60 protein-coding genes, 1 tRNA gene and 1 pseudogene (1 of these 62 only partly in view) are annotated in these 56,712 nt (G+C 37.3%); 36 read left to right on the plus strand and 26 right to left on the minus strand.

All coding sequences use genetic code 11. The features are described 5' to 3' along the window. The 4 genes from H6F45_RS04970 to H6F45_RS04985 form a co-directional block, all read right to left on the minus strand. Positions 1 to 412, minus strand: the 5' portion of a protein-coding gene (locus tag H6F45_RS04970) for a hypothetical protein (RefSeq protein WP_187039492.1). It extends 2 nt beyond the left edge of the window; the window shows 412 of its 414 coding nt (coding positions 1–412); it begins with the start codon at positions 410 to 412; its stop codon straddles the left edge of the window (only 1 of its three bases is visible, at position 1). Between the two features lie 47 nt (positions 413 to 459). Next, positions 460 to 858, minus strand: a complete 399-nt coding sequence (locus tag H6F45_RS04975) for a hypothetical protein (RefSeq protein ID WP_190346638.1) — start codon at positions 856 to 858, stop codon at positions 460 to 462. 48 nt (positions 859 to 906) lie between these two features. Further along, positions 907 to 2,211, minus strand: coding sequence for a site-specific integrase (locus H6F45_RS04980; RefSeq protein ID WP_190346639.1), 1,305 nt, complete (start codon positions 2,209 to 2,211; stop codon positions 907 to 909). A gap of 205 nt (positions 2,212 to 2,416) precedes the next feature. Next, positions 2,417 to 3,034, minus strand: coding sequence for a Uma2 family endonuclease (locus H6F45_RS04985; protein WP_096568539.1), 618 nt, complete (start codon positions 3,032 to 3,034; stop codon positions 2,417 to 2,419). A 112-nt stretch (positions 3,035 to 3,146) separates the two neighbouring features. Between H6F45_RS04985 and H6F45_RS04990 the strand changes: the two genes are divergently transcribed. The 7 genes from H6F45_RS04990 (at position 3,147) to H6F45_RS05020 (ending at position 10,218) form a co-directional block, all read left to right on the plus strand. Next, positions 3,147 to 3,353 (plus strand): hypothetical protein, encoded by a 207-nt coding sequence (locus tag H6F45_RS04990; protein WP_190346640.1) that lies wholly within the window; start codon positions 3,147 to 3,149, stop codon positions 3,351 to 3,353. Positions 3,354 to 4,012: 659 nt separating this feature from the next. After that, complete coding sequence (gene nifK, locus H6F45_RS04995; protein ID WP_096568533.1) at positions 4,013 to 5,548, plus strand: nitrogenase molybdenum-iron protein subunit beta; 1,536 nt, start codon at positions 4,013 to 4,015, stop codon at positions 5,546 to 5,548. A gap of 273 nt (positions 5,549 to 5,821) precedes the next feature. Next, a complete protein-coding gene (locus H6F45_RS05000) occupies positions 5,822 to 6,148 on the plus strand; it encodes a Mo-dependent nitrogenase C-terminal domain-containing protein (RefSeq protein ID WP_096568530.1) in 327 nt (108 codons plus the stop codon). A gap of 329 nt (positions 6,149 to 6,477) precedes the next feature. Continuing rightward, positions 6,478 to 7,845, plus strand: coding sequence for a nitrogenase iron-molybdenum cofactor biosynthesis protein NifE (gene nifE / locus H6F45_RS05005; RefSeq protein ID WP_190346641.1), 1,368 nt, complete (start codon positions 6,478 to 6,480; stop codon positions 7,843 to 7,845). An 88-nt stretch (positions 7,846 to 7,933) separates the two neighbouring features. Further along, entirely contained in the window at positions 7,934 to 9,265 is a 1,332-nt protein-coding gene (gene nifN, locus H6F45_RS05010; RefSeq protein WP_190346642.1) for a nitrogenase iron-molybdenum cofactor biosynthesis protein NifN, read from the plus strand. Between the two features lie 60 nt (positions 9,266 to 9,325). After that, positions 9,326 to 9,745 carry a nitrogen fixation protein NifX gene (nifX, locus tag H6F45_RS05015; protein WP_096568524.1) on the plus strand — a complete coding sequence of 140 codons (420 nt, stop codon included), beginning with the start codon at positions 9,326 to 9,328 and terminating at the stop codon, positions 9,743 to 9,745. Then, positions 9,742 to 10,218 (plus strand): NifX-associated nitrogen fixation protein, encoded by a 477-nt coding sequence (locus H6F45_RS05020; RefSeq protein WP_190346643.1) that lies wholly within the window; start codon positions 9,742 to 9,744, stop codon positions 10,216 to 10,218. Before nifX ends, H6F45_RS05020 begins: the two co-directional genes overlap by 4 nt. On the opposite strand, the gene H6F45_RS26910 is transcribed toward H6F45_RS05020, so the two are convergent. Then, positions 10,183 to 10,308 carry a hypothetical protein gene (locus H6F45_RS26910; protein ID WP_277876959.1) on the minus strand — a complete coding sequence of 42 codons (126 nt, stop codon included), beginning with the start codon at positions 10,306 to 10,308 and terminating at the stop codon, positions 10,183 to 10,185. The two genes, H6F45_RS05020 and H6F45_RS26910, sit on opposite strands and share 36 nt — an antisense overlap. A 62-nt stretch (positions 10,309 to 10,370) precedes the next feature. Here H6F45_RS26910 and H6F45_RS05030 point away from each other — a divergent pair, with 62 nt between their 5' ends. From H6F45_RS05030 to H6F45_RS05065, 8 genes are all read left to right on the plus strand, one after another. Next, positions 10,371 to 10,571 (plus strand): CCE_0567 family metalloprotein, encoded by a 201-nt coding sequence (locus H6F45_RS05030; protein WP_096572692.1) that lies wholly within the window; start codon positions 10,371 to 10,373, stop codon positions 10,569 to 10,571. Beyond that, positions 10,568 to 10,885 (plus strand): nitrogenase-stabilizing/protective protein NifW, encoded by a 318-nt coding sequence (nifW, locus tag H6F45_RS05035; protein WP_096568518.1) that lies wholly within the window; start codon positions 10,568 to 10,570, stop codon positions 10,883 to 10,885. Before H6F45_RS05030 ends, nifW begins: the two co-directional genes overlap by 4 nt. A gap of 10 nt (positions 10,886 to 10,895) precedes the next feature. Next, positions 10,896 to 11,678 carry a HesA/MoeB/ThiF family protein gene (locus H6F45_RS05040; RefSeq protein WP_096568515.1) on the plus strand — a complete coding sequence of 261 codons (783 nt, stop codon included), beginning with the start codon at positions 10,896 to 10,898 and terminating at the stop codon, positions 11,676 to 11,678. A 66-nt stretch (positions 11,679 to 11,744) separates the two neighbouring features. Further along, complete coding sequence (locus H6F45_RS05045; RefSeq protein WP_096568513.1) at positions 11,745 to 12,116, plus strand: iron-sulfur cluster assembly accessory protein; 372 nt, start codon at positions 11,745 to 11,747, stop codon at positions 12,114 to 12,116. Between the two features lie 194 nt (positions 12,117 to 12,310). After that, positions 12,311 to 12,610, plus strand: a complete 300-nt coding sequence (locus tag H6F45_RS05050; protein WP_190346644.1) for a 2Fe-2S iron-sulfur cluster-binding protein — start codon at positions 12,311 to 12,313, stop codon at positions 12,608 to 12,610. Between the two features lie 52 nt (positions 12,611 to 12,662). Further along, the gene (locus H6F45_RS05055; protein ID WP_307722526.1) at positions 12,663 to 13,010 is read left to right on the plus strand and encodes a FeoA family protein; all 348 of its coding nucleotides are present in this window, start codon (positions 12,663 to 12,665) and stop codon (positions 13,008 to 13,010) included. A gap of 3 nt (positions 13,011 to 13,013) precedes the next feature. After that, positions 13,014 to 13,163, plus strand: a complete 150-nt coding sequence (locus H6F45_RS05060) for a site-specific DNA-methyltransferase (RefSeq protein WP_236104082.1) — start codon at positions 13,014 to 13,016, stop codon at positions 13,161 to 13,163. Positions 13,164 to 13,451: 288 nt separating this feature from the next. Beyond that, positions 13,452 to 13,874, plus strand: coding sequence for a hypothetical protein (locus H6F45_RS05065; protein ID WP_137668013.1), 423 nt, complete (start codon positions 13,452 to 13,454; stop codon positions 13,872 to 13,874). A 51-nt stretch (positions 13,875 to 13,925) separates the two neighbouring features. On the opposite strand, the gene H6F45_RS05070 is transcribed toward H6F45_RS05065, so the two are convergent. Then, positions 13,926 to 14,393: a DUF29 domain-containing protein gene (locus H6F45_RS05070; protein WP_096568504.1), complete on the minus strand. Its 468-nt coding sequence runs from the start codon at positions 14,391 to 14,393 to the stop codon at positions 13,926 to 13,928. Between the two features lie 804 nt (positions 14,394 to 15,197). Between H6F45_RS05070 and H6F45_RS05075 the strand changes: the two genes are divergently transcribed. From H6F45_RS05075 to H6F45_RS05090, 4 genes are all read left to right on the plus strand, one after another. Further along, positions 15,198 to 15,794 (plus strand): CBS domain-containing protein, encoded by a 597-nt coding sequence (locus tag H6F45_RS05075; RefSeq protein ID WP_187040955.1) that lies wholly within the window; start codon positions 15,198 to 15,200, stop codon positions 15,792 to 15,794. Between the two features lie 381 nt (positions 15,795 to 16,175). Next, the gene (locus H6F45_RS05080; protein ID WP_137668015.1) at positions 16,176 to 16,640 is read left to right on the plus strand and encodes an ankyrin repeat domain-containing protein; all 465 of its coding nucleotides are present in this window, start codon (positions 16,176 to 16,178) and stop codon (positions 16,638 to 16,640) included. Further along, positions 16,627 to 17,913: a SagB/ThcOx family dehydrogenase gene (locus tag H6F45_RS05085; RefSeq protein WP_190346645.1), complete on the plus strand. Its 1,287-nt coding sequence runs from the start codon at positions 16,627 to 16,629 to the stop codon at positions 17,911 to 17,913. Before H6F45_RS05080 ends, H6F45_RS05085 begins: the two co-directional genes overlap by 14 nt. A 19-nt stretch (positions 17,914 to 17,932) precedes the next feature. Continuing rightward, on the plus strand, positions 17,933 to 18,307 hold the full coding sequence (locus H6F45_RS05090) for a hypothetical protein (RefSeq protein ID WP_096572690.1): 375 nt from the start codon (positions 17,933 to 17,935) through the stop codon (positions 18,305 to 18,307). A gap of 138 nt (positions 18,308 to 18,445) precedes the next feature. On the opposite strand, the gene H6F45_RS05095 is transcribed toward H6F45_RS05090, so the two are convergent. Next, complete coding sequence (locus tag H6F45_RS05095; RefSeq protein ID WP_096568495.1) at positions 18,446 to 18,919, minus strand: hydrogenase maturation protease; 474 nt, start codon at positions 18,917 to 18,919, stop codon at positions 18,446 to 18,448. Positions 18,920 to 19,143: 224 nt separating this feature from the next. Between H6F45_RS05095 and H6F45_RS05100 the strand changes: the two genes are divergently transcribed. Both H6F45_RS05100 and H6F45_RS05105 read left to right on the plus strand, forming a co-directional pair. Next, on the plus strand, positions 19,144 to 19,512 hold the full coding sequence (locus H6F45_RS05100) for an SET domain-containing protein (protein ID WP_096568492.1): 369 nt from the start codon (positions 19,144 to 19,146) through the stop codon (positions 19,510 to 19,512). A 140-nt stretch (positions 19,513 to 19,652) separates the two neighbouring features. Further along, the gene (locus H6F45_RS05105) at positions 19,653 to 20,156 is read left to right on the plus strand and encodes a hypothetical protein (RefSeq protein WP_190346646.1); all 504 of its coding nucleotides are present in this window, start codon (positions 19,653 to 19,655) and stop codon (positions 20,154 to 20,156) included. Positions 20,157 to 20,245: 89 nt separating this feature from the next. Here H6F45_RS05105 and H6F45_RS05110 read toward each other — a convergent pair whose 3' ends face one another. The 3 genes from H6F45_RS05110 to H6F45_RS05120 form a co-directional block, all read right to left on the minus strand. Then, the gene (locus H6F45_RS05110; RefSeq protein ID WP_190346647.1) at positions 20,246 to 20,611 is read right to left on the minus strand and encodes a type II toxin-antitoxin system PemK/MazF family toxin; all 366 of its coding nucleotides are present in this window, start codon (positions 20,609 to 20,611) and stop codon (positions 20,246 to 20,248) included. Beyond that, the gene (locus H6F45_RS05115) at positions 20,605 to 20,841 is read right to left on the minus strand and encodes a DUF2281 domain-containing protein (protein ID WP_228051890.1); all 237 of its coding nucleotides are present in this window, start codon (positions 20,839 to 20,841) and stop codon (positions 20,605 to 20,607) included. Before H6F45_RS05115 ends, H6F45_RS05110 begins: the two co-directional genes overlap by 7 nt. A gap of 195 nt (positions 20,842 to 21,036) precedes the next feature. After that, the gene (locus tag H6F45_RS05120) at positions 21,037 to 22,503 is read right to left on the minus strand and encodes an ammonium transporter (RefSeq protein WP_190346648.1); all 1,467 of its coding nucleotides are present in this window, start codon (positions 22,501 to 22,503) and stop codon (positions 21,037 to 21,039) included. A 1,380-nt stretch (positions 22,504 to 23,883) separates the two neighbouring features. Here H6F45_RS05120 and H6F45_RS05125 point away from each other — a divergent pair. The 3 genes from H6F45_RS05125 to H6F45_RS05135 are packed head-to-tail and all read left to right on the plus strand — an operon-like array spanning position 23,884 to position 25,794. Then, the gene (locus H6F45_RS05125; protein ID WP_347237705.1) at positions 23,884 to 24,462 is read left to right on the plus strand and encodes a TerD family protein; all 579 of its coding nucleotides are present in this window, start codon (positions 23,884 to 23,886) and stop codon (positions 24,460 to 24,462) included. A gap of 24 nt (positions 24,463 to 24,486) precedes the next feature. After that, a complete protein-coding gene (locus H6F45_RS05130; RefSeq protein ID WP_096568474.1) occupies positions 24,487 to 25,089 on the plus strand; it encodes a TerD family protein in 603 nt (200 codons plus the stop codon). Positions 25,090 to 25,101: 12 nt separating this feature from the next. Next, positions 25,102 to 25,794, plus strand: coding sequence for a zinc-dependent metalloprotease family protein (locus tag H6F45_RS05135; protein ID WP_096568471.1), 693 nt, complete (start codon positions 25,102 to 25,104; stop codon positions 25,792 to 25,794). A 104-nt stretch (positions 25,795 to 25,898) separates the two neighbouring features. Here H6F45_RS05135 and purE read toward each other — a convergent pair whose 3' ends face one another. Continuing rightward, positions 25,899 to 26,417, minus strand: coding sequence for a 5-(carboxyamino)imidazole ribonucleotide mutase (purE, locus tag H6F45_RS05140; protein ID WP_096568468.1), 519 nt, complete (start codon positions 26,415 to 26,417; stop codon positions 25,899 to 25,901). Positions 26,418 to 26,531: 114 nt separating this feature from the next. Here purE and nagA point away from each other — a divergent pair, with 114 nt between their 5' ends. The 3 genes from nagA (at position 26,532) to H6F45_RS05155 (ending at position 29,837) form a co-directional block, all read left to right on the plus strand. After that, positions 26,532 to 27,701 carry an N-acetylglucosamine-6-phosphate deacetylase gene (nagA, locus tag H6F45_RS05145; RefSeq protein WP_190346650.1) on the plus strand — a complete coding sequence of 390 codons (1,170 nt, stop codon included), beginning with the start codon at positions 26,532 to 26,534 and terminating at the stop codon, positions 27,699 to 27,701. 380 nt (positions 27,702 to 28,081) lie between these two features. Beyond that, positions 28,082 to 29,623: an FAD-dependent oxidoreductase gene (locus H6F45_RS05150; RefSeq protein ID WP_190346651.1), complete on the plus strand. Its 1,542-nt coding sequence runs from the start codon at positions 28,082 to 28,084 to the stop codon at positions 29,621 to 29,623. Then, a complete protein-coding gene (locus H6F45_RS05155) occupies positions 29,616 to 29,837 on the plus strand; it encodes a hypothetical protein (RefSeq protein ID WP_190346652.1) in 222 nt (73 codons plus the stop codon). Before H6F45_RS05150 ends, H6F45_RS05155 begins: the two co-directional genes overlap by 8 nt. Here H6F45_RS05155 and H6F45_RS26360 read toward each other — a convergent pair. Then, positions 29,778 to 29,930 (minus strand): annotated as a pseudogene (locus H6F45_RS26360) (4-hydroxyphenylpyruvate dioxygenase); the annotation flags it as partial. The gene H6F45_RS05155 and the pseudogene H6F45_RS26360 overlap by 60 nt on opposite strands. A 319-nt stretch (positions 29,931 to 30,249) precedes the next feature. Beyond that, positions 30,250 to 36,789, minus strand: coding sequence for a S8 family serine peptidase (locus tag H6F45_RS26365; RefSeq protein WP_190346653.1), 6,540 nt, complete (start codon positions 36,787 to 36,789; stop codon positions 30,250 to 30,252). Between the two features lie 305 nt (positions 36,790 to 37,094). Between H6F45_RS26365 and H6F45_RS05165 the strand changes: the two genes are divergently transcribed. Next, positions 37,095 to 38,102, plus strand: a complete 1,008-nt coding sequence (locus H6F45_RS05165) for a helix-turn-helix transcriptional regulator (RefSeq protein WP_190346654.1) — start codon at positions 37,095 to 37,097, stop codon at positions 38,100 to 38,102. 1,152 nt (positions 38,103 to 39,254) lie between these two features. Here H6F45_RS05165 and H6F45_RS05170 read toward each other — a convergent pair. Continuing rightward, the gene (locus tag H6F45_RS05170) at positions 39,255 to 40,199 is read right to left on the minus strand and encodes a putative 2-dehydropantoate 2-reductase (protein WP_096568456.1); all 945 of its coding nucleotides are present in this window, start codon (positions 40,197 to 40,199) and stop codon (positions 39,255 to 39,257) included. Positions 40,200 to 40,320: 121 nt separating this feature from the next. Between H6F45_RS05170 and H6F45_RS05175 the strand changes: the two genes are divergently transcribed. The 3 genes from H6F45_RS05175 (at position 40,321) to H6F45_RS05185 (ending at position 42,058) form a co-directional block, all read left to right on the plus strand. After that, a complete protein-coding gene (locus H6F45_RS05175) occupies positions 40,321 to 40,722 on the plus strand; it encodes a fasciclin domain-containing protein (protein WP_190346655.1) in 402 nt (133 codons plus the stop codon). Positions 40,723 to 41,057: 335 nt separating this feature from the next. Beyond that, entirely contained in the window at positions 41,058 to 41,399 is a 342-nt protein-coding gene (locus H6F45_RS05180; protein WP_137667269.1) for a hypothetical protein, read from the plus strand. Between the two features lie 206 nt (positions 41,400 to 41,605). Then, the gene (locus H6F45_RS05185; protein WP_096568445.1) at positions 41,606 to 42,058 is read left to right on the plus strand and encodes a DUF29 domain-containing protein; all 453 of its coding nucleotides are present in this window, start codon (positions 41,606 to 41,608) and stop codon (positions 42,056 to 42,058) included. A gap of 144 nt (positions 42,059 to 42,202) precedes the next feature. Here H6F45_RS05185 and H6F45_RS05190 read toward each other — a convergent pair whose 3' ends face one another. After that, on the minus strand, positions 42,203 to 42,898 hold the full coding sequence (locus H6F45_RS05190) for an HAD family hydrolase (protein ID WP_096568442.1): 696 nt from the start codon (positions 42,896 to 42,898) through the stop codon (positions 42,203 to 42,205). Between the two features lie 107 nt (positions 42,899 to 43,005). On the opposite strand from H6F45_RS05190, the gene H6F45_RS05195 reads away from it, so the two are divergent. Continuing rightward, positions 43,006 to 43,236: a hypothetical protein gene (locus H6F45_RS05195; RefSeq protein WP_242052556.1), complete on the plus strand. Its 231-nt coding sequence runs from the start codon at positions 43,006 to 43,008 to the stop codon at positions 43,234 to 43,236. Here the strand turns inward: H6F45_RS05195 and hppD are convergent. The 3 genes from hppD to H6F45_RS05210 all read right to left on the minus strand — a co-directional run bounded on the left by hppD (position 43,205) and on the right by H6F45_RS05210 (position 46,959). Further along, on the minus strand, positions 43,205 to 44,260 hold the full coding sequence (hppD, locus tag H6F45_RS05200; RefSeq protein WP_190346656.1) for a 4-hydroxyphenylpyruvate dioxygenase: 1,056 nt from the start codon (positions 44,258 to 44,260) through the stop codon (positions 43,205 to 43,207). The genes H6F45_RS05195 and hppD overlap by 32 nt on opposite strands. A gap of 143 nt (positions 44,261 to 44,403) precedes the next feature. Further along, positions 44,404 to 45,108: an SDR family oxidoreductase gene (locus H6F45_RS05205; protein ID WP_137669024.1), complete on the minus strand. Its 705-nt coding sequence runs from the start codon at positions 45,106 to 45,108 to the stop codon at positions 44,404 to 44,406. A gap of 129 nt (positions 45,109 to 45,237) precedes the next feature. After that, positions 45,238 to 46,959: a 4Fe-4S binding protein gene (locus tag H6F45_RS05210; protein ID WP_199301755.1), complete on the minus strand. Its 1,722-nt coding sequence runs from the start codon at positions 46,957 to 46,959 to the stop codon at positions 45,238 to 45,240. A 1,126-nt stretch (positions 46,960 to 48,085) separates the two neighbouring features. On the opposite strand from H6F45_RS05210, the gene H6F45_RS05215 reads away from it, so the two are divergent. Beyond that, on the plus strand, positions 48,086 to 50,344 hold the full coding sequence (locus H6F45_RS05215; RefSeq protein ID WP_190346658.1) for a Wzz/FepE/Etk N-terminal domain-containing protein: 2,259 nt from the start codon (positions 48,086 to 48,088) through the stop codon (positions 50,342 to 50,344). Here H6F45_RS05215 and H6F45_RS05220 read toward each other — a convergent pair. After that, positions 50,330 to 50,473, minus strand: a complete 144-nt coding sequence (locus tag H6F45_RS05220) for a hypothetical protein (protein WP_190346659.1) — start codon at positions 50,471 to 50,473, stop codon at positions 50,330 to 50,332. The two genes, H6F45_RS05215 and H6F45_RS05220, sit on opposite strands and share 15 nt — an antisense overlap. Positions 50,474 to 50,476: 3 nt before the next feature. Continuing rightward, complete coding sequence (locus tag H6F45_RS26915; RefSeq protein WP_277876960.1) at positions 50,477 to 50,599, minus strand: hypothetical protein; 123 nt, start codon at positions 50,597 to 50,599, stop codon at positions 50,477 to 50,479. 130 nt (positions 50,600 to 50,729) lie between these two features. Here H6F45_RS26915 and H6F45_RS05225 point away from each other — a divergent pair, with 130 nt between their 5' ends. Then, positions 50,730 to 51,875: a SpoIID/LytB domain-containing protein gene (locus tag H6F45_RS05225; RefSeq protein ID WP_096568427.1), complete on the plus strand. Its 1,146-nt coding sequence runs from the start codon at positions 50,730 to 50,732 to the stop codon at positions 51,873 to 51,875. Positions 51,876 to 52,078: 203 nt separating this feature from the next. Here H6F45_RS05225 and H6F45_RS05230 read toward each other — a convergent pair whose 3' ends face one another. Both H6F45_RS05230 and H6F45_RS05235 read right to left on the minus strand, forming a co-directional pair. Continuing rightward, positions 52,079 to 53,347, minus strand: a complete 1,269-nt coding sequence (locus H6F45_RS05230; protein ID WP_096568424.1) for a hypothetical protein — start codon at positions 53,345 to 53,347, stop codon at positions 52,079 to 52,081. After that, positions 53,283 to 53,570 carry a hypothetical protein gene (locus H6F45_RS05235; protein ID WP_190346660.1) on the minus strand — a complete coding sequence of 96 codons (288 nt, stop codon included), beginning with the start codon at positions 53,568 to 53,570 and terminating at the stop codon, positions 53,283 to 53,285. Before H6F45_RS05235 ends, H6F45_RS05230 begins: the two co-directional genes overlap by 65 nt. Before the next feature lie 143 nt (positions 53,571 to 53,713). Between H6F45_RS05235 and H6F45_RS05240 the strand changes: the two genes are divergently transcribed. Continuing rightward, complete coding sequence (locus H6F45_RS05240; protein WP_096572687.1) at positions 53,714 to 54,193, plus strand: hypothetical protein; 480 nt, start codon at positions 53,714 to 53,716, stop codon at positions 54,191 to 54,193. A 107-nt stretch (positions 54,194 to 54,300) separates the two neighbouring features. Here the strand turns inward: H6F45_RS05240 and H6F45_RS05245 are convergent. Beyond that, positions 54,301 to 54,372 (minus strand) — tRNA-Gln (locus tag H6F45_RS05245). A 94-nt stretch (positions 54,373 to 54,466) separates the two neighbouring features. Between H6F45_RS05245 and H6F45_RS27285 the strand changes: the two genes are divergently transcribed. After that, a complete protein-coding gene (locus tag H6F45_RS27285) occupies positions 54,467 to 54,664 on the plus strand; it encodes a hypothetical protein (protein WP_190346661.1) in 198 nt (65 codons plus the stop codon). A gap of 287 nt (positions 54,665 to 54,951) precedes the next feature. Here H6F45_RS27285 and H6F45_RS05255 read toward each other — a convergent pair whose 3' ends face one another. The 3 genes from H6F45_RS05255 to H6F45_RS05265 all read right to left on the minus strand — a co-directional run. Continuing rightward, the gene (locus H6F45_RS05255; protein WP_190346662.1) at positions 54,952 to 55,302 is read right to left on the minus strand and encodes a type II toxin-antitoxin system PemK/MazF family toxin; all 351 of its coding nucleotides are present in this window, start codon (positions 55,300 to 55,302) and stop codon (positions 54,952 to 54,954) included. Beyond that, positions 55,293 to 55,508 (minus strand): hypothetical protein, encoded by a 216-nt coding sequence (locus tag H6F45_RS05260; RefSeq protein WP_096568418.1) that lies wholly within the window; start codon positions 55,506 to 55,508, stop codon positions 55,293 to 55,295. Before H6F45_RS05260 ends, H6F45_RS05255 begins: the two co-directional genes overlap by 10 nt. A gap of 224 nt (positions 55,509 to 55,732) precedes the next feature. Then, positions 55,733 to 56,712, minus strand: a 980-nt coding sequence (locus H6F45_RS05265; RefSeq protein WP_190346663.1) for a GUN4 domain-containing protein, incomplete at its 5' end; no start/stop codon positions are given.

A 56,712-nucleotide genomic window follows, 5' to 3' on the forward strand; every position in this document is an offset into this window, starting at 1 on the left:
ATAACCGTTGATAATCAGCTTTTTCAGCAGCAATATAACCTTCAATTTCTTCTCGATTAGCATGATAATAAGTTAAAGCTGCATACACCTGAACAAGAGTTACATGAGTCATGCGTTCAGTGATTTCTTCCGCATTTAATCCCATTTTGTACCAAGCAGCTGAATTACCTTGAGTGGCTTGGGTTTGTAAATATGCCATAATGATGATAGCAAAAGGATTTTTACTTTGTGCTAGGGTATCATGGCTATAATCTAATAGTTTAACACTGGGAAATTGCAAATGAGTGGTAAATCCCCACTGACTATAACCATAAGATGCTGGTTTCCAATTGGGGTTATCATCTCCTAAAACTGCGAAACTAAAGACTTTAAGACGATAGCGATTAAATAAACGATGATTATAAATAGACATCTCCACAATAGAATGTATTAATTTGTCATAAGTTGTAGGGGCGAAGCTTATGGGCGATAATTTAACGGAAAAATCAGACATCTAGATATCCCATAAGCTTCGCCCTGCCCCCATAAATAGGTTCTATAATTTCTTTTCTGTAGATGTCTAATATACATCCTTTCCGCAAAATCGTCTTGTTCTTGTCCTTGTATTTCTATGTGAATCAGAACTAACGCTTTTTCTCCATTCCGCAGGGTGACTTTTACCAGTTTATCCGCTAAACGTCTTCCTGTTTCTGCATCTCTAATTAGTTCTTGTAATTCGGTGTCTAGAGTTTCATATCCTTTTTCCCAGTTAATATCTTGATAAACTTCAGGAAAACAGTATTCTATAAATTGTTCTAGATAAACTGTAATCGCTTCTTTCCACGCGCTGTCATAGTCTGAGTTTGGTTGGTAGTTCATCCCTGAAAATATATTTTTTGATATCCTGCAACTATAACATATTAAATCCTAAAAACTACCTTTATAAATCATTTCAATTTTTAATTTTTCTAACTCAAGTTTTAACCTTTCATTCTCCATCTTCAAAACCAAATTTTCATCCTTAATCACCTCAACCTCATTCCGCTTACTCAAAGCTTGATTTATTGCCAATTTCCGCATATCCAAAGAAAACCAACGTTGATAAGTTTTCGTGTGAATCTGCACACTATGACCTAAATTATCTGCTGCTGCTTTAATCGGAATCCCTAAAATATGCGCTCTAATTGCCCAACCATGCCGTAAATCATAGGGTTTAAAATCTAAACCGATTTTCCTAAACCACCAACTAACTCTTTGAATTAAAGCGGTAATTTCTGCATGATTATTTTGATCTTTTTTACTAATTGCTGTCACCAACATTTCTAAATACTGGGGATTTCTTAAATCAAATTCCTCAATCCATTCTTTATATAAAGGTAATGCTTCCCTTTCTCCCGTTTTACAATCTTTATCAACCTTCCAAGTTAAATCTATATTTTCATTACTCAACCACCAATTAACATCAGGATTAATAAAAATCTCACGGGGACGTAAACCAAAAACCGCCAACATTCCATAAACCCAACGCCAAAGTAACCAGCTATCTTTTACATCTTGATTAACTTGTTTACCTCTATTATTTTCATATTCTTCAAATTTATAAAACCCTGCGACTATTTCCTTATCTGTAGGAACATTTCTAGAGTTAGTTTCTGGGGTTTTAGCATAGTTAGTTAAGTTAATTTCAATCTTAAAAAGTTGACAAAATACAGAAATAGCCCTCACAGCATTATATCGCGCCCATTCCTTATCAATTTTCTCAATTGCATGAATAAAATTTTCCCCAATTGCTAAATCATCTGCATTGGTATAGCGTTTGATTCGAGTATAATAATAAAAGAAAGTATGCTCACTTTTAGTTGTGCGTTTATGGGTTTTAAAATATTCAATTTCAAACTGTTCTAATAATTCGCCAATAGTTGGTAAATCATTTTTTCTAGTTTCCTTCCCTAAATATTTATCATTCCAAACAAAGGTTTTTCTGGCAATTAACTTTCCTAACTCATAAGCTTCTTCTTCTACGGTTTTTAATCCCTCCAAGTTAGCAGGAATGTTTAAACTGATGTTGTATTGCTTTTTACCTGTTTTTCTGATATCAGCATCTCCTGGTTTCAGGGGTAAAGTTGCCCGTAATTGCAGACATCCATTAGATTCCCGAATGGTAACTCTGGCCTTTGCAGACTTCAAACGCAGATTTACTAGCTGTATTTCTTGTGTGAGGTTGGTTTTCATGTTGGGTTTGTGGCGATCGCATCAAAATAAACAAATAAACCATAAAGAATTAATTCAAAACCCCTTGTTCTGGATCTTGAATTTGTGAATCTTGCATTTTTAATTGTTTATTAGAATAAACTTAAACCCGAAATAAATATGTTAACTGCAAACATCCAGAAAACAGATACCAAACTTCTACAATCATTTCAGTATCTCGACAATATTATACATTATAAATTTGACTAGCTTTAATGACATCTTCAACCGTAATATTTAATTCAGGAAAAGTAGGAGAAATAATTTTATCTGTACCTGTAAATGCTGTTTGTTGATATTTACCATCAACCAATTCATAAACAAACACCGTTGGTAACTTAGGATTTCCTAAATAACTACGAGAAGCTATAGCTAAATAATCCACTATCCAATATTCCTTAATTCCCAAATTTTCATATTCTTCTAACTTATCAACATAATCATCTTCCCAATTTGTTGATACTACTTCTACTGCTAATGGAATTGGTTCAATTAAAGCACCATAAGCTGTAACATTAGCATTCCATAAAGATGCAAGAACTACGCTCACATCAGGATTTCTTCCCCTCTGTTCTCCTTTATTAGTAATAGTTCTAATAACTATATCTTTATCTACAATATAATCAAGCTGTAATCGTTCACTCTCTCTATCAAAAGCCTTTACCAAAAATCTGGCTACATTTTTATGCGCTCTAATTGCTTCCACTTTAACAATTTCTCCGTTAACTAATTCATAAATACCATCATCAGGACGTTGTTGTAAGAATTGTATAAAGTCTAGTTTAGTTAAAGTTGTGATGCTCATAGTGTCTTCACTCAACTATCTGTAAATATTATTATAGCACTTGTCTGAATCAGAATGTCCAGGATTTAAGGATTTACAAGATGTTATTAGTTTGGTATCTAATAAATAGGGGTTGCTGAGAAAGTCTTTCCGTGAGGGCATAGGAGTCAGGAGTCAGGAGTCAGGAGTCAGGAGTCAGGAGTCAGGAGGAGATTGGAAAATTTCTTTGCCATCTCTTGAAATCCCAAAAAATGCACACTTTTTCCGGTATACCCTTCAAAACCCTTGCACTAATTTCTGTGTTTATCAGCCTCTAACCTTTGATATATCAAGGTTTTAGGTTTATTCAGCAAACCCTAAATATGCCATTATGATTTATTCCTGCTGGTTTTAACTGTAGTTTCATAATTTGCTATAAATCATCTTTCCTTAGAAAATTCTCGATAATTGGCACTATTCTATTAATTAATCAATCTTTGTTTGATTTGGATTTCTCCCCAATTAATATTAATCATTCTCTTCTCTTGGTGTATATTGTAATTTTAGCTTAATTGTAACTTAATTTCAGTTTAAATACAAACATTAAGCATTCACAAACTATTAAACCATTAATAAAAATACTCCGGTCCTTACCACGGTTACGACGGATTCGCAATCTTCGCTCGTGACATGGATTTGGCACTCAACAGCCCAACCTGGGGATTAATCGGCGCTCCCTGGAACAAGTCTGCAAAGAAAGCTTTAAGAAAAGCTACAGCAGCAGTCTAGGTAACAACAGAGTAGGGGCAACCTTGGCCGGATAGGAAAAGTCTGGGGTTTCGCCCCAGGGGGGAGTAGGGAATTCAAAATTCAAAATCAAAAATTCTCAGTGTTGAATTTTGCATTCTGAATTTTGAGCCACATTCCCCACTCTCCACCAAAAACCGGCGGGAAAACCCCGCCTCTACCTAACCAAAAAATCACTGAAACACAACACACAGCAAGCTTGGAGAACTAGAAATGCCTCAGAATCCAGAAAATATTAAAGACCACGTTGAGCTATTCCACCAGCCAGAATACCAACAACTGTTCCAAAACAAGAAAGAATTTGAAAACGCTCACACCCCCGAAGAAGTTCAACGGGTTGCAGAATGGACAAAGACCTGGGAATATCGTGAAAAGAACTTCGCTCGTGAAGCTTTAACCGTTAACCCCGCTAAAGGTTGTCAGCCTTTAGGTGCTATGTTCGCTGCTGTGGGTTTTGAAGGCACTCTTCCCTTCGTTCAAGGTTCTCAAGGTTGTGTTGCTTACTTCCGTACACACTTAACCCGTCACTATAAAGAACCATTCTCCGGCGTTTCTTCTTCCATGACTGAAGACGCTGCGGTTTTCGGTGGTCTGCAAAACATGATTGATGGTTTGGCTAACGCTTACGCATTGTACAAACCCAAGATGATCGCAGTTTGCACCACCTGTATGGCTGAAGTTATCGGTGATGACTTAGGTGCGTTTATCACCAACGCTAAAAACGCTGGTTCAGTTCCCCAAGACTTCCCCGTACCCTTCGCACATACTCCTAGCTTCGTAGGTTCTCACATCACCGGTTACGACAACATGATGAAGGGCATTCTTTCTAACCTGACCGCAGGTAAGAAGAAAGCTACCAGCAATGGCAAAATCAACTTCATCCCCGGTTTTGACACCTATGTAGAAAACAACCGTGAAGTTAAGCGCATCGCTGAATTGATGGGCATTGACTACACCTTGTTATCTGACAACAGTGATTATGTTGACGCACCTAACGACGGTGAATTCAATATGTACCCCGGTGGTACAAAGTTAGAAGATGCAGCAGACTCCATCAACGCTAAAGCTACTGTTGCTCTTCAAGCTTACTCCCTGAGCAAGACCCGTGAATACATTGCTAAGGAATGGAAGCAAGATGTTTGTGTTGCTCGTCCTTGGGGTATCAAGGGTACAGACGAATTCTTGATGAAACTCAGCGAACTAACTGGTAAGCCCATTCCTGCTGAATTAGAAGTAGAACGTGGTCGTGCAGTTGACGCTATGACCGACTCCCATGCTTGGGTACACGGTAAGCGTTTCGCTATCTACGGTGATCCTGACCTAGTTTACAGCGTTGTTAGCTTCATGTTAGAAATGGGTGCTGAACCTGTACACATTTTGGTTCACAACACCAACGAAGTATTTGAAAAAGAACTGCAAGCACTGTTAGATTCTAGCGAATTTGGTAAAGACGCTAAAATCTGGGGTGGTAAGGACTTATGGCACTTACGTTCCTTGTTGTTCACCGAACCCGTAGACTTGTTAATCGGTAACTCCTACGGTAAGTACCTGTGGCGTGATTGTGGTGTACCTTTAGTAAGAATCGGTTATCCCATCATGGACCGTCACCACTACCACCGCTATGCAACCATCGGTTACAAAGGTGTAATCAACTTGTTGAACTGGGTTGTTAACACAATCTTTGAAGAAATCGATCGCAACACCAACGTTGCTGGTAAGACCGATATTTCTTACGACTTAGTACGCTAAGAATATCAACAGTCAGGTGTTAAAAAACATCTGACTACTAGCAAAACAACAAAGAATAAATGGGGATTGGGTATTATTTCCCAATTCCCTATTCCAGTAAATCACAACAGGAATCGTAGGGGCGAAGCATTCGGAAAATAGCCTTCGACAAAAATTGATAATTAATCGCCCGAATGCTTCGCCCGTAGAGCAGTCAGAATAATTGAATGCTGATTACTGATTACTGATTACTGATTACTGATTACTAAATTGTAGTTATCTTAGGTTTGCATTATGGCATCTATTCCCCATTCTCATCCACATCCTAACTATCATCCACCCAGCTACCAAAACCCCGGAAACTTTGACATTTTCCGTCCCCTGAGAAAGTTAGTAGATGGTATCCCAGTTAAAAATAATCGCCTAGCCCATCTAATTTGTCGAGTAATTCCCTGTTGTTGTCCTTTCGAGCGAGATATTAATTTATTTGGTCGCACTTTCCATATTCCCGCAATTTGTCAAATCAATCCTCTGTATAACGAAGTTGTCGGTTTACGATTTCGGGCTTTGTCATATCTTGTTGACGAATGTGGCGAAGATGTGACGCAATATATTTGCTAAACATCAATTATTATTCATTACCCATTACTTTTTTCTTGGTCATTAGTCATTGGTCATTAGTATTGAACTAAACAGAAGAGCAATTATCAAGGATTGATGTTATTAAAATTCAGTTACAGATAAATAGATATCTTTTCTGAAATTTTAACTGTGTAAATCTAATATTAAGAGGAATTTTGCGGTAAGTCTATATAGTTTTGCAGAAATGTTGAATGTCAGAAATCAGGATTTTCCATAGCAGCGTAGCTTTAAAAAGCTGATGACTGATTACTGATAGCTGAATGCTGACAATTTTAATTAATAAAAATCAACCCAGGCGAGACATAAATATGAAAATGACCCAAAGCAAAATTAACGAACTTCTGAATGAATCAGGATGCGAACATAATCAAAAAAAACAAGGAGAAAAGAAAAACAAATCCTGTACCCAACAAGCTCAACCTGGTGCTGCTCAAGGTGGTTGTGCTTTTGATGGCGCAATGATAGCATTAGTGCCTATTACCGATGCTGCTCATTTGGTACATGGTCCTATTGCTTGCGCTGGTAACTCTTGGGGAAGTCGCGGAAGTTTGTCTTCTGGACCAATGCTTTATAAAACAGGTTTTACCACTGATTTAACAGAAAATGATGTGATTTTTGGTGGTGAGAAAAAACTTTATCAAGGCATTCTCGCAATTCACAAACGTTACAAACCAGCCGCAGTTTTTGTATATGCTACTTGCGTAACTGCTCTTATTGGTGATGATATGGAAGCAGTTTGTAAAGTAGCAGCAGAAAAAATTGGTGTTCCGGTTGTTCCTGTTATTTCTCCTGGTTTTATAGGTAGTAAAAATCTGGGAAATCGCTTTGGTGGTGAAGCTTTATTAGATTATGTAGTCGGTACTGCTGAACCAGAATATACTACACCTTATGATATTAATTTGATTGGTGAGTACAATATTGCTGGGGAAATGTGGGGCGTTTTACCTTTATTTGAAAAGTTAGGTATTCGCGTTTTATCTAAAATTACTGGCGATGCTCGCTATCAAGAAATAACCTATGCTCACCGTGCTAAATTGAATGTGATGATATGCTCACGGGCATTATTAAACATGGCGCGGAAAATGGAGGAACGTTACGGTATTCCTTACATTGAAGAATCATTTTATGGTATAGATGATATTAACCGTTGCCTGAGAAATGTCGCTGCAAAATTAGGTGATGCTGATTTACAAGCACGGACAGAAAAATTAATTGCTGAAGAAACAGCAGCTTTAGATATTGCCCTTGCACCTTATAGAGAAAGACTCAAAGGTAAACGAGTGGTACTCTATACTGGTGGTGTAAAAAGTTGGTCAATTATTTCGGCAGCTAAAGATTTAGGAATAGAAGTTGTTGCCACCAGTACCCGCAAAAGTACAGAAGAAGATAAATCCAAAATCAAGAAATTGTTAGGCAATGATGGCATTATGTTAGAAAAAGGAAATGCCAAAGAATTGCTCAAGTTAGTGGAAGATACAAAAGCGGATATGTTAATAGCTGGGGGAAGAAACCAGTACACAGCATTAAAAGCCAGAATCCCATTTTTAGATATTAACCAAGAACGTCATCATCCCTATGCTGGTTATATGGGAATGGTAGAAATGGCACGGGAATTATACGAAGCTTTGTATAGCCCAATTTGGGAACAAATTCGTAAACCCGCACCTTGGGAATAAATTAAAAATTGATAATGGATAATTGATAATGGAAAATTATTAATTATCAATTGTCAATTTTCAATTTTCAATTATTGAGATTATATTTATGGCACTTGTTACACTTCCAGAAAAATCTGTTTCTGTTAATCCCCTTAAACAAAGTCAGGCTTTAGGCGCATCTTTAGCTTTTTTAGGATTAAAAGGAACTATCCCTTTATTTCATGGTTCTCAAGGTTGTACTGCTTTTGCAAAAGTTGTTTTAGTTCGGCATTTTCGGGAAGCGATTCCTTTAGCTACTACCGCAATGACGGAAGTTACTACCATTTTAGGTGGTGAAGAAAATGTTGAACAAGCAATTTTAACAGTAGTAGAAAAATTACAACCAGAAATTATTGGTTTATGTACCACTGGGTTAACTGAAACTAGAGGAGATGATATTGAACGTTTTTTAAAAGAAATTAGAAAACGTCATCCAGAATTAGATCATTTAGCCATTATTTTTGCTCCCACTCCTGACTTTAAAGGTGCATTGCAAGATGGTTTTGCAGTTGCAGTAGAAAGCATTGTTAAAGAAGTTCCCAAAGCAGGAGGGGTAAAACCAGAACAAATCACAATTTTAGCGGGTTCTGCATTTACTCCGGGAGATGTTCAAGAAATCGAAGAAATGGTTAAATCCTTCGGTTTAGATCCTATTTTTGTGCCTAATTTGGGAGCTTCTTTAGATGGACATTTAGAGGATAATTATAGTGCTATAACTGCTAGTGGTACAACTCTCAAACAATTGCAATCTTTAGGTAGTTCTGCTTTCACTATTGCATTAGGTGAAAGTATGCGAGGAGCAGCTAAAATTCTCCAGCAAAGGTTTAACACAGACTACGAAGTTTTCAGAGATTTAACAGGTTTAGAACCTGTGGATGAGTTTCTACAAGCCTTATCTGTGTTAAGTGGAAATCCCGTACCAGAAAAATATTGTCGCCAACGTCGTCAGCTACAAGATGCGATGTTAGACACTCATTTTTATTTTGGTGCAAAACGGATTTCTTTAGCCTTAGAACCGGATTTAATGTGGTCTATGGTGCATTTTCTCCAGTCAATGGGGGCGCAAATTCATGGGGCTGTAACTACCACAAAATCACCTTTATTAGAGCATCTACCCATTAAAAATGTGACTATTGGCGATTTAGAAGATTTGGAAGATTTAGCAGTAGGTTCTGATTTATTAATTGGAAATTCTAATGTTAATACTATTGCTAAACGTCTTTCTATTCCTCTCTATCGTTTAGGTATTCCTATTTACGACAGATTAGGAAATGGCTTATTTACCAAGGTAGGATATCGCGGTTCTATGGATGTTTTATTTGGTATTGGCAACCTATTTATAGAACACGAAGAAGCATTAATGATGAAACAATGGGAACAGGTAATAGGTGACAGGTGACAGGTGACAGGTGACAGTTAATAAGCTGATTACTGATTACTAATTACTAACAAAGGACAAATGAAAGTGAAAATTGCATTTACGACAACTGACAGAATTCATGTTAATGCTCATTTTGGATGGGCTAAGGAAATTGATGTCTATGAAATTACAGATGAAGGATATCAATTTCTAGAAACTTTAACCTTTGATGGTGATCTTAAAGAAGATGGTAATGAGGATAAAATTACCCCTAAACTTGAGGCTTTAAAAGATTGTACAATAGTTTATGTAGTGGCTATTGGTGGTAGTGCGGCCGCTCGTTTAATTAAGCATGGTGTGACACCTGTTAAGGCGAAATCTGAAGAAGAAAAGATTGAAGAAATCTTGACTAAATTAGTGCAAACTTTGAAAGGGAATCCTCCACCTTGGTTGCGTAAAGCTTTAGGTCAAAAGAAATCTAACTTTTTAGAGGAAATTGAAAACGAAGCTGCGGTATGAGTGAAAATAATAGTGTGAACGGAAACGCAACAAGCACGATAATTTCTTCACCTTTTCTGAAAACATTAGTCCAACAAATTCGAGCTAATGATAGCTATGGATTTTACAAAAATTGGTCTGATGAATTGATTCTTAAACCTTTTGTGGTGACAAAACAAAAGAAAAAAGAAATTTCTACAGAAGGTGAAGTTGATCCAGCTACTCTTTCTCGCATTAATGCTTTTTTTAGAGCGATCGCCTCAAGCATAGAAAAGGAAACTGGATTACTTTCTAATGTGGTAATTGAATTAGGTCATGAAGGTTTTGGTTGGGCTTTAGTTTTTTCTGGACGATTATTATTAACTGTAAAAACCTTACGTGATGCTCACCGTTTTGGTTTTGAATCTCTAGAAAAGCTGAATGAAGAGGGAGAAAAGTTTGTTGAAAAAGGAATTGAATTAGCCAAACGTTTCCCCGAAGTAGGCAATTTGTAATATTTGGTGATTGGGGACTGGGGACTGGGGACTGGGGACTGGGGACTGGGGACTGGGGACTGGGAAGAATACCCAATTACCCATTACCAATTACCAATTACCAATTACCAATTACCAATTACCAATTACCAATCACCAATCACCAATCACCAATGACCATTGAAGAACTGAAAACCACGATTAAAAAGCTAAATAGTAAAGCAGGTCAAATGAAAATGGATCTGCATGATTTAGCTGAAGGACTACCTACAGATTACGAAAAATTGATGGATGTTGCCAATGAGACTTACAAAATCTATCAAGAGTTAGATCAACTCAAGCAACAACTAAAAAAAATGGAGAACGGTAAATGACTGGAACTATTGAAGAATTTAAAAAAATCGTAGATGCAGAAGCTTATTTCCAGTTTTTTAATCTGCCTTACGATCAACATTTTGTCAATGTCAATCGGCTGCATATCTTAAAAAAATTCTCTCAATTTATGTATCAAATTGATGAGCAATATCCTAATCTAAGTGCAGCAGAAAAGTTAGAAAAATACAGCCAAGCTTTGCAACAAGCTTATCAAGTTTTTATAGAATCAACACCCCACGAACAAAAATTGTTCAAGGTGTTCAATGACAAACCAAAAAATGTAGTTACGCTAACAGAAATCACGTCTGACTAGGAGGTATAAATTGATCAACCTAACGCCTACCGAATTAGAACGCTATAGTCGCCAAATGATGCTGCCGAATTTTGGCGAAATAGCTCAAAAGCGCCTGAAGTCAGCGACGGTTCTGGTGACTGGTGTGGGGGGATTAGGTGGAACGGCGGCGCTTTACCTAGCAGTAGCGGGCGTTGGGCGGCTCATCCTAGTCCGGGGTGGTGATTTGCGTCTCGATGACATGAATCGTCAGATTTTAATGACTGATGATTGGGTGGGAAAACCAAGAGTTTTTAAGGCTAAAGAAACTCTGGAAGCTATTAATCCTGATGTGCAAATTGAGGCAATTCATGATTATATTACCCCCGAAAATGTAGATTCGTTGGTGCAATCTGCGGATATGGCTTTGGACTGCGCCCACAATTTTACCGAGCGTAATTTATTAAATGAAGCTTGTGTAAAGTGGCGTAAACCAATGGTGGAAGCAGCAATGGATGGAATGGAGGCTTACCTAACAACAATTATTCCTGGTGTAACTCCTTGTTTGTCCTGTTTGTTTCCAGAAAAACCAGATTGGGATCGCCGGGGTTTTTCAGTTTTAGGGGCTGTTTCTGGAACTTTAGCTTGTTTAACTGCTTTGGAAGCTATCAAGTTAATTACCGGTTTTAGTCAACCATTATTATCGGAATTGCTAACAATTGATTTCAGTAGAATGGAATTTGCTAAACGTCGTTCTCAACGCGATCGCAATTGTCCAGTCTGCGGTAATACAGCACCTTGGAGATATTCCCAATCTCAATCTTTATCAGTTTAAAGTTTCACCACCACAGTAATAATTAACCTACATCTGAAAATCAGAATAATCGCTACAGGAAACAAAATGACTGTTACTTTAACAGAAAAAGCAGAATTTCGTTTGCGGGCTTTTTTAAAAGGTTCTGCTGCGGAAGAAAATCAAGCTAAAAAAGGTATCCGCATCTCCGTTAAAAACGGTGGTTGTAGTGGCTATGAATATGGTATTGAAATTACCAATAAGCCCCAACCTGATGATATTGTCACCCAACAAGGTAACGTATTGATTTACGTTGACGCTAAAAGTGCGCCCTTATTAGAAGGTGTAGTCGTTGATTTTATTGAGGGTGTCATGGATAGCGGTTTTAAGTTTTCCAACCCCAATGCAACTGACACCTGTGGTTGTGGCAAATCTTTTAAATCAGGAGATTGTTCACCTAACGGTGTACCTTGCAGCTAAAAAAATTTGGAACTTAGGAAAAAATAGATATGGAAACTTTTCTAAGTTCCATTCCATCACCTACAAATTTACAACTTTTCCGTAGACACACTCTACATTTTTTTGTGTACGGAAGAGATGATTTACCTTACTGAAAATGTAAACAGTAAGCAACCAAATTACAAGTTCTATTCAAATTTGAGGAGAAGTAAAACATGGCAACCTATAAAGTAAGATTGATCAACAAAAAAGAAGACTTAGACACCACAATTGACTGTGATGATGATGTCACAATTATTGATGCAGCAGCAGATGCAGGTATTGATTTACCAGTTTCTTGTCACGCTGGTTCTTGTTCTAGCTGTGTAGGTAAAATTGTTGAAGGTGAAATCAACCAAGATGATCAAAACTTCTTGGATGATGAACAAGTAGAAAAAGGTTTTGCTTTATTGTGCGTTACTTATCCCCGCTCCAACTGTACAATCAAAACCCACCAAGAAGCTTATTTGGTTTAATACAAAATTAGGGTTTAGCTTTGCTAATTAAACCCATAATTGAACTTTTACCATGATGGAGGATGTTTATCATCTTTCATCATTTCAAGTTTCACTTTTTACTTTTAATTATTGTTCGGCAATGTTTACTCCTTTTAGTGTAACTGGTTGCTCTTTGGAATTGCTCAAACCTGGAGAAATAGGAATTGTTACTGTCTGTCAAACTCAGGATAAAACTATGAGAAAGAAACTGATATCAATGGGTATTCATACAGGAACTAATATCACTGTTGAGCAGCATTTTCCGGCTTTTATAATTAAGGCTGGAAATGTATCAATGAATTTAGATCGGGACACTGTACGGGCTATTTATGTGCGTGTGCTTGAGGGTGGAACTAATAGATTATTAAAACAAAAATAATTTTTGGTATTATGTGATCCAAAAGACTGTTTAGCAGCTAGAAATTTAAATCGTCATTATTTAGGAATTGAAATCAATCCTGATTATGTTAATCTAGCTAATAACCGTATGGCAGAATCTAATTTTAAACAACAGGAATTATTTATTATTTGAACTATGATTATTTTAGCCAAATTTTAATGATTAAGCTATAACACTTGTTGATACCCAGATCCCCGACTTCTGTGATATAGTCAGATTTTATTAACATGATAATAAAAGAAGTCCGGGATCTTATGACTAGATTACTGAATGCTTAATGCCAGATTATCCCACAAACCAATTATCATCTAAAACCTGTTCTAATCAACTCATTGTTAAGGACTAAATTAAGTTCTTGATTTAGTATAAAAAGTAGTGTATATTAAATTATACGTTTATATATTGATCAATAAGTAAGTTATGTTTTCTGATCCTGATCCCGTTGAAAAAATTGCTGTTGCTTTATTTTGGAAATTAGTTAAGGACGAAAATCTCAGAAAGCAAATTTATCAAGCTGGACTTGGTTGTTTTGATTTCATACAGGTTGCAACAAACAACGTTAACCTTCGTTCACCAGAAGAAGATATTAAGATAGCTCTAAGAACTTGTATTAGAAATGACACTGACAGTAAAGCACGGATAACAGCTTTTGTTACTGGGTTGCATTTGCAACACAAGATTCAAAGAGGAGCGCAAGTTGGTGGAAGTTTACTTAGAAGATTTGGAAAGTCATATTTTCCACATATCAACGATAGGGAACTACGTTTTGCTTTAGATGTTGATTCAGAATTGGAGAATTATTTATACAATCAAATCATAGCTCAAAATTCATGGTCACAATAAATGTGAATTTTGACTCTGGAATTGATTTATAAAAGAGCGATCGCTATTTTCTCATCTCCCAACAAACCAATTATCATCTAAAACCTGCTCTAAAGAACCAATGGGATTGATGGGAAATGTATCCAGGGGAAGTTGAGAGCGATCGCTTGCTTCTTTTCTTGCTTCTTCATAACATTCCTCAAAGATTTCTAAAATATAAGGTTTCAAACTAGGACTATCTTTCAATTCTTTTTTTATTTGTCTGCGAAAAGTCCTGATTTCCCCTTTCCAATGTCCCTCATTACGCTCTCTTTCACTATCCCAATATTTAAGTTTTAACAAATGTTCGAGAAGTCTAATTAATAAACTTTCAATAGCTCGTTTCTGACTTCTACCCATAGTTTCTAATTCTTCAATTAAATTCTCTAAATCTACAGATGAAAATTGCCCAGCACGCAGTTGATTAATAGTTGTCCGCAACCACAAATAATAATCTTGTTCATATAAATTTTGATTTGCTAATTCTACTGGTAACAGCATAAACTCACAGTTCCAATTTCACATTTACAATTTCTGATGTACTTCGTCAGTCTTCAATATATTGATAAGTTAACCAGGTTATTAATTAATACCTAGATTATAACTATGATAACCCAAAAATGTATCTATTGACTACAAATGAAACATATATTTTGTCAAACCTCATATTTTCCGCTGCTGCCATAATTCAGAAATAGTATTTCTAGTCAATAATTTTTATATTTATTTAATGGAATTTTTCTAAATGTTTAACTAATAAATTTCATAATAAATCGTAATATCTGATATCAAAAACATCAAATATAATTTTTTGCTTCTGTCATCCACTTAACAATTTTTTAATCCGATTTATGGTCAAAAATGGGTGGATCTTTATAAATCATTCATATTTCCTGCTGACCAGAGTGATACTATATAAGTAAGCTAAATTGTTGGCAGTGAACCTAAACCTCAACAAGAAGCGATTACAGAGTAAATCCCAAACCTCTTACTTTGATCCCCAGTTAAACCACAACCAAGGTAAAGAGTAAGAACGGTAGATGAAAATATATAGAACCTGCGTAAATCTTATTTCTAAAATCACCGGATTCATGAAAATCTCTCAGATTATTAATAATTCGGTTTAGGAATGTTCACATCAAGTAATTGCTTTTTAGCCAGTAGTACATAACACGCCTCACTATTCAATATCTATTGATGATTAAGGTGCAAAGGTGCAAAAACTACCGAGAAAAAGTTTAGGAGAATCGCAGCAGTTTAGAAGTAATTCAATGATTCGCTCACCGAATTAAAGGAGCAGGAATTATGAGAGCCAAACAAATTATGACTCAAGATGTTGCTACTATTCGCGGTTCCGCAACCGTAGCAGAAGCAGTCAAACTAATGAGGCTCAAAGAACTGCGGGCTTTAGTTGTTGAACCTCGTCACAGTGGCGATGCTTACGGTATGATTACCGAAATGGATATCGTGGGCAAAGTTGCAGCTTTTGGTAGAGATCCCGAAGCGGTTCATGTGTACGAAGTGATGACTAAACCCTGCGTAGTTGTCAATCCTGACCTAGATGTTGAATATGTAGCGCGGTTATTTGCTAATACTGATACATGGCGTGCGCCTGTTATTCAAGGTGAATTATTAGGCATTATTTCTGTGACTGATATTCTCACCAAGGGTAACTTTGTAGATAAACCAAAATTAAAATTCCTACGCAAAGAGATACAGAAAGCTGTATCTGAAGCTCGGTTAATTTCTGCTAACTATGGTCCAGATTCTAAACGAGCAATTGAAGCTTGGGATATAGTAGACGAACTCGAAGCAGAAGCTACTTTTTATGGTGTACCAAAACCATGCAAATCTGCTAGAGAACTGTTTGCTGACGATAAAAAACCAGTGACAGCCGGCTAACAGTTTTACTAGGTGACAGGTTACAGGTGACAGGTGACAGGTGACAGATTTAAAAGTTAATTTGTATCTTAGTTTTGTCATCAGTTGATGTCCTAATTACCTGAGTGCTTGCTATACCTTTTCTCTTCCCGGATGATCAATTCATCTCTTAGCCCCCCTTACTAAGGGGGGTTGGGGGGATCAAATCTCTGGCAACGTCACAAAGAATTGGTATCACAATTGTTCTCCAGCTACTGTGTTTTTTCTCTGATTCAAATAAAGCTTTTAAATATGGTGGGCATTGCTCACCATTCCGTTTTTATTTGGTAAGTATTCAGCTATCAGCTATCAGTAATCAGCCATCATATTTTTCTTGTTTAAGTTATTTACTCAACTATAATTATGAGTCAACCAAATCAACTCAAATTAAGTACAGAAACCTGCCAATGGCTATTAGCAAATAATTACAATCCCGAAGATTTAAATCAGCGGGGTAAAAATGGTGATACAGCTTTAATGAAAGCCACTAGAGATGGACTTTACCCAGTGGTGAAAGAATTAATTAATGCAGGTGCGGATATCAATGCCACTAACGATGATCACAATAATGCTTTGTGGTTTGCGTGTTTTGGGAATCACTACGATTTAATGAATTTACTACTAGAAGCCAACATAGATATTAACAATCAAAATGATAATGGTGCAACTGTCCTGATGTATGGTGCATCGGCTGGAAAGACAGAAGTAGTGAGATTGCTATTACAACATAATCCTAACATGAATTTACACAATTTGGATGACTATAAAGCAATTGACTTTGCCAGCAATATAGAAGTTTTAAGGTTACTGAAAAATGCCACACAGTAAGCTTTATGGAATAGCCTTTCATGAGGCTACCAAGCATTCTTACCTATCTGTGCAAATGAATCCCAATTATGTGGATGGATCAACTCAACCCCGCGCCTTTAAAGTTTATCCTAAATTTTATCGGCGAGTGAAATTAATTCCTAATAATCCATTTCATGCTTTTATCAAGTTAACAAGCGCCATTACTTTTGAGAAGATTTACAAAAATGAAACCTATCAACTCCGGGTAAATCCCTCTGCTGGGGCGTTATATCCCACGGAAGTTTATATCCAAATTCGTGAGGTTGAAGGATTTATAAACGGCATCTACCATCTAGAAGTTGAGAATAATTGTCTGACGTTGATTTATGAATTAATTGATGATGGGTTAGAAAGTTATATTATACCTAATAAACGTATCAACGGCTGCATTTTTTTAGTTAGTTGTGTTTATTATAGGTCTAGCTGGAAATATCAAGACAGGAGCATTAGATATTGCTTATTGGATAGCGGACACCTTATGGGCGCTATTGCAGCTTCAGCGTATCTTCATGAAAAAAACATCAAATTAATCTTTGACTTTGATAAACTCTCTCTCAATGCTGATTTAGGATTTGAGAATAAGGAGTTTATTAGTAGTTGTGTGATATCGGGGGAGACGCAAGAAAAGCCAGTCAGACGTTTAAGGTTATCCATTCCTTTTGTCTGTGGAACTGACTATTTTCAAGCGAATCAATTCATTGAAGATGCTTATCAAGCAACATCAATGCAACCTAGTCACCAGCAAAAGCTAGAACATCCTCAATTTAATTTTCACCGAGAACGGTTTTTTGAGAGCTTTTGGAACAGGCGTTCTATTCGACGTTTTCAAAGAAATTCTATTACTCAAGAAATCTATTGGCGAATTTGGCAAGATATTCAACAACCAATCCCTACAGAAGATTTTGAGCAAATAGAAATTTACTCGGTGGTGCATCGTGTTGAAGGTATGACACCCGGTTTATATCATGGTAGGAATCTCATTGAGTCGGGTGATTTGAGTGAAAAAACAGGTTACTTGTGTATTCATCAGGCGCTGGCTAAAGACTGCGCTGTAACTTTGTTTTTTGTGTCCGATTATTTGAGTTATCAAACTGCTATGCAATTAGCTGGTTTTATCGGACAACGAGTATATCTATCCTGCAATTATTGGGGAATAGATTGTAGTGGTATTGGTGCTTTTTATGATGATGAAGCCCAAGCATTTCTACTAACCAATAAGGATGTTCTTTATGTAATGGCCATTGGTAAATAAAATAGGAAAAGCAACCGAAATGAGCAGAAGAGAATCAGAATTCAATGCTGATGACAAGCACCCTATGCAAGCAACATCAGCAGATATTATCCTGCGACAACAGCTAGAATATTCTATTAGTCGGTACTTTTATCAAGGATGCGATCGCATTATTCAAAATTTACTCTCTCATTGTCGTTGGTATATGACGACTGATGCTAGTGCTTTAACTTTAGTAATTGAATGTCCAGATCAAGTTAGCAATTGGAAAATTTTGCAAAAAATCGTCCCAATGGCTAGTATTCTTTATGGTATTGTTAGCAGTGCCAAAATTCGCGTTTGTCCTCCTGACCCTAATGCTGTACCATTTGAAATGAGGGTAGATGAACTCTCAGTTTACCGTGATTGGGCATAGTTGGATTTTGGATTTTGGATTTTGGGTTTTGGATTTGAGATTCTTAATTCTCAGTATTCAGCATTCGGGCGAACAATTATCAATTTTTATCACAGGTTATTTTCCGAATGCTTCGCCCCTACTCCTGAATTTTGGAAATCAAGCCGTCACATTCTGACTTATAATTGTGATTAGTTCTGCCAAAACTAAATCAGCAGAATGTTGAACAGCAGCACTTAAATCTAGTCCAAAATCAAGATTTGCAGCTTCAATTAAATACACAGTCACATCCTGGGGAAAATCATCTAAAAAGATTTTTCTCCCAGCAGCCAAAGCATGATCCCAACGAAAATCATGCAAATTAAAACTCGGTTCGGGTAGAGCTTCTAATTCTTTCCCTGGGACTTTAAATATAGCACCTGGTGGGGAATCTGTGCAACTAGCATCCAGAATAATTAATTTTTCACTTCCTCTCGCTTGAAACATCACTTCCATTCCCGCAGTACCACAATCAAAAACGCGGACTTTGGGGTGAGGATTTTCGGCGAGATATTGCTGTAAACGTTGGGCAATGATTACGCCTACCGCGTCGTCATTACGATTGAGATTTCCACAACCTATGATCGTGAGCATGGGATATTTATAATAACATGAATATTCTCAATTTTGCACAGTTTCCTCACATAAACCTCAACAAAAATTAAAATTTACGGAAATTTTGATGATGTCTCTAAATATTAACTTTATAGTGACTATAGCAGCCGTAAGTAAGTGAAAAAAATTTGTCTTTATTGTCTCTGCGTCTATCTGTAGTGATTAGTTAAACATCATTCTCACAGATCAGACAAAATAGATTTATGTTAGTAGTTCGTGATACAGAAATCAAAGGAAGAGGTGTTTTTGCTCAGAGGGATTTTGAGCTTGGGGAAATAATTGATATCGCCAATGTGATTGTTATTCCTAAACAACAAGTTAAGTTAATTACCCATACGGTATTATGTAATTATTATTTTGGTTGGCATGGAGAAAGTGGGGCGATCGCTCTTGGTTATGGGTCTCTTTTTAATCATTCTTATCAGCCTAATGCGCTGTATGTGAAAAAGTTTGATCAACAAATAATAGAGATTATTGCTTATAAATATATTCGGGAAGGTCAGGAAATTACTATTAATTATAATGGTAATGTTGATGATTTAACGCCTATTTGGTTTGATGTGGTGGATTGATTTTTGATCACGCAGAGGCGCAGAGGCGCAGAGAGAGAAGGAGTAGGTTATTGTTTAACCGAATCTTAAACCTAGCTAATCAGATAGTAAATTTGTAGACTTGTTGCTTAATTTACACTATAGTTTTTAATGTTCCAATATTGACTGCATTAAAAATGAGTGAGACTATAAACTTTCAGCGCGAACTAACAAAGGGTCTGCTTTGGGGATTTGCACTAGGTATCAATTTAGACATAACTATTGCTATTTTGCACGATTCTGACATTTTATTTTCAACCTATGTAGTTATATCAATTCTGAGTGCTATCTTAGGTGGAATTACTGCTCTAGTAATTTTAGGTATAATAGGCACTTTAAAAGGAATTAACTGGTTCTTGATTTTATTTTTTGGAAGCCTTATTACTTTTCTAACTACTGTTCTCAATATTGTATGGGCTACAATAGCTGGCTGGGTAAGCTTGATAGTTGTTCCCATTTTGTATCTTGTCAGAAAAACATTAGCAGAAAAAGCACCTAAATGGTTAGAAAAATCTGTAGACATATCAATGGAGTTATTTTTGACAAGTCTAATTCTTACAGGTTTAGTGTCTATATTTGAGAAAGTGACTGGTATTTCTCTAATTCGCATTTGGGAATTTTTGTAACTTAATAAAGTAGGTTGGGTTGACGTAAGGAAACCCAACATTAACCAGTCCTTTGCTGTTGGGTTTTCACTATCTACACCAACCTCATATCATTCATTATTATTTACAATATTCAACCCAAGTATAGTACACAAAGCTATCTCTAAATCATTTAAATAATTATCATCCAAGTGACCAATTAATCTGATAATCCTTGATTTATCAACAACTCTAATTTGCTCACAAAGCACTACAGAATCTTGGCTTAAACCACCAATACCAGCAGGAATAAGCACATGAGACGGTAAAATAGCTCGTCTAATTTTTGATGTGAATGGTGCAATAATGGTATGGGTGCTGACTGCATTTGCTCGATCAATTTGCACTACTACAACAGGTCTGATTCCTGCTTGTTCTGTGCCAATAACAGGGTTCAGATCACAGAGAACTACATCTCCTCTTTTGATATCTACCACTTAATTTCCCCACTTGCCAAACGTTGTTCATAATCTTCTAAATTAGATAAATAGTCAGCAAAATCAGATTCTGCTGTATCAATAGATTCGCCAAAATTAAAAGACCATTCTCCTTGTTCAAGCTTGTATTTAGTTAACAACCTGTCTATAAAATCAGATACTTCTTTAACTAAAGAATCTGGCATTTGCTGGATTTGAGCAATTGTTTTCTCTTGTAAATTCATACTCATAATAAAGCTGGGTTGCTTGCCTCTATATTCTCATTGTAACCTAACCTTTCCTTTCTTTCTTCCTTTGCGTCTTTGCGTCTACCCTGCGGGATCTCCTGACGGAGATTGCGTGAAACATAAAAATCCCCGACTTCATCTAAGAAAATCGGGGATCTAATTATTTATCAAATGATGACTAAATCAAGATCAAATTTATTAACCCTCAAATGTGCCAATAGGAGGATTTTTAGAATGATTTTGTTGTTCTTCAACAAACTCTTCAACTGCGTAAACATCAGGCCAAACAGTTGCACCGTGTTCGTAAGCATCAATCCCGATTTCATCACCTTTGGGATGAACACGCAATTTATCAATGGCTTTGAGTCCACTAAACATCACAAAGGCAAAAGCAAAAGTGAATACAGCGATCGCCAGTATACCCAAAATTTGTACACCCAATAAATCAAAACCACCGCCTAAAAGCAACCCTGCTTTTCCATTCATGGTCAATTCTTTTTGACCTAAAAAGCCTACAGCGATAGTACCCATCATGCCATTGATCCCATGAACTGCAAAGGCACTTACTGGATCATCAATGTGCATTGCTTCAATTAAATCAATGCCAAGAACGATTAAAATACCACCAGTGATTCCAATTAATACTGCTGCCCAAGGTAAAACAAACGCACAACCAGCAGTGATGCCCACCAAACCAGCTAAAGCACCGTTGAGACAATAGGTTAAATCCCATTTTTGAGAACGGGTATATTGGAAAAATATTGCTGTTAAAGCACCTGCACCGGAAGCTAAGGCTGTATTGATAGTTACCAAACCAATTAAACCAGTATTTCCAGTTCCCAAAGTTGAACCGGGGTTAAACCCGAACCAACCAAACCATAAAATCATTCCGCCCAAGGTTGCTAAACCTAAGTTATGTGCTGGTGGGAGTGTTCCCCAAGCAGGACGACCAGGACGCGGACCAATTAAATATGCACCCACTATAGCTGTCCAACCACCCACAGTGTGAACTACAGCACTACCAGCAAAATCATGGAAACCCATTTTGGCTAACCAACCTTCTGAGTTCCATACCCAATGGACAATTATGGGGTAACTAAATGCACCCATGATGGCGCTGTAAATTAAGTCACCAACAAAGTTAGCTCTTCCCGCCATTGAACCGGTGGTGATGGTACTCGCGGTAGCAGCAAAGGCAAATTGGAAGAAGAATAAGGTATAGGTATTAAGTGCAGCAGTAGAACCAGGTGCGCCCATTGGGTAACTACCATCAGCACCGGGTAACTGACTCAGGAAAAAGGTATCTGTGCCGATAAAACCGCCCGCACTTGTACCGAAAGCGATCCCAAAACCAACACCCCACCAAACAAGGATGGTAATACATGGATCAACAAAGTTTTCTACTAAGGCGTTAACTACTCCTCTTTGTCGCAATAAACCTGCTTCTAACATTGCGAAACCGGTTTGCATGAAGAAGACTATAAAGCCTGTCAGCATTACCCAGGTGGTATCAATGGAAATTTGCAATTTTGTGGTTGTGTCCGCTAAAGATTCCAATGTTGGCGGATCAGCAGCTTGGACAATTGTAGGAGCGAAAATTGCAAAGACCATTGAACCTATAGCTAGTGCTAGTAGGCGGTGTAAGGGACGAATTCGTTGATTCATTGCGGTTTTTATTACTAGAAAAGCTTGACCAATTGATAATTGATAATTGACAATTGATAATTGCCCATTATTGAATGATTTTCTTTGGCTTACCCAAATAATTTAAGTTAAATTAATTAGGGTAATTGCACAAGATTTCGCTAATAAATGTGAAAAATCGTGGTTTTGATGTTCTATTTTTTAGATGCTTTTGTTCTCCGCTACAACATATTTTTTGAATAGCATAAGATACATCAACCCTTATGCCAAAACGATTTGGGAGTTTGTTTTTATTAACAATTCCCTATTTCTTATGAAGGATGTTCACTCCTCAATATGCAGTTTTGAATCTGGAACAACTCAATTAATTCAATAGTTAATTATTGAGAACGAGAATAACCAGGAATTAATTAAATTAACTCCGAAGAAGTTGGTGAAACCACCAGCAAATAAAACCACAAGCAAATAAGTTTGATTGATTTTGTATTTAATAATGTTAACCTTGTTAAGGTTTCTGTATATTCAATTACAGTTTTTAAGGTTTTGATATCAATGATGCTTCTGCACAGGATAGGGAAATGTCGATAGATCCTTTGTAATACAGGCATTTTCTCCTATTACCACTGTACCCTCAAGGTAAAATATATTTATTTATATAAATTCTTAATAATTTATTAATTTTTTATATGTAAAAATTATGTATTCCAGATACCCCACTTCCAAAGAAGTCGATCTATGTACGAAGTTAGATTTTTGGCTAGTGTTTATCTATTGGGAAGGCGATCGCTAGATTAACAAAACTGTTAACCAGTTACTTAATATACTTGTATAGTATACGAACTCTAAATCTAGTAGTTTATACGTCTTTACCACAATTGTTCAGAAAAAATCTTAAATTAATCTTAAATTAATGTCTGTTTATTTAAGTAAATTTCCTGAGATGTAAATTCAAATTTAATCAAGTATACAATTTAGTCCCAAAGTAATAATTACGCAAAAATACTGATTACAGAGCAAAAGATAAGTTATTTAATAGTGATTAAACAAAACGATAAACAAATAAGGTAAAACTGTTACATCATTTCTAGTTGTAACATTACCTAAGCACCAAATTTAGGCTTTTAGGTAAACAAAGAGTAAACTTTAGTTTGTCATATTGTTTTAGATTGTGCATTGTCCGTACTGACAACAATTCTGTAAATACCGGCTGCAAAATTTATGTACTGATATTTTTTCAAAGCATTTGACATCTTGTATCATGCTGAAAGTCTGATTTTGTGCTAGTAAATTGCAGATTTATATTACTTTTTCTTGTCAATATTCAATATTCTGAAAGTCTAATTCAGATAGAAATAATTGGCTAGAAAATCAACCGAGAAATAGAATTTAGGAGTAACCGAAATCATGGCAATATCACTGACCAAAGGACAACGAGTATCACTGGAAAAAGTTGCACCAGGACTCACGGAAGTATTTGTTGGTTTAGGTTGGGATGTCAAAGTCATGGATACTGGCTTTGATTTTGATTTAGATGCTTCAGTTTTCCTACTTGGAAGTAATGAAAAACTGATCTCTGATAATCACTTTATTTTTTACAACAACCTGATCAGTCCAGACCCTGCTAAATCAGTTCAACACACAGGAGATAACTTAACAGGTATTGGGGAAGGAGATGATGAAGTCATCAAGATTAATTTGCAAAAAGTTCCTGCTGATATTCAGAAAATAGTGATCACTGTCACTATACATGAAGCAGCAGAAAGAGGTCAAAATTTTGGTCAAGTTCATAATGCCTTTGTCCGAGTTGTCAATGCTCAAAATAAACAAGAGGTAATTCGTTACGACCTAGTTGAAGACTATTCAATTGAAACTGCATTGATCATGGCCGAACTCTATCGCAAGGATGGAGAATGGCGTTTAAATGCTGTAGGTTCTGGTTATCAAGGTGGATTAAAAGCCTTACTAGATCGTTTTAGCTAAGAGAAAATATAGGAGCAAATTATTATGGCAATTAATCTACAGAAAGGACAAAGAATATCACTTTCTAAAGAAGCTCCCGGCCTGACGCAAATGATGTGTGGACTAGGTTGGGATGTGGCAAAACGTTCTGGAGGTGGATTTTTTAGTAATTTTGGTGGTGGTCATGAATATGATCTAGATGCCTCTGTTATCTGCCTAGATACTAATGGCAAATTAACAGATAAAGGGAATATTATTTACTTTGGTAATCTCCAACATTATTCAGGAGGAATCACCCATACAGGAGACAATTTAACTGGTGCTGGTGATGGTGATGATGAGGTGATTATTATTGATTTACTCCGCATACCTGCCGAAATTGCTAAGTTGGTATTCGTAATTAATATTTACGAATGTATTACCCGGAAACAAGACTTTAGCCAAGTTGAAAATGCCTTTGTGCGTTTGGTTAATGTAGCTAACAACAAAGAACTGGCTAGATATAACCTTTCTGGCAAAGAGTACAAAGGGATGACAGGGATGATTTTAGCTGAAGTTTATCGGCACAATAATGAATGGAAAATGGCAGCTATTGGCAATGGTGTCAGTGTCAATGGTTTGGGAGAATTGGTTAAATCCTACTGTTAAATTTAAGGAATAATGTCGCTTTACGATCGCCTGAATCTCAAAAAACCAAATCGTAAGCTGCAAGTTCCGATTTGGGAACGGATCAACCTGGAAAGACCAGCAAAACCTCGCTGTCAAGGTTGCCGTTCTCGCATCCAAACAAATTGGCAAATATGTCCATTTTGTGGCAGGTTACTTGTTGAAAATACACACCAAAATCGTCATTGCATCTGGGTTGATATTTCAGCTATTCTGTTCGGTATTGAAGAAAAAAGCACCTTGATAAAATTAATGGAAGATGCTTTATCTAAAGTGTTCAGTGCTTTTAGAAGTGTGAATCTATTTTTAACATCTGAACCACCAGATCAAAGAGAGTGGGGGCAAAACTTTACTCATGTTCAGGTGCTATTTCATCATCAACCAGTTGACTATTTAGGAATTGCTAGTTTTAGTCCTGGTAAAGTGACAAATCTTGCTGCTGTGCGGATAGATCAAATACTTCATGCTTCCTATTGTGCTGATTTGAATTTAGAGCAATTATCTAATTTAATTGCTAATACTATCACCCACGAAATTGGACACACTTTAGGTTTAGACCATTCTAATTTACCAACTGATGTGATGCACGATGGACTGGATCATAGAATTCATAGTTTGATGCCACCATCATTTCATGCAGAGCAAATTATCTTAATGAATTATGCTATTAGTCAGCATAAATCTTAGTTTATATCCTTGAATATTATATGTTGCTAGTCCGCGTAGGCGGACTTTGTTTGTATAGCTGCGATTTACAACAATCGCCTTTTCTTTTTTACAACTTTTCTTTTTTAAAACCTCTGTTCTAAATACTGCTGATAACCCAATTCTGCTAATTTACTTTGTTTGTCCATCACCATATCACATAAACTTTGACGATATGCTTGGACTTTTGCTAACAATTCTGGTTGATGCGTAGCGAGTATTTGCACTGCTAAGAGTCCGGCATTTTTAGCATTGCCAATAGCCACCGTAGCGACAGGAATACCTGCTGGCATCTGCACAATAGAATATAAAGAATCGACACCTTGTAAATTACGAGTTGCGACGGGAACACCAATTACAGGAAGGGGGGTTAAAGATGCTACCATACCAGGTAAATGGGCAGCACCACCAGCACCAGCGATAATCACCTTAATACCGCGTTGGTGGGCGGTTTGGGCATATTCTACCATCCGTTCTGGGGTACGATGGGCAGATACAATAGCTACTTCGGATTCAATGCCAAATTCCTCACAAACAGCGATCGCATCCTTCATAGTAGGCAAGTCCGAATCACTGCCCATAATAATACCAACTTCAAGACTCATAGAATTTTAGATTTTAGATTTTGGATTTTAGATTTTGGATTTTAGATTTTGGATTTTGGGTGAATTGTGGATATTTCCATCTACAATCAAGTTTAGGTTTATCTTGGCAGGGTAATGACTACCGCGACACTCAACCCGATTCTTTCCAACGTTGATATTATCAATGCAAAAGTACCCGGTTATCAAGGTTTACAGATGATTTGGGTGAATAAAAAGGGTAAAATTGAAGAGATTTTACCAATGGGGAAAGTGTGTCAACGAGAGACACCGGAAAATTTACAGATTGTGGATGTTGCCGGAGATTGGATATCATTAGGTGGAGTTGATCTACAAATAAATGGGGGACTAGGTTTAGCTTTTCCTGAGTTAACGCGAAAAAACATCCATCGGTTAGAAGAAATATCACAATATTTGTGGGATGCAGGAGTTGATGGATATTTACCAACACTGGTAACAACTTCTGTAGAAAATATACAGCGATCGCTCACCCTCATCTCCAACTATACCCAAAAATCCGGTGCAAAAATCCTGGGAGTTCATCTCGAAGGACCATTTTTAAACTACGGTAAACGAGGCGCACATCCAGCAGAATATTTATTACCCCTGACAATGAACGAAGTCAAACGGGTATTAGGTGATTATGCCTCAATTGTCAAAGTTATCACTTTAGCACCAGAATTAGATCCCACAGGGGAAGTGATCCCCTATTTGCGTTCCTTGGGTATCACCGTTAGTTTAGGACATTCCCAAGCCACAGCAGCACAAGCACAACAAGCATTTAAAGCCGGTGCAACAATGGTAACTCATGCGTTCAATGCCATGCCACCATTACATCACCGCGAACCGGGATTATTAGGTGCAGCAATGAACAATCCCGACGTGATGAGTAGTTTTATCGCTGATGGACAGCACGTAGTCCCCATCATGTTAGAAATTTTGTTACGTGCGAGTAAAGGATTATTTCTTGTCAGTGATGCCCTAGCACCGTTAGGATTACCAGATGGGGAATATCCTTGGGATGATCGCAAAATTACCGTTAAAAACGGCACAGCCAGATTAGCAGATGGGACATTATCAGGTACAACCTTTCCTTTATTCAAGGGAGTACAGAACTTAGTCAAATGGGGCATTTGTGATGTAGAAACAGCCATTTTCTTAGCTACAGATGCACCCAGAAAAGCCATCAATTTACCCACACTTACGCCCAAGCAACCTGCTAATTTAATACGCTGGCATTGGGATAAAAATACCAGGGAATTGAATTGGAAAAGGATAAATAATTAGTAATAATTCAGGAGTCAGTAGGGGCGAAGTAGGGGCGAAGCATTCGGAAAATAGCCTGTGATAAAAATTGATAATTTATCGTCCGAATGCTTCGCCCTTACAGGAAAATAGCCTTGGGAAAAAATTGATAATTGATTACCCTAAGGCTTCCCCCGTACAGGATTCATGAAGTAATTTTATTTCACGCTAAGAAGCAAAGACGCAAAGAAGAAAAAGAGATTGTCAGTTTTCTGCAAACACAAAAAATCTCTCTCAAAACATCTTCCCTTCGTGTCCTTCGCTTCTTCGTGGTTCATTTATCCAAAAAATAGATATATAATATTATTTTCAATAACATCCTGAAAATCCTGAAAATCCTAAATCAAACAAAATTAATGATCATGACTTTAACAGAAGAAATTCTTTCTCAACTTCCCGGAAATGTATTAAATGGTTTACGGCGCACCGACCAAATTTTAACATCTTTGCGAAGCGATAACCAAACATTCACAGAAGTAGTTAAACAAAACTCCGCACCTTTAAATTCTGTAGACTGGGATGTAATAATCTGCGGTGGAACATTAGGAATTTTAATAGGTTGTGCTTTAGCTGTGCGCGGTGTGCGGGTAGCATTATTAGAAAGAGGAATTTTACAAGGAAGAGAACAGGAATGGAATATTTCTCGCAAAGAATTATCAGTATTTAGAGAATTAGACTTATTAACAGAAACAGAGTTAGAAACAACTATTGTCACTGAATATAATCCCGCACGAGTGAGTTTTTCAGGTGGTACAGAAGTTTGGGTAGAAGATGTTTTAAATATTGGTGTTGACCCTGTTTATCTTCTCGCAACTTTAAAAAATCGGTTTCTATCGGTGGGAGGAATTTTATTTGAAAATACTCCTTTTAATAAAGTGGTAGTTCATCCCGATGGGGTAATAGTCAATAACCAATTTAAAGCCAGATTATTACTTGATGCAATGGGACATCTTTCACCTATTAGTAAACAAGCACGTCAAGGGAAAAAACCAGATGCACTTTGTTTAGTGGTGGGAAGTTGTGCAGAAGGTTTTCCGAAAAATGAATCAGGAGATTTGTTGTTATCTTTCACTCCTTTACAAAATCAATGTCAATATTTTTGGGAAGCTTTTCCCGCTAAGGATGGAAGAACAACTTATTTATTTACCTATATGGATGCAGCACCCCAACGCTTGAGTTTAGAAGATTTATTTGAGGAATATTTTCGCCTTTTACCAGAGTATCAAGGTGTGGAAATTAGTCAATTAAATTTTAAACGGGCGTTGTTTGGTTTCTTTCCCAGTTACCGCGAAAGTCCTTTACAAACTCTTTGGGATCGTATTTTACCCGTGGGTGATAGTAGCGGAAATCAATCACCTTTGAGTTTTGGCGGTTTTGGTGCTATGATTCGTCATTTACAAAGGTTAACTTTGGGTATTGAGGAAGCATTAAAAACCAATCAATTATCATCCCAATCTTTAAAACTTTTGCAACCATATCAACCGAGTTTGAGTGTAACTTGGTTATTTCAAAAAGCCATGAGTGTGGGTGTAAATCAACAAATTCCTCCCCAGCAAATTAACCAACTTCTATCATCTGTGTTTGCGGAAATGGAAAAATTAGGAAATCCGGTTTTAAAGCCTTTTTTACAAGATGTGGTTCAGTTTTCTGCTTTAACTCAAACTTTGTTAAAAACAGGTTTCTCTCATCCTGTCTTGGTGTCCAAGATTATTCCTCAAGTTGGTTTATTAAGTTTATTTGATTGGATATTACATTATGGGAATTTATTTATATTTACTCTTTTATTTTCCCTCAGTTCTATCTTAGAACCAATAATTAAAAATCTGCCTTCAGATCAACAATATTATTATCATCGTTGGGTAGATGCTTGGAAGTTTGGTTCTGGTGGAGATTATTTTGAATAAGTTATTATTTTTAGGAGAGAAACTAAGTTATAACAGAGACAGAGCCTCTTTGATCACATTCCCAGTTAGAAACTGGGAACGAGATAAACGAGATAAACAAGATAACGAGATATTTCCTTCTTACTGTCACCAGTCACCAGTCACCAGTCACCAGTCACCAGTCACCTTTTACAAACCCCCGTTTAATTTGTTCGCTTTCCATAGCAGTAAATAAATCGCGAAAATTACCTTCACCAAAACCAGCAGCTTGAGAACGACGTTCAATAAATTCCAAGAAAAAAGTAGGTTCATTAAAAATTGGCTATTTAATGTTTATTTAAAGTTAGATTACTTATCGTCCTGAATATTTTTCATACTTAATATAAGCAGTCGTGCAAAATAAATTTTATAGTTAGGAGAGGGAACAGGGAACAGGTAAGGAATACAGGCATTTTGGTTTTCAATCAATATGTTAAATTAATTTTGCTTGGGTACTTATTTCCTATTTATCCTTCATTAAATATTTAAAATTCTTCTGAATAAATTTACTTTCAGCAACCCCTACATATTGCATCAATTACAAAACAGATGTAGAGACATTTCATGAAACATCTCTACAATCTGGTTTACCTAAAAGCTACCAAGAACTAGACTAAGGTAGTGGTAAAGTTATTCAGTCCCAAAGTACCTGTAAAACCTGTCAACTCAACAATGGCATCAGCAGTAGCACTAAAGCCGGCTGTAGCATTATTAATAGCCACAAAAGTACGACTACCAAAGGAGAATTGAGCAGCAGAGTTAGCTGCAAAAGTAGTGGTATTTAACAGAACAGCAATACCAGCAGCATCAAGAGTAGCTACAGTTCCCACATTATTGAATGCCGAACGTGCAGTGGTAACGACGAATCGATCAGCAGTAGCATTGAAGTCGGTAATCACATCAAAGCTGTTGTTGTTGAAGACAGAATCAGCTAAGTTGCGGTAGTCAAAACGATCAACTCCCACTCCTCCGGTGAGAGTATCTTTTCCAGTTCCCCCAGTCAGCAAGTCATTACCATCACCACCAACAAGGATATTATTACCTGTGTTGCCAGTAAGAGTATTATTACCAGCATTACCAGTACCGTTAATCGCTGCTGTTCCTGTTAGGGTCAGGTTTTCAATGTTGGTGAGAGAGGCAATAGTAAAGGTGACACTAGATTGAATGGTATCTGTTCCTTCATTGGCATTTTCGGTAATGGTGTCAGTGGTGGTATCAACAACATAGATATCGTTACCTGTACCGCCGATGAGGGTATCAACGCCTGTACCACCATGGAGGGTGTTATTACCAGTGTTACCAGTAAGAGTATTATTACCAGAATTACCAGTACCGTTAATGGCGGCTGTTCCTGTTAGGGTCAGGTTTTCAATGTTGGCGAGAGTGGCAATAGTAAAGGTGACACTCGATTCAATGGTATCTGTACCTTCTCCAGAAAGTTCGGTAATAGTGTCCGTTGTAGTATCAACAATGTAAACGTCATTACCTAAACCGCCAATTAACGTATCAATCCCAGCACCACCATGGAGGGTGTCATTTCCTGCACCACCATGGAGGGTGTTATTACCAATGTTACCAGTCAGGATATTATTACCTGTGTTGCCAGTAAGAGTATTATTACCAGCATTACCAGTACCGTTGGCTGCTGTTCCTGTTAGTGTCAGGTTTTCGATATTTGCAGATAGAGTATAGTTAGTGGTGCTGTAAACCGTATCCGTGCCTTCGTTGGCATTTTCTGTAATGATATCACTGCTATTATCAACGTAGTAAGTATCATTACCATCACCACCAATTAAGGTATCAATCCCAGCCCCACCATCAAGGATATTATCGAGTTCGTTACCTGTGATGACGTTATTACCAGCATTACCAGTACCGTTAATTGCTGCTGTTCCTGTCAGTGTCAGATTTTCGATATTTGCAGATAGAGTATAGTTAGTAGTGCTGTAAACCGTATCCGTGCCTTCGTTGGCATTTTCTGTAATGATATCACTGCTATCATCAACGTAGTAAGTATCATTACCATCACCACCAATTAAGGTATCAATCCCAGCCCCACCATCAAGGATATTATCGAGTTCGTTACCTGTGATGACGTTATTACCATCATTCCCAGTACCATTGGCTGCTGTTCCTGTCAGGGTGAGGTTTTCCAAATTTTCCAACAGAGCATAGTCAGTGGTGGTGTAAACAGTATCCGTGCCTTCGTTGGCATTTTCGGTAATGGTGTCATCAGTAGTGTCAACATAGTAAGTATCATTACCATCTCCACCAATTAAGATATCAATACCCCCACCCCCATCCAAGGTGTCATTACCTGATGCACCGTCAAGGGTATTATCAGCAGCGTTACCTGTGAGGACGTTATTAGCGGCATTACCTGTGCCGTTAATTGCTTCTGTTCCTCCTAGTGTCAAATTTTCGACGTTAGCAAGAGCCGCAAGACTATAGGTGACACTGGTAGAAATAGTATCTGTTCCTTCGTTGGCATTTTCGGTAATGGTATCAGTTGTCGTATCTACAATGTAAGCGTCATCACCCAACCCACCAATTAAGGTATCAATACCAGCACCACCATTGAGAGTGTCATTACCTGATGCACCGTCAAGGATATTATCAGCACTACTACCCGTAATGACGTTATTACCAGCGTTACCAGTACCGTTAATCGCGTCGCTTCCTGTCAGGGTGAGGTCTTCGATATTTGCAGACAGAGTATAGTTAGTAGTGCTGTAAACAGTATCCGTGCCTTGGTTGGCATTTTCGGTAATGGTGTCACCAGTATTGTCAACATAGTAAGTATCATTACCATCACCACCAATTAAGGTATCAATACCAGCCGCACCATCAAGGCTATTATTAGCACTGTTACCTGTGATGACGTTATTACCAGCGTTACCAGTACCGTTAATTGCATCTGTTCCTGTTAGTGTCAGGTTTTCGATGTTGGTTAGGGTGGCTATACTGAATGTGACACTAGATTGAATGGTATCCGTGCCACCCCCTGCATTTTCGGTGATGATGTCAGTGGTGCTATCAACACTGTAAACGTCATTACCTAAACTACCAATTAAGGTATCAATCCCAGCACCACCATCAAGAGTGTCGTTACCTGCTCCACCATTGAGGATGTTATTAGCACTGTTACCGATGAGGACGTTATTACCAGCATTACCAGTACCGTTAATTGCTGCTGCTCCTGTTAGTGTCAGGTTTTCGATGTTGGTTCTGGTGACAATATTAAAAGTGACACTAGATTGAATAGTATCTGTACCACCCCCTGCATTTTCGGTGATGATGTCAGTTGCACTATCAACAATGTAAACGTCATTACCTAAACCACCAATTAAGGCATCAATACCCGCACCACCATCAAGGGTGTCGTTACCTGCCCCAGCATTAAGAGTATTATTAGCACTGTTACCAGTGAGGACGTTATTACCAGCATTACCAGTACCGTTAATCGCTGCTGTTCCTGTTAGTGTCAGATTTTCGATGTTGGTTATGGCACTAATACTAAAGGTGACACTGGATTGAATGGTATCTGTACCTTCGTTAGCGTTTTCGGTAATGATGTCAGTATTGCTATCAACAATGTAAGCGTCATCACCTAAACCACCAATTAAGGCATCAATACCAGCACCACCATTAAGAGTGTCGTTACCTGCTCCACCAGTAAGACTATTATTAGCACTGTTACCCGTGAGGACGTTATTACCAGCATTACCAGTACCGTTAATCGCTGCTGTTCCTGTCAGGGTGAGGTTTTCTACCCCCGCTGGTAGGGTGGTAGTAACATCAGCCGTGAGGGTATCGGTGATGGTTGTAGTTACAGTTGTGGTTGTACCCAAGTTGGCATTGGTGGGAGAAGACAGGGTGAGAGTAAAGGTTTCATCTGCTTCGTTAAGGTCATCATTGAGAATGGGAATATTGATGACTTGACTGGTAACACCAGGAGCAAAAGTTAAAGTTCCGCTAGTGGTAGTATAGTCTGACCCTGCTATAGCCGTATTACCAACAGTGGCATATTGAACAGTAACCGTTTCAGTGCTGGCGCTGGAAAGAGTCACAGTGTAAGTGACATTTTGGGGACTGGTGTTGCCTTCGACTACCGTTTGGTTAGCACTCAGGTTAATACTGGGTAGATCATTATCAGCAATATTGACTGTGGCACTAGCTGATGTGCCGACGGTGTAGCCTGTTCCTGATGTAACGGTGAGGATGGCAGTTTCTGCTCCTTCGACAAGGGTGTCATCAGTAACGTTCAGGTTGACTAAGGCTGTGCTAGAACCTGCGGCAAAGGTAACAGTAGTCGGAATGGTTGTGTAATCTGTGCCATTGGTGGCTGTTCCGGTCAAGGCAACGTTAACTGTTAAGCTGCTGGTGGTTAGACCTGTGCGGGTTAAGGTGTATTGTCCTGGGTTGGCAGGTTCGCCGGCACTAGCATCGTTCGCTACTACTGTGATTACAGGTAAAGAAGGAGAAGAGTCAGTATAGATTTTGAAGTCATCAATATTCCATGAGCTAACAGTGAAAACTCCTGTGGAACCTACATTAAAACCAAATCGAATTTGTGTGGATGCACTTTTGTAAGCACTGATATTAAATGTGTTCAGATTCCAAGAATTATCTTGAACTCCTGGAGATCCACCTGAACTCCAAAGATTCACCCAACTGCTACCATTATAAATATCAACAGTGTTCTGCATATAAGGAGTGTAATCACTGTTGAGCCAACGGTAGTATTCAAAGAAGACATTACCGGAGGTATTGGTGTTAATTACAGGACTTGTTAGGTAGTAATAATTATGTAGTGAAGTAGAAGCATTACCACCAATCACTACTCCGGCTACACCATTGTCAGCAGTTGCAGTGTTGTCAGTGCCTGGGTCTGGGTTGCCATAAACATGACCAGTGGAAGTTTTGGCAGAACCTATTCCCCATTCTGTTCCCAATGTCCACCCTGCATTGTTATTAGCAAATGAATCATAGAATAGATTGACAAAAGGTTCTTCATTAACAATAGTTCCAGTTGCCGCACCCGGAGAACCACCGATATAACCCGTGCCGGAATTAACTGTTATGTTTACCGTTTCATTCTGATTTTCTGCTAATGTATCAGCAATCGGATCAACCACAACCGTTGCAGTTGTCGCATTAGCAGCAAAGGTGACAGTTCCCAGTTTCGTCGTCGGATTAAAGGTGACAGCACTACCTGTTAATACGTTGTAATCGGCCGGGTCGCTTCCCACCGGGGCGGCGTTTGCTATGCCACTCGCCCCGAAGTTAACGGTCAGGGGAGAACTTAGGTTTAAATTGGTGCGAGTAAAGGTATAAACCAAGTTAGTCGCACCGTCTTCTTGAACAGTGGCAGGACTGACACTGACAGTTACAGAAGGTAAGTTAGCTGCCGCCAAAGCATTAAAAACATTGAGGCGTTTTCCAGAAACCGTTTTACCGGCTAGAGCCGCAATAGAATCCCCCGTGTTCATCAAGGTATTTTTAACCTGCTGTGCCGTCCAGGTGGGATTTTGAGACCAGACTAAAGCCGCAGCCCCGGCAACGTGGGGACTAGCCATTGATGTGCCAGAAAGAGTTCCATAACTGTTGTTAGGCAGGGTGCTATAAATGCTTGAACCTGGTGCGCCTAAGTCCACACTGGTCAATCCATAGTTGGAGAAGGAAGACAGGCTATCAGTGTTTGTGGTGGAAGCAACAGAGATAATATTAGCTAGGTTGTAGGCAGCGGGATACATGGGATTGATATCTGCGTTAGCCGAACTATTACCCGCCGCCGCAATAAATAAAGCCCCAGCTTGACCTGCTGCATTAATGGCATCATACAAAGCTTGGCTATAGCCGCCACCTCCCCAGGAGTTGTTGGTTATTTTCACGCCCTTCGCTGTGGCATAGTTAATTGCTAAAATGGCATTGGAAGTAGAACCCGAACCAGTATCGTCCAAAAACTTCAGGGGCATAATCTTGGCATTCCAGGCCACTCCTGTCACACCAACGCCGTTATTACCTTTACCAGCAATGGTTCCCGAAACATGGGTTCCGTGGCCATCAACATCACTGGGGTTGTTGTCATTATAGGCAAAGTCCCAGCCGCGAATATCGTCTATATATCCGTTATTGTCATTATCAATGCCATCATTGGCGATTTCTCCTGGATTAGTCCAAATGTTGCCTACTAGATCAGGGTGGTTATAATCAACTCCTGTATCAAGCACTCCTATGACCAGGTTGGGATTGCCTGTTTGGATATCCCAGGCTTCGGGAGCGTCAATATCTGCATCAGGAGTACCGCCACTTTGACCTGTGTTATGTAGTCCCCATAGTTGATTAAAACTGGGGTCATTGGGGAATGTAACTGCTTTGGTGACAATATAATCTGGCTCGATGTACTGGAATATGGGATTATTTTTGTGTGTAGCGAGGGCAGTTTCTACAGAGGTTTTTCCAGATAATGTCCATATTTGCGCCCCTGTCAGCTTAATGGTCTCTGTCTTGGCTACTCCCAGGGTGTTTTTAATCTCATTGGCTTGGGTGGTATTGATTCCGTCCTTGAATTTAACAATCAGTTTATTACTGGCATAAGCTGGTGGGTTAGGTGTATATTTTCCTACGGTATCTTGACTATTTCCGTTTGAGATGATAGGTGCAATTTCTAACGCTGGAGATGCTTCAATCAATCCAGTAGTGTATTCTAATACCCAGTCTCCACCTGATGCAGTATTACCAGTCAAGTCATCAGATGCAGCTACATCTGCCCCCGTCAACTGACTAATTTGCTGGACAAAAGTTTTACCCGCTAGTCCCTGAGCAACATTGGAACCATACAACAGAATGTCTCCTGTGGCGGTGAGAGATTGACCCCACTGCTGCAATTGTGATGTGTAACTGCTGAGGTTTGCGGAGTTGAGTACAGTTGAACCAAGTGATAAACTACCTTCTGCCCCTTGAGAAATAATCTGAAGGCTATCAATGTCTCTAAGTCCTGATAAATTCTGAGTAATTTGCTGAATACCGTCCCGGTTGCCGTCGAGAAGAAACAACAGTGTACCAGGTTTAACGCTATTAACTATATTTTGATAGTCTGCAACATTGGGATCAATGAAAACAACGCTTTTAGTAGATTCTGCCATGACTATAATCCTGTTATTGAGTTGACGGTAAAATTTGCTATTTCTATGGATTATAACTAACTGCGTATCGACTTGCGTATCAAGAAATATTGACTTAATTACAACTTATTCTGACTTAGATAATTTCTCCGTTGGAAATAGCAAAATTTTTGACTTACTAACCTTTGCCATCTATCTACAGATAGATTGTGATCAAGAATAAATAATGAAAGAATATTATCTATAAAAGTCCGAAGTTTAACAAAATTCCCACTCAAAACTCGATTATTTCCATCAAAGGGTAAATTTTCAGATTAAGATTATTTATGCCAAGGTCACTCAGGGTTCATCACGACTATATTGATAAAGTTAAAATAGCAATTACACTCAATGGATACCCCAACCAAAAAGCATTAGCTCATGACACAGGATTGTCTCCTACGACAGTGAGCAGTTTCATCACTGGTAAACCTGTTGACTATACAACCTTTGAAGAACTATGTCGCACATTAAACCTCGACTGGCGAGAAATTGCTATCACTAATGAGGATGTACCCTTCAACAAAACCACAGTCCATACAAATATTAAAAAAAATATATTAAGTCAAGATTGGGGAACAGCAGTTGATATTTCAGCATTTTACGGACGCAGCGAAGAACTGACGCAGCTAAAGTCATATATTTTACAAGATGGCTGTCGCTTAGTCGCAGTAGTAGGTATGGGAGGAGTTGGCAAAACTACCTTTGTCACTCAATTAGCACAACAAATTCAAGATCAGTTTGATTATGTTTTTTGGCGTTCAGTACCTACCATCCCATCCTTTGATGATATGATTACTGATATGCTTTCCTTAATTTCCCATCACAAGGAAAGTAAACCAGACATAAATCACCTAATTCATTATTTCCGTAACCATCAATGTCTAATCATCTTGGATAACCTAGATACAGCTTTAGATGCAGGTGATACTGAATATAATAATTTCCTACGCATAATTGCAGAAACAAACCATCACAGCTGTGTAATTTTTACTAGTCTAGAGAAACCTATCGAAGTCGCTTTTTTGGAGCAGTGGACATTATCAGTACGTTCCTTGACTTTGTTGGGTTCATCAGAAGTAGCCTTTTCCCTGCTCCAATCAAAACAACTATTGGGAACAGATGAACAAAAGTATAAATTATGTGATCTTTATGGTAATAATCCACTAAAAATTAAAATTGTTTCTCATACAATTATTGACTTATTTAATGGTGATCTTGAGAAATTCCTACAACAAAATACTTTATTAGTTAGTAATTATATTAACAGCTTGCTGAGACAGAGTCCAAAATAATTCATAATTCATATCATAATTCATAATTCAAATATGCAGACAAGAATATCATTGTTGAGCTAAATATAAACAAAAGTTATGTTTTTGCGTTAATAGTTTTGATATACATAAGTCAACACAATTGAAGTTAAGATTTATTACAAAATAATTGAGAATTATTTTTATTAATTAACGAACTTGCAATACTTTCAGCCATTTGCTATAATTTGGGCAAATTTCATAATTGGGTTTTTATTGCCAATTTTGCATCTATCAAAAATCATGCTGCTACAATCCTTTATTTATAGTAGTTTCAGAAATTAACAGCCAAAAACAATACAACAACTTACAAAATAGCAGCAATTTGAGAGATCAATTTAGCGAAAAAATATCTAATATTTTGATATACCTTGATAGTAGCAAACATGTACTATTGACAAATTAAAGAGTTTATGGTATGTGAGGTTGATTTTTGCTGGTAGGGTAGGGGTTTAGCATTGCTAAACCCCTACTATCTGTCTAAGCATTCAGCCGTCAGTCATCAGCCATCAGCTATGAACCTGGAATATTGAAATCCCAAGAATGAAAAGAAACAGATACAGATAATTTTCCTGAAATTAAAACCTCTGAATCTTTGCTTTTGTAGTTATCGGCTGATTACTGAATACTGATAGCTGAATGCGTACCTCTGATCAAGCTTAATATCTTTCCTATTTATCCTTCATTAAATATTTAAAATTCTTCTGAATAAATTTACTATCATAGTGCTGACTGGACACATATCTGGATGAATTGATTATCTAAGAGCTATGTAGGATATAGGACTACTATTTGATTTTTGAAAAAACTCCGTACACCCAAATCATCTCAAACCCTATTCCCTATTCCCTATTCCCCGCCTCCACGGAAAATTTATAAATCAAATCGGAACACTATATGTTCTGTCAAGTAGTTCATCAACCTGGAAAGAATAACTCTTATTGATGTAAGAAATAACTTTGAGTATCAATTATCTCCAAGGAAAAATATCTCAAAGTTTGATCTCAAAATTTGCTCTCATCATTATCTTCCAGATATATTATTTTCATAGTAGAGGACTTTTCTAGTGGCTACAAGTCATCTCAATCGTAAACAAGTAATTACTACCTCTAAACAAATGTCACCTGTCACCTGTCACCTGTCACCTATATTTCTATTATCCAAAAATTTCAATTGTTGATATAAACAACGAATCAACGGTAAACTCACATCATGTTCTGCTGCTATTCTTAATGGGTTGCCAACTATTGCTTCTACTTCCAAAGGACGATTTTCATCAAAATCAATTTTCATGCTGGTGCGGTAGGGTTTCATTTTCACAGTATAATCTAACATTGTTTGAATAAAACTGTCAGGAATTATCCGCCCTGTACTTTTTGCCCCTAATTGTACTTCCTTCATCAATTGTTCAACTAATGTCCGAGTGTACATATCCGCCATTATTTCATCTGTTGTGGCATCCAAAATGACGGATAACCCATTATAGGGAATATTCCACATCAATTTTTTCCAACGTCCTAATAATAAATCTTCTGTTAATTCTATTTCAATTCCAGCATTTTCAAAGTCTTGAAAAATTGCTTTCATTCTCTCTGTAATTCCTACAGCATTATAATTAGTCGCATATTCACCCAAGGTAATTTTTCCATAGTCTAAATGATGTATATGTCCTGGGGCAATTTTGTTAGAACACAGAAAACATAAACCGCCTATAATATTAACGTTGCTGACAATTTGGGCAATTTCTGTTTCTATGCCTAAACCATTTTGTAATACTAAAACTATGCTATCATCTTTAACTAATGGTGGTAATATCTGTGTTAATATATGGTTTTGAGTGGTTTTTATTGACACAACTACCACATCGCAGCTAGGCATTTTCTCGACTTGATTGTAAACTTGCACTTGGGGTAAACGAAAGTCACCGTCTTTAGATTCAATAGTTAATCCATGTTTTATGACTTGTTGATAGTCGCTATTAACTAAAAAATGGACTTCATTACCAGCTTTTTGGAGTTTAGCACCGTAAAAACCGCCTAATGCACCTGTTCCTACAATTGCGTAACTTAAATTACCCATTTTATCTATAAAGGAATCTTACAAAAATCATAAGTTGTTATTTTACCAGGATTTTAACGTAATAAAACTTAAACATGATTTACTATTTTGTATAACCTTCAACAGATATGAGGTGACATGAATGGCTGATATTGTTGATATTGCAGTTAGTGCTGACAGTTTTAAAACTTTGGTAGCTGCTGTGAAAGCTGCGAGTTTGGTGGAAACTTTAAAAAGTCCAGGTCCTTTTACTGTGTTTGCACCTAATGATGATGCTTTTGCTAAGTTACCACCTGGTACAATTACTACTTTAGTACAGAATATTCCCCAGTTAACCAGAATTTTAACTTATCATGTTGTCCCAGGAAAGTTGACTCAGGCTGATTTAGCTAAACTGGGTACTGTGACTTCTGTGGAAGGTTCACCGATTAAAATTAATTGTGAAGATGGTTTTGAGGTGAAAAACGCCACTGTTATAGCAGCAGATATTGAGGCTGATAATGGTATCATTCACGTTTTAGATACTGTAATTTTGATGGGTTAAATATTCAGGAGTCAGTAGGGGCAAACCCCCTGTGGTTGCCCGTAAAGGAGTCAGAATGTTTAATTTAATAGACATCAGGTGAAAATTATGGTAGGGACAATTCATGAATTGTCCCTACTTTATAAGTATCTATGGCTAGGTTGTTTTTTGGTTAATTCTTTAAATTATGTAAAATAATTCAGATGATTACTCACTATTGCGCTAAGGTAAATTAAGACCACTAAATTAATAAATAAATGTTTCACTGGTAATTTAACTGGTAATTTAACTGGTAATCAAAATTTTCAACATAAGCTAACCCTATCATCACACCCTATCATCAGAAGTTCAAATTAATGCTCGATTTCCACACTTTAGCTGAATTTTCCCGTGCCAACTGTGCTGGTATATGTGCATTTCTCGTACCTGCAAATATTTTGGCTACTTTGTTAACAATTATCCTCACATTCTTAAACCGTCCTAAATTGCAAATATGGCAAGCTGCTGGTTTTGCAAGTATGTTTGCTTTGGTGATGATATTCCACGTCTATACTTGGTTTATGATTGGTGTGGTGATGTTACCAACTTTTATTTTACTAGGTTTAGCAATTACTTGTTTGTTGGCTAATTTAATTGCTATTATCTGGCGCAGTAATGCTTTAAAATTGGGTTATTTCTGGAAGTCTATAAAAATTTAATTGATTGATTTATTCATTATCTGGGATTTTTGAATAGATTTTTGAATAAATTTTTGAATAAATTTTTGACTTAGATAATTTTGCTCTTTCCTATGCCTGATTTGGAAGATGTGAGAGAGCGATAAATTATTGAAAATTTACTTATGTTTATTTAAGAATTTATTGTATAATGTAATTAATATCAGATAAAGTCAGGAGAAATTTATATGCTGACTGAGACCACGAAAAAATTATATGATCAAGATTTTTACTTGTGGATACAAACTACAGTCAAATTGTTAAGTGAAGGAAAGCTAGAACAATTAGATATTGAGAATTTGATTGAAGAAATTGATAGTATAGGAAGGAGAGAAAAGAAAGAATTAAAAACTCGCCTAATAGTCCTAATAGAACATTTATTAAAACTGCAATATTGGACAGAAGAAAAAGATTATAATGCTAGAGGTTGGCGTAATACTGTTGTGGAACAAAGAAGACAAATAGCTTATAGTTTGGCAGATAGTCCTAGTTTGAAATCTATATTAAATGATGTATTTTTAGAATGTTATCAAGATGCGAGAAATGATACTTTGAGGAAATATGAACTACCTTCAGAACTATTTCCTGAAGATTCACCTTTCTCTTTATTGGACATTCTAAATGCAGATTTCCTACCTTAAAATTGAGTTGTAAGTTGAGTCTTAAATTGAGTCTTAAATTGAGTCTTAAATTGATTGCGATCGCCACCTTTTGGGTAGCTATCGCTTTGTGAATTACAAACTAATTAAAAACTAATTAAAAACTAATTAAAAACTAATTAAAAACTAATTTCCAAGCTTCATTTCTGAGAAAATAAAATCTACAGCAGCTTGTAAATTGGCAACAATTAAATCAGGTTGATAAGATTGTAATTGAGTGCGATCGCGGATTCCACTTTCTACACCTATCATCTTCACACCGTGTTTTTTAGCTGCTGTGATATCCGCTTCTGTGTCTCCCACCATCCAAGTTTCAGCACCGGGGGGAAGTTCTTTAATAGCTTTGGCCATTAACAGTGGTTTATCTTCAATATCACGGGTTTTTACATAATCGTTACTTAAACAATAACGTCTATTTTCTGGGAAGAATTGCCCTAAATTATACTTATCAAAAGCATAATCTAATTCTCGCACTCGGCGCATAGTCATGACAACTAAATCAACTCCTGCTTGTTGCACTTTGGTTAAAGCATCTAACGCACCAGGAACGAGAACATCATATTGAAAATAGGGTTGAGTGTGTACAGTTTGCTTACGAATTTTTGCAAATTCCTCCGCTTGTTCTGCATTTAAACCCGATTTTAAAGCAACTTCTTTTTCAGGAATGTGCGATCGCTTGAGTTGCCAAAATTCCGCTTTAGAAAGTTCTCTTACTTGTTGATCAGGATATTTGGTTTTTTCCAGACAAAGTTGATAAACTTGATAGTACCTTTCGGAAACGTCCATGATTGGACCATCAAAATCTGTAATCAGTCTCAGCATCAGTTTTGTTCATGGTAATTTTTTCATCATTATCTCAGGAATTGGTGATAGTTGATAGTTGATAGTTGATAGTTGACAGTTGACAGTTGACAGTTGACAGTTGATAGTTGACAGGGAAACATAAAATTGATTACCCAGTCACCAGTCACCAGTCACCAGTCACCAGTCACCAGTCACCAGTCACCAGTCACCAGTCACCAGTCACCAGTCACCAGTCACCAGTCACCAGTCACCAGTCACCAGTCACCAGTCACCAGTCACCAATCACCAATCACCAGTCATCAATCACCAATCACCAATCACCAATCACCTGTCACCTTTTACAAACCCCCGTTTAATTTGTTCGCTTTCCATAGCAGTAAATAAAGCGCGAAAATTACCTTCACCAAAACCAGCAGCTTGAGAACGACGTTCAATAAATTCCAAGAAAAAAGTAGGTTCATTAAAAATTGGCTGGGTGAAAATCTGCAATAGTAAAGCTTCTAAAGGTGCATCTTGTTGAGAGTCTACCAAAATTTCTTGTTGGGCGATCGCCTGTAATTCTTCAGGTGATAAAGGCAATTCTAAACGTTGTTGTAATTGTAAATAATAGCTTTTGGGAACAGAGAGAAAAGATAAACCAGCAGCCCGAAAACGAGCGATCGCATCAATTAAGTTTGCAGCTTGTAAAGCGATATGTTGCACACCAGAACCACGATTAAATGCTAAAAATTCCTGAATTTGGGAATTAGCAGAAGCAGGTTCATTAATTGGTAATTGTACCTTACCATTAGCAGAAATCATCACCTGACTATGCAAACCAGAAAAATCAGTTTGAATATTAAAACTTTGTTGGGGTTGAAAATCAAGAATATTCTGATACCATTTAACAGCAGTTTGTAAATCCCCGACTTCCACATTTAAAACTACATGATCTATACCTATAAAACCATCCTGTTCAATAATTGTTTTCTCAATATTTCTTTCAATTAATGAATGACTTAATTTACCCCAACCAGAAATTTTTGCATATTTGTAAAATTCACCATTTTCAACAGGTTGTAAAAGTGTAGCACCATTAGCAGTAGCCTTTGCCGTAACTGCCTTTAAATCTTCCACCACAAAAGCCACATCAACCACACCAGGAGGATGAAAACGTAAATATTCCGCTACAGGGCTACAGGGTAAAAGAGGTGAAGAAAGTAAAAAATAGACATCACCATTTTTCACAACTTCAGTCAGAGTGTGTAATGAACTTCCCTGATTTTCATAACTTGAAAAAAATGAATTAACTACTCTTTGAAAACCCAGATATTTGACAAACCAATCGCGCCAAGTGTGGGCATCTTCTACATAGAAGTGAACGTGATCAATTTGCAGCATATCAGTTATCAATTATCAGTTAACAGTGATCAGGTAAATGAAACACACCAGCAATAAAACTAAGTTTCTCTTTACGACTTTGCACCTCTGCACTTTGCGCGAAACTTGTATTTAAGTATGATTCATTTACCTGAAAAAAGCTCTTAGAAAAATAAATGACTATCAGGCTGAATATTAATTTCCATTGGCACAGCTTGAGGTTCAGCCGATAAAGCATAGAAAACAGCATTAGCCGCCGTTTCACAACTTAACATTTTACTTCTATCTACTTTTAAACTTACATTGTCCCAGAAAGGAGAATCTACACCACCAAAATAAAACAAAGTAAACTTGACACCAAAACGTTTAAGTTCATCCGCCATACACTTACTAAAACCCACAACCCCAAACTTAGAAGCAGAATAAGCCGCAGCCATCGGCATGGAATGTTTACCTAAAATCCCGACTATATTACAAATATGGCCAGATTTGCGTTTTTGCATTTCCTTAGCAGCAGCTTGAGAGGTATAAAAACAACCTTTTAAATTTAAGTCCAGAATTTTATCTAATTCCCCTGATTCTATATTGTTGTATGCCTTGAGAATACCTAAACCAGCCGCATTTACCAAAACATCAATTTTACCGAACTGCGCCACAGTTGCTTGTATCAATGCTTCCACCTGTTCCGGTTGTGTAATATCCGTTGGCACTGTCAGCACTTCCCCTGATAACTCACTAGCTAATGTTGTTAAATTCAAGGCATTTCTAGCAGCTAGTACCAATTTAGCCCCAGTGGGTGCAAGTTGACGAACTAAGGCTGAACCAATACCACCAGTAGCACCAACGATGACAATAACTTTATCCTGCATGACAGTATTGATAATCCCTTTACATTTCTTTATATACTATAGCACTAGTCATGAGTCAGTCGGGGTTATGACTCCCGGACTTCTTAAAGAAGTCCGGGATCTAAATAAAAACTTTATATTTCATATTTCTCATTTTTCTTTTTCCTGCGATCGCCTTAATTTCTGCAAACTATCTTTTACTAGTACAAAACCAGTATACTTGGTTGGTACATAAAGAATTTTATCGAAATGTTTTTGCAATACCTGATTCAAATCTTGCAGTTTTTGCAATAGCTCATCATTTTCTACATTATTTTCTACATTTTTTATTTCCAGAGGAGAATTGATAATTTCTACGTTTTCCACACCCAACTGATTGAGAATTTCCCAGTGTTCATCCTCTGAAATTTCCAAATCTTGAGCCATTTTTTGTAATACTTCTAAACCTTCAGAGTATTTCATCTTTCCTTCTACTAAAAATTCCCGTGCCACACCTTTGTATGCATGATAGAGTTTGTTTTTTGTGAAACTTGGTAATACCTTGGCTAATACATATATTTCATGAGTATTTAATTCCTTAATAGAACGTCCATCTAAATATTTGGGCAAATTGATATCTAGTTTTTCTAGTTGCTTGCGTAAACGATTAGCAACACTTTCTCTTGAGTAAATATCCGGGGTACGTTTCCAAGTTTTGTATAGCCACATTGTACTCAAGATGACTAATAATATATCGTATAAATATTGTATCCATAATGGCAATAATATAATGAGAGGACGACCAGCAAAAATAAAAAAGAAGTTGAAAATGCCAAAGGTGCAAATGGTAAAAATTCGATGTCTAATAGTATCAATAGAAAGATGAAGATGATGACGCAGACTATAAGCTTTTGCTTTCTTTTCTATTACTTTTCCCCACCCATAGCCCAGGACTGTAAATCCTCCAAGAGTCATAGGCACTGCAACTATTTTAGGTATATTAACTGTTTTTCCTAACACATAAAATCCCGGTGCAAACAGTGATGCAAGTTGATCGGTTTCTCTTGCCCAAATACCAGAAAAGTAATAATCCCAATAACCAGCATACAGATAGTAATAAACAAAATAACCAATAACTAAACCAACATAGCCGTAACGTACAAACGATGATTCTGGACGTTTTAAATCAGACCAATAAGTTCTTTCGGAATCAATATCAATACAAGGATTTTGACAAGCTACACAAGCACTTTTTTCTTTACCATCTGGTAATGTAGTACGGCACATTGATTGAGTAATTAATTCCTCACTTGTATGAGCCTGACTGCTAAATAATCCACCAGGTTCACTATAAATCCTTTGCACTGTAGCCATCGGACAAAAGTAGTTACACCAAGACTTACCACTATATAAATAACCCACAGTAATAGCGAATGCAATGGTAAATAATAGCCATAATGTTAACATTAAACGATCTGCATTAAAAAATAAAATACGACCACATAACCCTACAAACAGCCATGCAAATTGTACATAGGGATAATTTTTGCCTAACCATGAATCAGGCTTAATTTTTACTAACTCATAACGTATTTTGCCAGTTTTAGGATCTTCTCGTTTGATTTGACGCTGCCAACCTAAAGAGCGGGGAATTTGTGATAAAAAAGATAGGGGGCAAATTCTTCGCCACATTTCATGTCCGAACACTAGTAAAATGAAAATAGAAATAGGAATAATTGCTCCCCAAAATAAGGTTGTTCCTAGAGGATAAGGCTGTTGTGATAGGCATTGATCTTGTACTTTAATACAAGTATTGGACAATCTCAAAGGACTCCAAGTATTTTCAGGTTTAGTCAATATTGAAGATAAAGGATCATATAAAAAAGATGCCATTAATCCTAGCCATAGGATAGTTAATACCCAGCGGATCTTGTGTATTAGAGTTTCAGATATACGATTAAACATGATTATTCGGTACTTGTTATGCTAAATTACTATTGGGTAAGAAAGAACAGGTAACGGGGAACAGGGAAAAAATCTTTGAAAAAATCTTTAATTTTCTAGTTTTTTAATAGGAATAATAATCATTGATACAGCTATAAGCAGAGTTTTTTCTATGAGGTACTACTTCTTATATGCTGATAATAGCTGATCTAGTGTTACCTCTGGAGTCGGAAAAGTCGGATCTCTCAGTCGGAAAAGTAGGGGAGGGGTAGGTAATAGGTTGGGGTTAGGGGTTGGTTAGAGGTTGTTTGAAAAGTCTTTCATGGTGTATCAAATATTTTGACCCCTCCCTAACCCTCCCCTTGTAAACGGGAGGGAACTGGATTTTTATTGTTTCCCCCTTTTACAAGGCGGGAGGGGGTAGCAATGTGATTAAAATCGTACTATACTACTTTTAAAACATCCTCTTAGGTTTATTTAATGTTTATTTAATGTTTATTTAATGCTTATTTAATGCTTATTTAATGCTTATTTAATGTTTATTTAATGTTTATTTAATGTTTATTTAATGTTTTTTTTAAAGTTAGATCACTTATCGTCCTGAATATTTTTCATACTTAATATATTTCCTATTTATCCTTCATTAAATATTTAAAATTCTTCTGAATAAATTTACTATCATAGTGCTAACTGGACATATATCGGGATGAATTAATGATCTAAGAGCTATGTAGGATATGTTCTATCAAGTAGTTCATCGGGAGCATCCCAATTTTGACAAAATAAACGCAGCAACACTAAAAAATCTCTCACAATTTCTTACCTTTGTGTCCTTTGTGTCCTTTGCGGTTCAATTATATCAAGACTTGGAGCATTTTATTTCCCTAGATAAAAATAAATTTACACATTTGGGATGCTCCACTTCATCAACATGGAAAGAATAACTCTTATTGATGTAAGAAATAACTTTGAGTATCAATTATCTCCAAGGAAAAATATCTCAAAGTTTGATCTCAAAATTTGCTATCATCATTATCTTCCAGATATATTATTTTCATAGTCGAGGACTTTTCTAGTGGCTACAAGTCATCTCAATCGTAAACAAGTAATTACTACCTCTAAACAAAGCGTATTTGATCTTAGACAAATAGCTACAATTTTGTTTTACAGACGCTTTTTAATTTTGGGGGTTTCCTGTGCAGTAATATCAGTTACAAGTCTTTTGGCTGTCATCACAAAACCGATGTATCAGAGTTCTATGCAAATCATGATAACTGATGATTTGGATCAAGAATTACGATCAACTCAGAGCCAAATACAGAGCCAAACACAGAGCCAAACACAGAGCCAAATAGATGCAACCAGTCAGTTAAATAATTCTGATAATTCATCTGGAGAATATACCCAGCAGATGAAATTAATGCTGAGTTCTAAACTAGTACAAAAAGCAGTTGATTTACTACGTGCTGATTATCCCAATATTACCTTAGAAGATATCAAAGGTAACAGTGATACTGGCAAAACTGGATATTTGCAAATCAAACCCGCAGAAGAAAAATTATCATCTAATGGGGTTAATAATCAAGTATTTATCGTTTCATTTAAAGACCCCGATCCTGTCAAAACCCAAAGAGTATTACAAGCTCTGCAAAAAGTTTATCAAGACTATAATCTTGAACAAAAAAATCAGCGTGTTAATCAAGGTTTAGCCTTTGTTAACAACCGATTACCAAGGTTACAGAATGAGACATTAGCGGCTGAAAAAAGATTAGCATTTTTTCGCAGGAAACATAATGTAATTGATCCACAAATACAAAGTAAAATATTGTTAGAATCTCTGGCTGATATTCAGAAACAACGACAAAATAACCGTTTACAACTCGAAACTGTAGAAAATCGCTACAAAAGTCTAGAACAAAAATTAGCATCTTCCCAAAAGAATACACAGTTAACTGCTAGTTTAAATCGTTCCAGTAACTATGAAGCTTTAGTCAATGAACTTAGAAAAACAGAAGCTAATTTAGCTCAGGAGCGTTTGCGCTACACCGATAATTCTCCAGTGGTGATCAGACTGAAGGAAAAACGCCAACTTCAGATGGCATTATTACAAGAAAAATTGCAAAATACAGCTACTAATACTGATCAAAATACAGAGAATTTATTAACTGTTGATAATAAATTATCTGAGGAGTTAGCCGGGTTGAGTAAACAACGAAATTCACTCATTAATAAAGAAAATAACTTAGTTAAATCTGAACAAGAAATTCGCACACAATTAAATACATACCCCAGCCTTATATCAGAATATAATCGTTTGTTATCCGATGTAAAAATCCAACGCCAAACACTTGAACAACTGGTACAATTCCAACAATCATTAGGATTGAAAATTGCTCAAAGCGGATTTGAGTGGGAAATTTTGGAAGAACCAGCAGTAGGTATTTATATTGGTACAAAAAAATGGTTATTGATTATTGGTGGAATAGTAACTGGACCAATTTTAGGTGTGATTGTAGTCTTAATTTGGGAAATGTTTAACAAGGTAATTTTTTCACCTTTACATTTACAAAAACTAACAAATATCAGATTACTTGGTTCTGTGCCAAGATTGGGTAAACCTAGTTTAAAAAGCAGATTGAAAGAAATATTGAGACAGAAGCAAGAAAAACAAGCATCGGTAATTACAGAAAACATAAATACAGAAAACATAAATACAGAAAACAAAAGTAAATTATCCAGCCATGAAACCCTGGATATGATTTACCAAAATCTGCAAATCTTTAAAAATTCCTTACCTTTTAAATCCTTGATGTTGACTTCTGCACTACCAGGAGAAGGGAAAACAACCTTAACTTTAGGGTTGGGAGCGAGTGCAGCGAATATGCACCAACGGGTATTAGTCATTGATGCTAATTTGCGATCGCCCAGCTTACACAAAATTTTGGGAATCTCTAATGATTGGGGTTTATCTTTATTATTGCTGGATGACATCAAGACACAATTTCAAAATTATATCCAACCTATTCACCCATCAATAGATGTTTTAACCGCAGGACCCCAACCAGATAATGTAGTGAATCTCCTCAGTTCAGAAAGACTTAAAGAATTAATAGAGTCTTTTGAAAAAATCTATGATCTAGTTTTAATAGATACTTCTTCTATTTTAGATAGTGTTGATGCGAGAATTATTGCCTCTGTTTCTAATGGTATTGTCATCGTCGGACGCATCGGGCAATTAACACCACATCAACTAATGCAAACAACAGAAATTTTGAGTCAGTTAAATTTAATTGGTATTGTTGCCAATGAAGTCAATAATTCAGGTGACAGGTGACTGGTGACAGGTGACTGGTGACTGGTGACTGGTGACTGGGAAAATACAAATAATTTCTCCCTGACTCCTGACTCCTTGATCTCCTGTAAGGGCGAAGCATTCGGGCGATAAATTATCAATTTTTATCACAGGTTATTTTCCGAATGCTTCGCCCCTACGACTCCTTGATCTCCTGACTCCTTGATCTCCTGACTCCCTGACTCCTGACTCCTTGATCTCCTGTAAGGGCGAAGCATTCGGGGGATAAATTATCAATTTTTATCACAGGTTATTTTCCGAATGCTTCGCCCCTACGACTCCTTGATCTCCTCAAGTTGAAGTCGCAACTTTCTCACAAGGAAAAATATCTTTTAAACTGGTAGAGGCTTGTGATTCAACGGTCAGCATGAAAATCCAACTTTATTTAGGCGCTTTATTTTCCCAAATTCAAGGAAAACATTGGTGGATAGGTATCCTGTTATGGTTTGTTTTAGTCGCTCCTGCTCAAGCATCTGTGATCCTGCGCGTAGCCATTGAAAAGGGAGTAAATCAAGTTAAAGTTGGTGCTTCCACGACAGCAATAGTTAAAGATAGTTCTGGCCGTACCCTGGGACAACTACCAGGAATGAGTGCTTATGCAGCCCAAGCAGTTCCCGGAGGAGTAGGCTTAGATAAATGGCAATCTGGTTTATTTTGGATTGAACCTACAGATAAAGGATTTGTTTATATAGGCGATCGCTGGTTTCGCGGTAGAACTTTGGTTATCCCCACCGAAAACGGCTTAACCGCTGTTAACTGGGTAGACTTAGAAGAATATCTCTACAGCGTCATCGGTGGAGAAATGAACTCTAGCTGGCCGCAAGAAGCTTTAAAAGCCCAAGCGATCGCCGCCCGTACCTATGCCCTCTACAAACGAGAACAACAACGCAACAACCCCATTTTTGACTTAGGAGATACCCCCGACCGCTGGCAAATTTACAAAGGTGTCAGCAGCGAATCTCGCAACACCTACGCAGCAGTAGATAGCACAGCAGGTCAAGTCCTCACCTACGACAACCGCATTATTCTTTCAGTATTTCATGCCTGTTCTGGTGGACACACCGAAAACGTAGAAGACGTTTGGGGAAACCCCCTTCCTTATTTACGCGCTGTCCAAGACTTCGATCAAAACATCAAAGAATGCAACTGGAGCAGAACCTTCACCCCAGAAGAAATTAGCTCTCGCATTTCTGGAGTCGGTAACGTCAGAGATATGATGATTGAATCTCTGTCTCCTTTCCGCAGCGTTAAAACTTTAAGAATTGTGGGAGATCAAGGTACAAAAGTCCTCAAAGGTGAAGCAGTCCGCACCGCACTAAAACTGAGAAGTACCCGTTTCACCCTCAACAAAGACGCAAATGGTAACTTCACCCTCCAAGGATTAGGTTTTGGACATGGTTTAGGTATGAGTCAATGGGGAGCATACAACCTAGCTAAACAGGGAGCAAACCACCTGCAAATTTTAGGACATTATTACAAAGGTGTAGCTTTAACTCCTATTCAAGCTAAGTAGTCTGGGGACTGGGGACTGGGGACTGGGGACTGGGGACTGGGGACTGGGGACTGGGGACTGGGGACTGGGGACTGGGGACTGGGTAATCAATTTTATGTTTTCTAATCAACTATTACCAATTACCAATTACCAATTACCAATTACCAATCACCAATCACCAATCACCAATTACCAATCACCAATTACCAATTACCAATCACTAATTACCCATCACCTAACAAATTCTGCTTTTTCACCTGCTCAAATTCCTGTTCTAGTAAATCTCTATCACTAGAGTAAATTAAATCCTCTTTACCAATTACTTTCTCACCAGCAAACTGACGAGCAAAATCAATCTTTTGTTGTAAAGTATCATCCGCATTCCCTAAAATTCTCGCCCTTTCTAAACGTTCACGGTTACGAGTTGCAATTTTACCATTACGCCATTTAATCCAAAAATAACGCGCTAATGGTATTCCTAAAAAACCAATCCCATAAGCTAACAACAACCAATAAATTCCTTGGACAAAACCAACCAATCCCCCTATTTGGGCTGCAATTTCTCCACCTTTTAATAAACTTCCTAATATTAAAGCTCCCACAATATTCACCACACCCAAACCAGCACTGAGCATAATTTGTCCTGAACTCGCAGCACTAAACCGCCACAGATTTTCATCTAAATATGGATCTACTGGTTGACGGAGTTTTTTACTAGCTTGTACTTGTAATTCAGGGAAATAATATACCATTTGTCCTTCAGGACTTACCTGGGGTTTACCATTAAATCGTACCAACACAGGTAACATATAATCTTCATATTCCTGTTGGTATTTCTCCCCCAAATTATCTAAATACGGTGCAATTTGTTCTGCAACCACCGCCCCTTGATTATTTCTAATTACAATCCCAATTTCTCGCCAACGTCTTTCTTCTAATTTCGCATTCGGATTTCCATCACCAAATAAAAATGAAAATACAGATTCTAAGAAATTGAACTCACTTTTTTCTCTTCTTTCTCTGCGTCTTTCTTCGCCATAATAATCAGGACTAAAATACCAAAATAAATCCGGGAAAAAGAAGAAATTGAAACCACCAGAACTGCTGCTTCTATTATCTCCATCTCGGTCTGAATTAGCAGCAGTCATAATTATAATGATGGTGATAGTAATCAGGGCAATCGAAGCAATTAACAAAATACCAAAGGAAATTCTAATTAAATAAAACAGCACCCCCCAAATTTTTTTCCACCATTCTTGCAAACGCAACTGCAAATATTTATTTCTTAAAATTGTTCTAAAATTTTGGGGAAATTGATAAACAATATCACCTGTTTCTGCTACCTGTAAATGTCCACCAGCATCAGACGCTAAAGCTAATAAACCTTGGTTCGCTTCAGCCACATTTAAACCCGCTTGACTAGCTACATCACCCACAGTCACACGGTAGCCTAATTGTTCCACAGATCGCATAATAGCGGGATTGGGAGTCATTGTCTCTCCTGTCCTGTTTGATTTTATAGTTGCTCTTCTCCAGTATAAATAATTTATCAATAGGCAACAGGGGACTGGGGACTGGGGACTGGGGACTGGTGACTGGGGACTGGGGACTGGGGACTGGGGACTGGTGACTGGGGACTGGGGACTGGGGACTGGGGACTGGGGACTGGGGACTGGGGACTGGGGACTGGGGACAGTGGGAATAAATTATTACCAATTACCAATTACCAATTACCAATCACCAATTACCAATTACCAATCACCAATTACCAATTACCAATTACCAATTACCAATTACCAATTAATTTAAATGTTAAAATTAAATACCATCTTGGTAAACCAGCAAATTTTTCCCCTACTATGGTTCAATATACTCTCGCTCAAAGTCCAGAAATTATCCTCACTGTTCCTGGAAGAGATTCGGCTAAAGCCCGTGATAAAGCAATGGATCAGTTGATGGAACTGATGGAAGCTGATAAACTACCCACAGAATTGGAAGAAGGTTTTGGTCCTCAACAGTTAATAGAAGTCAAAGAACCAACTATTGATAATACTAGCGGTGAGGATGCCATTACCCAAGCTGTACAAGTTCTCAGTAATTTGGCTACACTCAAGTTAAAAGTCCAGGAAACCCGCGCTGAAGCTTTAGAAATTCGTAAAGCTGTTGATGTTCTATTTTCTGATAATACTGTAACTGAGGATGAAATTACCCGTCTCAAGGAAGGTTTCAAGGTGCTGAAAAATTTCGCCCAAGCTAATATTCGTTATCAAGAAGCAAAAGCGAAAGCTGAACAAGCGAGAGAAATTTTAGATCAAGCTTTAAAATCACCCGAAAAATAACAATATTGAGTAATTGGTAAATCTAAAATCCCAAATCTAAAATATAAAATCCAAAATATCAAAAAGGGTAGACTTTTCAATCTACCCTTGATAATTATTTGATAATACTGGGGCGCTAGGATTCGAACCTAGGGATGGCGGGACCAAAACCCGCTGCCTTACCGCTTGGCTACGCCCCACTGCTTTCACTCTAAATAATATAGCAGTCACACCATAGGTTTTGTCAAGGGTTTTTTCCAAAAAATTTCCAAAAAATTTCCGATTCCTTAGCAGGTGGCTATAGAAGATCCCGGACTTCTCCAAGAAGTCCGGGATCTGAGGGATTTGAGGCAAAAAAAGAGGGAAGGTTGTTATCCCTTCCCTTGGTTGGTTGTTTTTCTGGTTTTTTTGGTTGTTTTCTGGCTTTTGCTGTTCTTTGAGTTTGTTTCTCAGCATCTGCTGTTGTTTCTTGATTTGTCTTTTTCTGGCTGAACCGCCTCGGCCTTTGTCGTTTCTCCCTTGTTTACGGGGGGATTCCCATCTTTTTAAGCGCATAGTGTTTTTTGTGGTGAGTAATGACTATGAAATGCTATGAGCAGCACTTGTCTTATTATAATACAGAATTTTCAGTTTTTACAGAAAGTTAGACCAGGTTGTATATAAAGGCTGATTTGCAGACAAGCTACTCATCCTCTTCAGATAGTATTGCATCAAGATCAATTTCTACATCAGCAACTAGAGATTGAACACGGTTTACTAAATCTGGTTTAATAATATACCTAATCTTGTAAAATCCAATTTGCTAGATTTTGTCTAATTCTTGTTAATCTTGCTTCAGAAATTTCACCAATTTTTCCTAAAAGTATCTGTTCGGAAACTACAGCTAGTCGTGAAACTCGAAACACACTTTCTGATTTTAAGCCTGTTTGCGAAAAATCAACATCTTGGGGTGAGATAATTTCATCTAATCCTACTATTTCTTGTCCTGTTTTTGTGGAAATCATACAGGCTAACCAGTCATTATAACTATTATTAGATAGGGGTTTGATGAGTAGTGCAGGGCGTAATTTCCCCAGTGTCAGGTTAGTTTGCGGAAATCTGAAGAGAACGATTTGACCTGCTATTGCCATTTTTCTATTAAATCGGATTCGGTGTATTCAGGAAGATGATCATTTTCTAAGTCTCTCATAGCTTGTTCTAAGGAAAACTCGTTCCATTCTTCATTTTCTTTGTTATTCAAGATTGGGATTAATATTTTTTGAATTGTCCATTTTTCTTCTTCTATCAGTTCTAAAATAGTTTCTTTGATCAGGGCTTTTAGTTGTTGGTTTTCCATTGTTCACCTTTGGTTAATCATTCTTTGATTTTACCTTGTTTTTAAGTCGTGGATCTGTGAATAGGAGATTGAGAACGAACCACCACAGAGGCACAGAGGACACAGAGAAAAATATCTGTTATTTTTTAGTAGGTTAACATTAACATCCTGTACATCCTTTAATCCTGGTTATCCTGATTCAAACTTAATATTTTTCTGTAATCTTTAAATTTTACAGTTTACTGTTATGAACGCAAGATCAGAACTATTACAACCGCTTTCCAGTAATCATCTTGAGAATACAAACTAATAACTACTTTCCACCACCATATCGAACCTACGGGAAAAAAAGGAAGATGCGCTTTTGGTGCTTTTATGTCAAAGGTAATCTCGTTATAAGACAGTAAATTTTCTCCTGTTCTCCATCCTACCTTATCTATAAATCTATTCAAGATTTGGCGGTTGTAAGTTGTTGTCCCCCCCACACTTTCATAAATCTGCTTCTGTACAGAAAAACCAAAGCGTCCATTACTATTCTTTACCCACAAATTGTCTATAATGCTGATGTCTCCACTTGGAATATTAAGAACATTGTCTATTTCCAAATAACCCGGTATTCCTCGGTTAGCAAGCGTCAATATTATCCGTCTTGTTTCCTCATCTGCTTCTTTCCACTTTCTTGCTGCTAATAATTTCTCTAGTTTTTGATACCGACTTGTTACAGTAACAGATGGTGAAGGTGGTGAAGGTAAAATTTGAGAAGGCGATCGCCTCACATTTTGATCTACAAAATTTAACGCCTGAATAACTTCTTTTACAGATTGATAACGATGTTTAGCAATAGGACTTGCTAATTTTTCCAAAATCTTCCCTAACTCATCACTTACCAAATTTCCATTTAAAAAATCTCTCCATACCCATTCCCCTTCCATCGGACTATATAAATCAAAGGGACTAACTCCTGTTAATAAATGCAAACAAGTTACCCCTAAACTATATAAATCACTAATAAATAAAGGTTTACCCATTGACTGTTCAGGGGCGCAATATTCAGCAGATCCAATAATTGTCCCTGTAGCTGTGCGTTGCTGTGGTTTGACTATTTTCGCCGCCCCAAAATCTACTAAAAATAACTTATTTTCACTACTCAAAATAATATTTTCTGGTTTAATATCTCGATGAATTACTTGTTTACTATGAACAAAATCTAATATTTGCAAAACTT

The sequence above is a fragment of the Sphaerospermopsis sp. FACHB-1194 genome (genome assembly GCF_014696235.1).
Lineage (GTDB): Bacteria > Cyanobacteriota > Cyanobacteriia > Cyanobacteriales > Nostocaceae > Sphaerospermopsis > Sphaerospermopsis kisseleviana.

Excerpts from the sequence above, each read along its gene's own strand:
- H6F45_RS04975 (WP_190346638.1), bottom strand. The coding sequence starts at position 858 with ATGAACTACCAACCAAACTCAGACTATGACAGCGCGTGGAAAGAAGCG.
- H6F45_RS04980 (WP_190346639.1), bottom strand. The coding sequence starts at position 2,211 with ATGAAAACCAACCTCACACAAGAAATACAGCTAGTAAATCTGCGTTTG.
- H6F45_RS04985 (WP_096568539.1), bottom strand. The coding sequence starts at position 3,034 with ATGAGCATCACAACTTTAACTAAACTAGACTTTATACAATTCTTACAA.
- nifK (WP_096568533.1), top strand. The coding sequence starts at position 4,013 with ATGCCTCAGAATCCAGAAAATATTAAAGACCACGTTGAGCTATTCCAC.
- H6F45_RS05000 (WP_096568530.1), top strand. The coding sequence starts at position 5,822 with ATGGCATCTATTCCCCATTCTCATCCACATCCTAACTATCATCCACCC.
- nifE (WP_190346641.1), top strand. The coding sequence starts at position 6,478 with ATGAAAATGACCCAAAGCAAAATTAACGAACTTCTGAATGAATCAGGA.
- nifN (WP_190346642.1), top strand. The coding sequence starts at position 7,934 with ATGGCACTTGTTACACTTCCAGAAAAATCTGTTTCTGTTAATCCCCTT.
- nifX (WP_096568524.1), top strand. The coding sequence starts at position 9,326 with ATGAAAGTGAAAATTGCATTTACGACAACTGACAGAATTCATGTTAAT.
- H6F45_RS05020 (WP_190346643.1), top strand. The coding sequence starts at position 9,742 with ATGAGTGAAAATAATAGTGTGAACGGAAACGCAACAAGCACGATAATT.
- H6F45_RS05030 (WP_096572692.1), top strand. The coding sequence starts at position 10,371 with ATGACCATTGAAGAACTGAAAACCACGATTAAAAAGCTAAATAGTAAA.
- nifW (WP_096568518.1), top strand. The coding sequence starts at position 10,568 with ATGACTGGAACTATTGAAGAATTTAAAAAAATCGTAGATGCAGAAGCT.
- H6F45_RS05045 (WP_096568513.1), top strand. The coding sequence starts at position 11,745 with ATGACTGTTACTTTAACAGAAAAAGCAGAATTTCGTTTGCGGGCTTTT.
- H6F45_RS05050 (WP_190346644.1), top strand. The coding sequence starts at position 12,311 with ATGGCAACCTATAAAGTAAGATTGATCAACAAAAAAGAAGACTTAGAC.
- H6F45_RS05055 (WP_307722526.1), top strand. The coding sequence starts at position 12,663 with ATGATGGAGGATGTTTATCATCTTTCATCATTTCAAGTTTCACTTTTT.
- H6F45_RS05065 (WP_137668013.1), top strand. The coding sequence starts at position 13,452 with ATGTTTTCTGATCCTGATCCCGTTGAAAAAATTGCTGTTGCTTTATTT.
- H6F45_RS05070 (WP_096568504.1), bottom strand. The coding sequence starts at position 14,393 with ATGCTGTTACCAGTAGAATTAGCAAATCAAAATTTATATGAACAAGAT.
- H6F45_RS05075 (WP_187040955.1), top strand. The coding sequence starts at position 15,198 with ATGAGAGCCAAACAAATTATGACTCAAGATGTTGCTACTATTCGCGGT.
- H6F45_RS05080 (WP_137668015.1), top strand. The coding sequence starts at position 16,176 with ATGAGTCAACCAAATCAACTCAAATTAAGTACAGAAACCTGCCAATGG.
- H6F45_RS05085 (WP_190346645.1), top strand. The coding sequence starts at position 16,627 with ATGCCACACAGTAAGCTTTATGGAATAGCCTTTCATGAGGCTACCAAG.
- H6F45_RS05090 (WP_096572690.1), top strand. The coding sequence starts at position 17,933 with ATGAGCAGAAGAGAATCAGAATTCAATGCTGATGACAAGCACCCTATG.
- H6F45_RS05095 (WP_096568495.1), bottom strand. The coding sequence starts at position 18,919 with ATGCTCACGATCATAGGTTGTGGAAATCTCAATCGTAATGACGACGCG.
- H6F45_RS05100 (WP_096568492.1), top strand. The coding sequence starts at position 19,144 with ATGTTAGTAGTTCGTGATACAGAAATCAAAGGAAGAGGTGTTTTTGCT.
- H6F45_RS05115 (WP_228051890.1), bottom strand. The coding sequence starts at position 20,841 with ATGAGTATGAATTTACAAGAGAAAACAATTGCTCAAATCCAGCAAATG.
- H6F45_RS05120 (WP_190346648.1), bottom strand. The coding sequence starts at position 22,503 with ATGAATCAACGAATTCGTCCCTTACACCGCCTACTAGCACTAGCTATA.
- H6F45_RS05130 (WP_096568474.1), top strand. The coding sequence starts at position 24,487 with ATGGCAATTAATCTACAGAAAGGACAAAGAATATCACTTTCTAAAGAA.
- H6F45_RS05135 (WP_096568471.1), top strand. The coding sequence starts at position 25,102 with ATGTCGCTTTACGATCGCCTGAATCTCAAAAAACCAAATCGTAAGCTG.
- purE (WP_096568468.1), bottom strand. The coding sequence starts at position 26,417 with ATGAGTCTTGAAGTTGGTATTATTATGGGCAGTGATTCGGACTTGCCT.
- nagA (WP_190346650.1), top strand. The coding sequence starts at position 26,532 with ATGACTACCGCGACACTCAACCCGATTCTTTCCAACGTTGATATTATC.
- H6F45_RS05150 (WP_190346651.1), top strand. The coding sequence starts at position 28,082 with ATGACTTTAACAGAAGAAATTCTTTCTCAACTTCCCGGAAATGTATTA.
- H6F45_RS26365 (WP_190346653.1), bottom strand. The coding sequence starts at position 36,789 with ATGGCAGAATCTACTAAAAGCGTTGTTTTCATTGATCCCAATGTTGCA.
- H6F45_RS05165 (WP_190346654.1), top strand. The coding sequence starts at position 37,095 with ATGCCAAGGTCACTCAGGGTTCATCACGACTATATTGATAAAGTTAAA.
- H6F45_RS05170 (WP_096568456.1), bottom strand. The coding sequence starts at position 40,199 with ATGGGTAATTTAAGTTACGCAATTGTAGGAACAGGTGCATTAGGCGGT.
- H6F45_RS05175 (WP_190346655.1), top strand. The coding sequence starts at position 40,321 with ATGGCTGATATTGTTGATATTGCAGTTAGTGCTGACAGTTTTAAAACT.
- H6F45_RS05180 (WP_137667269.1), top strand. The coding sequence starts at position 41,058 with ATGCTCGATTTCCACACTTTAGCTGAATTTTCCCGTGCCAACTGTGCT.
- H6F45_RS05185 (WP_096568445.1), top strand. The coding sequence starts at position 41,606 with ATGCTGACTGAGACCACGAAAAAATTATATGATCAAGATTTTTACTTG.
- H6F45_RS05190 (WP_096568442.1), bottom strand. The coding sequence starts at position 42,898 with ATGCTGAGACTGATTACAGATTTTGATGGTCCAATCATGGACGTTTCC.
- hppD (WP_190346656.1), bottom strand. The coding sequence starts at position 44,260 with ATGCTGCAAATTGATCACGTTCACTTCTATGTAGAAGATGCCCACACT.
- H6F45_RS05205 (WP_137669024.1), bottom strand. The coding sequence starts at position 45,108 with ATGCAGGATAAAGTTATTGTCATCGTTGGTGCTACTGGTGGTATTGGT.
- H6F45_RS05210 (WP_199301755.1), bottom strand. The coding sequence starts at position 46,959 with ATGGCATCTTTTTTATATGATCCTTTATCTTCAATATTGACTAAACCT.
- H6F45_RS05225 (WP_096568427.1), top strand. The coding sequence starts at position 50,730 with ATGAAAATCCAACTTTATTTAGGCGCTTTATTTTCCCAAATTCAAGGA.
- H6F45_RS05230 (WP_096568424.1), bottom strand. The coding sequence starts at position 53,347 with ATGACTCCCAATCCCGCTATTATGCGATCTGTGGAACAATTAGGCTAC.
- H6F45_RS05240 (WP_096572687.1), top strand. The coding sequence starts at position 53,714 with ATGGTTCAATATACTCTCGCTCAAAGTCCAGAAATTATCCTCACTGTT.
- H6F45_RS05255 (WP_190346662.1), bottom strand. The coding sequence starts at position 55,302 with ATGGCAATAGCAGGTCAAATCGTTCTCTTCAGATTTCCGCAAACTAAC.
- H6F45_RS05260 (WP_096568418.1), bottom strand. The coding sequence starts at position 55,508 with ATGGAAAACCAACAACTAAAAGCCCTGATCAAAGAAACTATTTTAGAA.